The sequence below is a fragment of the Paracoccus sp. NIOT.M2S5SZ12 genome (assembly GCF_057748165.1).
Genome location: NZ_JBYLFR010000019.1, coordinates 1 through 57,194 on the forward strand (window position 1 = coordinate 1; position 57,194 = coordinate 57,194).

The following is a 57,194-nucleotide window of genomic DNA, read 5'->3' on the forward strand; positions in this document are numbered from 1 at the left end:
CAGCGTAAGGTTTAGGCTGATGATCTGTGACGCATTCCCTGTTCATCTCGACAGCCGCCGCTCATGGCTCAAGGGACTTCGGGCAATTCATGTGGACGGACAACAGATCGACATCGTCACGACGCCCTGCAACTTCGGCGGCGAACGGCGCTGGTTCCTCTGCCCAGGCTGCAACAGGCGTTGCGCTATCCTGCGCACGGGCCTGCGCTGCAACGAATGCCTCGGCGGGCGTCACGGCAGCGAATTGAACGCACCCGTGGATCGCATGAGTGCGAAGGCGCGAAAGCTGCGGCGGCGCCTGGGCCAAGAGGAACCCAACCCTACCTTCCCTGTCCCGCCCAAACCGCACCGGATGCGTTGGCATACCTACATGCGCATCCGCGCGGAAATCGTCCGTCTGGAAAATGAGAACTTCAGGATCCTGACCCGGGGGTGGAATGTTCGCGGTCGGTGAGGACGATGCCGCTGGCTTAGAGGCCACAGCCCCGCCCATCGGTCATTGGTGGCAGAAGCTACCGCAATCGGGGCAATTCGCGTGCCGGGACCAACGATCAACAGGCCAATCATCGAGTAGCTGAAGCTCGCGCAGTCCTGTGACGCGGCCCCGACGCGACTGATCGTCAAAGCAATCCAAGCAGATGTCAAGCTGGGTCCCATTCCCAGCGACGTCTTCCCCCGCCCTGTTGACCTCTGTCTGTTTGAGCCCCATGACTCTGACGCTCGATCAAGACCTCCCGTCCGCCGCGCAGCGATCTGGCGCCTGAGCATCCCTTCTGCGTGTTGCATCTGGAAACTGCCGCGGCATTGACCTAGCCTCTCCCCGAATTGAGAGGACAGTATTTCACATGGCATCAAAGGATAACGCGTCGGACCTGGGAATCGAGGCCAGCCTGTTCAAGACCGCCGACAAGCTGCGCGGCAACATGGAGCCATCGGATTACAAGCATGTTGCGCTGGGGCTGATCTTTCTCAAGCACATCTCGGACGGCTTCGAACTCAAGCGCCAGGAACTGCTGGCGGAATATCCCGAAGGGGCCGAAGACCCTGACGAATACCTGGCCGACAATATCTTTTGGGTTCCGGCCGAGGCGCGCTGGTCCAGCCTTCAGGCCAATGCCAAACAGCCCAGCATCGGCCGCCTGATCGACGAGGCGATGATCGCCATCGAAAACGTTAACCCGTCGCTTAAGGGCGTGCTGCCCAAGGATTACGGCCGCCCCGCACTAAACGCGGTCATGCTGGGCGAGTTGATCGACCTGATCTCGGGCATCGCCCTGGGCGAGGGCAAGGACAAGGCCCGCGACCTCTTGGGTCGGGTCTACGAATACTTCCTCGGCCAGTTCGCGGGCAGCGAGGGCAAGCGCGGCGGCGAGTTCTACACCCCCCGCTCGGTCGTCCGCACCATGGTCGAGATGCTCGAACCCTACAAAGGCCGCGTCTACGACCCCTGTTGCGGCTCGGGCGGCATGTTCGTGCAGTCCGAGAAGTTCGTCGAGGCGCATGGCGGCCGCTTGGGCGACATCGCCATCTATGGGCAGGAATCGAACTACACCACCTGGCGGCTGTGCAAGATGAACCTCGCCGTGCGCGGGATCGACGCTGACATCAAGTGGAACAGCGAAGGCACCTTCCACAAGAACGAACTGCCCGACCTGCGCGCCGATGTGATCCTGGCCAACCCGCCCTTCAACATCTCGGACTGGGGCGGCGAGCGGCTGCGTGAGGATGGGCGCTGGAAATACGGCATCCCGCCCGCGGGCAATGCCAACTTCGCCTGGCTGCAGCATATCCTGCATCACCTTTCGCCCACCGGCACGGCGGGGGTGGTGCTGGCCAATGGCTCCATGTCCTCGACCCAGTCAGGAGAGGGAGAGATCAGGAAGGCCATGATCGAGGGCGAGGTGGTGGATTGCATGATCGCCCTGCCGGGCCAGCTGTTCTATTCCACCCAGATTCCGGCCTGCCTGTGGTTTCTGGCCAAGGACAAGTCGAACGGCATCGCGCGCGACCGCAAATTGCGCGACCGGCGCGGCGAGGTGCTGTTCATCGACGCCCGCAAGCTGGGCGTCATGGTGGACCGGACGCGCAAGGAATTTGCCGACGCTGACGTTGCCCGGATCGCCGACACCTACCACGCCTGGCGGCTGGGCGAGGGCTATGCCGACGTGCCGGGGTTCTGCAAATCGGCGAGCCTTGAGGAGATCCGCTCCCACGGCCACGTCCTTACCCCGGGCCGCTATGTGGGGGCCGAGGCGGCGGAGGAGGACGAGACGCCCTTCACCGAACGCTTCGCCGCCTTGCAGGAGCAATTGGAGGCGCAGTTTGACGAGGCCGAGGAGTTGACGGCGACCATCCGGGCGCGTTTGGCGGGGGTCTTGTTGTGAGGCGAACGCTTCGTCTTGGCGATCACTGTCTGAAGATCGGCAGCGGCGCGACCCCACGCGGCGGCAAAGAAGCATACCTTGCCGAAGGCCCGTACTCACTCATTCGCAGCCAGAATGTCTTGAATGAGCGTTTTTCGGTTGGTGGGCTCGCTTTCATTTCTCAAGAACAAGCCGACCAGCTATCCAACGTCGAAGTTCAACCCGACGACGTTCTCTTGAACATCACAGGCGATAGTGTCGCTCGGGTGTGCCAAGTAGATCCCGTGGTTTTGCCTGCCCGGGTGAACCAACATGTCGCAATCATTCGGCCGAAGCCCGAGGTGATTGATCCGCGATTTCTCCGATACTTCATGGTCTCACCTGAGATGCAAGCTCACATGCTTGGGCTGGCGGCCTCTGGTGCAACCCGGAATGCACTGACCAAGGGGATGATCGAGAAGTTCGAGATTCCGGCAGTCCCCCTTCCCGAACAACGCGCCATCGCCGCCACTCTCGGGGCGCTGGATGACAAGATCGAGTTGAACCGGAAGATGAACGCCACGCTTGAGGCCATAGCGCGGGCGCTGTTCCGCGACTGGTTTGTCGATTTCGGCCCCACTCGCGCCAAGATGGAAGGCCGCGAGCCCTACCTCTCGCCCGACCTCTGGTCCCTCTTCCCCGACCGCCTCGACGCCGAGGGTAAGCCAGAGGGTTGGGGCCGGAAATCCTTTGGAGAATTGCTTACTTCATCAATCGGTGGCGACTGGGGGAATGGGGAACAAGACGCAAAGTTCACCGCCCCTATGGCTGTAATTCGTGGCACTGACATCCCTGATCTGGTGAATGCGGGGCCGAACCGGGTTCCCCTGAGGTTTGCCAATGAAAAAAAGCTTGAAAAAAGATTTCTGCAACCGGGTGACATAGTTATCGAGGTTTCTGGCGGAAGCCCGACACAGCCAACAGGTCGATCGCTGTACTTCACGCAATCTATGCTGAATCGTTTCAGCGTTCCTGTTGCGCCCACCAGCTTCTGCAGGCGCTTCAGGCCCATAACCGTTGAATGGGGGGTCGTGTTATCGCAGCACTTGCTAAACCTTTATGCAAGCGGCGGAACGTGGGAGTATCAAAATCAAAGCACGGGGATCGCTAACTTTCAAACCTCTCATTTCTTGGAGGCTGAGAAGGTAATCGTTCCACCTGGAGAAGTCGTTTCAGGATTTTTCGCTATCTGCGCGCCAATGTTAGACCAGATGCAATCTATGGAAAATCATTACCTCGCCCAGACCCGCGACCTGCTGCTGCCGCGCCTCATGTCGGGCGAATTGCGGGTTGCCGATGCCCTGTCCGAACTGGAGACCGCATGACCCTGTCTCGCACCGCGCTGAAAGGCGCCATCCTTGACCGCCTCGACAGCCTTGGCCGGGAACACCCCCTTGGCCATCAGGGCGCCTATGCCAACCGTTATACCCTGCGCTCGGACCACGGCGCGCCCATCGAGGTGATGTTCGAGAAGGGCGAGAAATCGCCCGCGAATCTCTGGGTCCGCGCCGATCAGGCGGGCGCGCTGCAATTCGGCCCGATCCCGCTGCGCCACTCACCCGCCGCCACGCTGTATCAGAAGCCGTCGAAGAATGGCGGGCGCAGCTATGGCCGCCACTCCGCGCTGGAGCCGATGCCACTGCTGGGACAGGCCGACCTGCTGTGCGTGGCCCTGCGCAGTGTGAATGACCTAGAGGCGGTCATCGCAGTTCTTCTGAAGTGCAGCAGATGGGAAAGATCGGGGCATGAGCATGTCTGATGGCGAGGAGCCAAGCCGGAACAACAGCTCATCTATCGTGCTTGAGCTTCTCAGCCCATGGCAGAGAGCGAAAATGAAAGAGCTTGGACGACAGGCGATCAACCAGCTTACCCGCATCAAGGCGTCAGGAATCTTCGCCGGGCATAGTTATAAGAGCGTATGGGGTGAGTATTCTCATCACGTCCAGAACGGTGACTACCACGACGCGTCCGACATTTTGGACGACATGGTAGCTGATGTCTGCAAACGGATCGCCGAAACAGTGCCGCAACACGAACTTGCGCTTTTTGAAAAACTTGCAGGCATACTCGCCGATGACCCTCAAACTCCGGGCGTTATCTACCTGGCGACAGAATTGCAGGAATGGGTGGCCGAACGGGCAAGTTGGCGTAATCTTGAGCGCTATTCCGACGACTATAATTGGTACGATAACCTTTAGCATTCTAGATTTGGTGAGAAGCCCCGGATGACGATCTTGAGCGAAGCTGAAGTAGAGGCCGTTCTTCTCGATCAGCTGGCACGACTTGACTACGCGTGCCTGTCAGACAAGGCCGCCGGTCCGGATGACAGCGCGCCAGAGCGTGAAGCCTATTCCGACACGATCCTGACGCGGCGTCTGGAGGCCGCAATCGCGCGGCTGAATCCAAACATTCCAGAAGAGGCTCGCGCCGATGCGCTGCGCCAGGTGATCGCCGCCGAGCGTCCGTCGCTGATCGAGGAGAACCGTCGCCTGCACCGGCTGATGGTCGAAGGCGTGCCGGTCGAATACCGCGCCGAAGATGGCACGATCCGCGGCGATGCGGTGCGGCTGCTGGATCGGGCAGATGCGGCGAATGACTGGCTTGCGATCTCGCAGTTCACGGTCGCCGAGAACGGGCATAACCGGCGACCCGATGTGGTGGTGTTCCTGAACGGCCTGCCCGTCGCAGTGATCGAGGTGAAAAAGCCGGGGGCCGAGGCGGCCTCGCTCGGGGCGGCCTACAACCAGCTTCAGACCTACAAGCGGCAGATCCCCTCTCTGTTCAGGACCAATGCGTTGCTGGTGACGACAGATGGGATCGGGGCGCGGGTCGGCTCTCTGACGGCGAATGCGGAGCGGTTCATGCCTTGGCGTACGATCGACGGGTCGGACCTGGCATCGAAGGGCGCACCCGAAATGTCGGTACTGGTTGAGGGGCTGTTTCAACGGGACAGGCTGCTGGCGCTGATCTCGGACTTCACCGTGTTCGGCGATACGCCCGGCGGCATCGCCAAGATCATAGCCGGGTATCACCAGTTCCATGCCGTGCGTCGCGCTGTGGCCAGTACGGTCACGGCAAGCCGGAGCGGTGGGGACCGCAAGGCCGGAGTGATCTGGCACACCCAAGGGTCTGGGAAAAGCCTGCTGATGGCGTTCTATGCCGGGCAGCTGGTGCGCGAACCGGCGATGGAGAACCCGACCATCGTCGTCATCACCGACCGTAACGACCTGGACGACCAGCTGTTTGCGACTTTCGCAATGTGCCGCGACCTGATCCGCCAGCCCCCCATCCAGGCCGACAGCCGCGAGGATCTGCAAAGAGCCCTTTCGCGCGCCTCGGGCGGGGTGGTTTTCACGACGATCCAGAAATTCGCGCCCGAGAAGGGCGAGGCCTATCCAATGCTGACCAACCGGCGCAATGTCGTGGTGGTCGCGGACGAGGCCCATCGCAGCCAGTATGGCTTCAAGGCTAGGATCGAGAAGACCGGCGAGATGGCCTACGGCTTTGCCAAGCATCTGCGCGACGCGCTGCCCAACGCATCCTTCATCGGTTTCACCGGCACGCCGATCGAGCAGGACGACGTCAACACGCCCGCCGTCTTTGGCCATTACATCGACATCTACGACATCAGCCGTGCGGTCGAGGATGGCGCGACGGTTCCGATCTATTACGAAAGCCGGTTGGCGCGCATCGAATTGCCTGAAGAGGAAAAGCCCCGCGTCGATGCCGAGATCGAGGCCCTGACCGAAGACGAGGCCCTTGGTGAGCAGGAGCGGATCAAGCGCAAGTGGTCGACGATCGAGGCGCTGGTCGGTGCCGAGCGGCGGCTGCGCATGGTCGCCGAGGACCTCGTCGCGCATTTCGAGGCGCGCGTGCAGGCCATGGACGGCAAGGCGATGGTCGTCTGCATGAGCCGGCGCATCTGTGTCGATCTTTACGATCAGATCGTCGCGCTCCGGCCCGACTGGCATTCGGACGATGATAACGCGGGATCGGTCAAGATCGTGATGACCGGCTCCGCCTCCGACCCCGAGGGCTGGCAGCTGCATCTGGGCGGCAAGGCGCGCCGCGACCTGCTGGCCAAACGCGCCAAGGACCCGGCCGATCCGCTGCGGTTGGTGATCGTTCGCGACATGTGGCTGACGGGGTTCGACGCCCCTTCGATGCACACGATGTATGTCGACAAGCCGATGCGCGGCCATGGCCTGATGCAAGCGATCGCGCGCGTGAACCGGGTGTTCCGTGACAAGCCCGCAGGGCTGGTCGTGGACTATATCGGCATTGCACAGAACCTGAAGGCTGCCCTTGGGCAGTATTCGGCGGCGGACCAGGAACAGGCCGGGATCGATGAGGCCGAGGCCGTCGCGGCGCTTCTGGAGCGGCTGGATATCGTGCGCGCGATGTTTCATGGGCTCGACTATTCGACAGGTCTGACGGGCACCCCCGAACAGCGTCTGATCGCGTTGGCCCAGGCAATGGACTGGGTTCTGGCGAGGCAGGATGAGGCCGCGCAGCGAGAGAGGGACCCGGACGCCAAGAAGGCCGCCCATCGGCGCTTTCAGGATGCCGTTCTGGCGCTGTCCAAAGCCTTCGCCTTGTCTGCGGCCAGCGACGCCGCACAGGAGGTGCGTGACGAGGTCGGGTTCTTCCAGACCGTGCGTTCTGCAATAGTCAAGGCAGCCGACAGCAGCGGTCGCTCCGCGGCATCACGCGATCTGGCCATCCGTCAGATCATCAACGACGCTGTCGCCTCGACCGAGATCGTCGATATCCTCTCGGCGGCCGGTCTTGCCTCGGCGGACATCTCGATCCTTTCCGACGAATTTCTGGCCGAGATCGGCCAGATGGAAAAGAAGAACCTCGCGCTGGAGGCGCTGCGCAAGCTTCTGAACGATGAGATCCGGTCACGGTCACGGTCGAACGTGATCGAGACACGCAAGTTCTCCGAGCGGCTTGAGGATGCCATCGCGCGCTATCACACCAACGCCATCAGCACGGTCGAGGTGTTGCAGGAGCTGATCGCCATGGCCCGCGATCTGCGCGCGGCGCGCGACCGGGGCGAAGAAGAGGGCCTATCGCCTGAGGAGGTCGCGTTCTACGACGCGCTGGCCGACAACGAGAGCGCAGTTCAGGTCTTGGGCAACGATCAGCTGAAGGTCATCGCCCATGAGCTGCTGAAGGGCTTGCGCGCGAATGTCACCGTGGACTGGGCTCACCGCGACAGCGCAAGGGCGCGGCTTCGGGTGCTCGTAAAACGGATCCTCCGCAAGTTCGGCTATCCGCCGGACCTTGAAGATGCCGCCGTTCAAGGCGTGCTGGCCCAGGCAGAAGCGCTGCTCGGCGGATTATCAGACTGATCGTTGCTCTCGCCATGAGCATCATACAGGTTCAAGCTCTGTACGCAGAGAAAGGTCGTCCCAGGTCCATGACCTGAGTCGATCCGTTGCAGGCAGTCGCGTTCAGGTGCGTTTGCGAAGATGGGCTCTATGATGCGCGGCCCGGTAGAGGCGCGCATAAATAGAAAAATATCAATGACTTACTGATGATTATGGCGGAGACGAAGGGATTCGAACCCTCGAGACCCTTTCGGGCCTGCACCCTTAGCAGGGGTGTGCCTTCGACCACTCGGCCACGTCTCCGCCGACCCGTATATGGACCTCTCCTGCGGGGGGCAAGGGGGTTTTTGGAATCGCATGGCGGCAGGACTATAACGATCATCCGGGGCCTCGCCGCTCAGCGACCGGCGTCGTCCGCGCCGATGTCCCACCATAGCCCGGCCATCACCTGCAGCGCCTGCCGGGACAGGCTGGCCAGCGCATGTTCATCCGGCGCGTGCTGGCAGCAGCCGCGATAGGAATGCGGAATCCAGACCGTCGGCATGCCCAGGATACCCGCGAAGCAGTCGTTCGGCAGCGACCCGGCCAGATTCGGCAGCAGATGCGGCGTGATCCCCATCGTGTCCTGAACCGAGGCCGCCACGCGTCGGACCCAGGGGTGGTCGGGCATCAGACGGGTCGCCGGGACCAGATCGCCGTCGCGCGGCAGGATGCGCACCGCGTGATGGCCGTGGCGGTCCAGATGGCGGCGCAGTGCCGGCAGGATGTCGTCGGGATCGGTCCCCACGACATAGCGCAGCTGGCAGGTCGCCCGCGCGCGGCCCGCGATGGCGTTGACCGGCGCCTCGGGCACGCCCGAGGCCATAGCCAGCACGGCGAAGCTGTTCCACGCAAAGGCGCGCTCGGTCGGCGTCAGGTCGGCCTCGCCCCAATCGGGATCGACCTCGGGACCGCCGGCCTCGATCACCGGCAGGTCCGCCAGCGCCGCGCGCAGGGCCGCATCGACCCCCGCGGGGCGCCATTCCGGCACGCGGATCTGGCCGCGGCCGTCGGTGATGCAGGCCAGCGCCTGCGCCAGAAGGATGGCCGGATCGGCCAGAAGCCCGCCCCAGTTGCCGGAATGATGCGCCCCGTCGCGCAGATCAACCGCCAGATCGAAGGGCAGCGCCGCGCGCGAGCCCATGAACAGCGTCGGCACCCCCGCCTGCAGCCGCGGCCCGTCGGAGGCGATCAGCACATCCGCCGACAGATCCGCCGCATGGTCGCGGCAGACCTGCGCCAGACCCGGCGACCCGGTCTCCTCGGACATCTCCAGGATGATGCGCAGGTTGAAGCCCAGATGCCCCCGGACGCGCAGCACCGCCTCCAGCGCGGTCAGGTTGATCAGGTGCTGTCCCTTGTTGTCCGCCGCCCCGCGCCCGTACAGCCGGTCGCCCTCGGCGGTCAGCCGGAACGGGTGCAGCCCGTCGCGCCACTGGTCGGTCTGGGCGCGCACCACGTCGCCATGGCCATAGGTCAGGACCGTCGTCAGGGCCGGGTCCTCGATCCGCGACCCGATCAGCAGCGGGCCGCCGCGCGGGTCGGGATTGTCGATCAGCCGGCAGTCGAAGCCCAGCCCGGTCAGGCGCGGCACCATCGCCTGCGACAGATAGAGGCCCAGCTCCTCGCGCCGGGCGGGGTCCTGGCTTTCGGTGGGGCGAGCGACCTGGGCAGCCAGATCGGCAAAGAAGCCGCCCTCGTCGAATTGGCGCGTGGCGGCGGCGATGGCGGCGTCGCGGGTCATCGGGGCTCCTCGGGGTGGTATCCGGCCGAAGCCGCGATCAGTCGGGTCGTGTAGGGCTCAGCCCCCTGCCCCGCCCGCAGGCGGTCGGCGGGCAGGATCTCCACGATGCGGCCCTGCTGCATCACGGCCAGCCGGTCGCACATATGGGCGATCACCGCCAGGTCGTGGCTGACCATCAGATAGGTCAGCCCGTGCTCCTCGCGCAGATCGGCAAGCAGGTTCAGGATCTCGGCCTGGACGCTGACATCCAGCGCGCTGGTCGGCTCGTCCAGCAGCAGCAGGCGCGGCTCCGCCGCCAAGGCGCGGGCGATGGCCACGCGCTGGCGCTGCCCGCCCGACAGCTGATGCGGATAGCGGAAGCGGAAGCCCCGGCCCAGGCCCACGTCGTCCAGCAGCCTGACGATGCGCTGGTCGATCCGGTCCATGCCCTGCAGGCGCAGGGTCTCGGCTAGGACGGCATCGACGGAATGGCGCGGATGAAGGCTGGCATAGGGGTCCTGGAACACCATCTGCACGCTGCGGAAGAACGCCCGGTCGCGGCGATCGCCGCGCTGGTCGCGGCCGTCGACCGCGATGCGCCCCGACCAGCCGGGGATCAGCCCGCCGATGGCGCGCAGGATGGTCGATTTCCCCGAGCCGCTCTCGCCCACCAGGCCGAAGCTTTCGCCCGGGCCCACGTCGAAGGCCGCGCCGTGAACGACGGTCTTGCGGTCCGGCTCCTGGCCGAACCAGATGTCCAGATCGGAAACGCTCAGCATCTCAGGGGCCTTTCACCACGGGGTCGCGCCAGCTGTCCTGTCGCTCCAGCACCGACAGGCGCGACACGGGCGCGTCCAGCCGCGGAAGGCTGTCCAGCAGCCCGCGGGTATAGGGGTGCTGCGCGCGGTGCAGGTCGCGCGCGGGCAGCGTCTCGACCACGCGCCCGGCATACATGATCAGCACCCGGTCGCAGAACTGCGCCACCAGGTTCAGGTCGTGGCTGATGAAGATCAGACCCATGCCGCGGTCGCGGACCAGCCGGTCCATGATGTGCAGCACCTCGGTCCGGACCGACACGTCCAGCGCGCTGGTCGGCTCGTCCGCGATCAGGATCTGCGGGTCGGGGGCCAGCATCATGGCGATCATGATGCGCTGTCCCATGCCGCCCGACACCTCGTGGGGATAGCTGTCCATGACGCGTTCGGGGTCGCGGATCTGCACGGCCTCCAGCATCTCCAGGGCCTTGGCGCGGGCGGCGGCGCGGGGCGCGCGGGCGTGCAGGCGATAGGCCTCGATGATCTGCTGGCCCACGGTCATCACCGGGTTCAGGCTGAACTTGGGGTCCTGCATGACCATGCTGATGCGCCCGCCGCGGATGGCGCGCATCTGCCGGTCGGGCAGGTTCAGGATGGACTGGCCCTCCAGCGCCATCCGGGCGGCCTCGACCCGGCCGGGCGGGCGCACCAGGCCCAGGATGGCGCGGCCGGTCATGGACTTGCCCGACCCGCTTTCGCCCACGACGCCAAGGCGTTCGCGGCCCAGGTCGAAATCGATGCCGCGCACGGCCTGGAATTCGCCCTGCCGGGTCGGGAAGGTGACGCGCAGGTCGCGCACGGACAGAAGGGGCTTGGTCACGACTTGTCTCCCTTGGGGTCCAGCACGTCGCGCAGCCCGTCGCCCAGCAGGTTGAAGGCCATCGACACCAGGAAGATCGCGATACCCGGCATGGCGGCGACCCACCAGAAATCCAGGATATAGCCCCGCCCGTCGGATATCATCGCCCCCCATTCGGGCAGCGGCGGCTGTGCGCCGAGGCCCAGAAAGCCCAGGCCCGCCGCCGACAGGATGATCCCCGCCATGTCCAGCGCCACCCGCACGATCAGCGACGACAGGCACAGGGGCCAGATGTGGCGGATCAGCAGGCGCAGCCGCCCCGCCCCCTGCAGGCGCGCGGCGGCGATGAAGTCGGCGTTACGGATGGTCAGCGTCTCGGCCCGCGCCAGGCGCGCATAGGGCGGCCAGGCGGTCAGCGCCAGCGCCAGCACCGCGTTGCCGATGCTGGGCCCCAGGGCCGCGACGAAGGCCAGCGCCAGGATCAGCTTGGGGAAGGCCAGGAAGATGTCGGTCACACGCATCAGCACCTGGTCCACCCAGCCCCCGGCAAACCCCGCCACCGTGCCGATCAAGAGCCCGATGACCGGCGCGATCAGCGCGACCGTGCCCACGATGAACAGCGTGATGCGCGAGCCGTGGATCAGCCGCGAGAGGATGTCGCGCCCCAAGGCGTCGGTGCCCAGCCAATGCGCGGCCGACGGCGGCTGCAGCCGGTCGGCCAGGTTCTGGGCATAGGGGTCCTGCGGCGCGATCCAGGGCGCCAGGATCGCCATGCCGATCAGCAGCGCCAGGATGATCAGCCCGACCATCGCCAGCCTGTTGGCGCGGAAGGTCAGCCAGCCCTGATAGATCGCGCCAAGCCGCGCCTGGCGGCGGGTCTGGGGCGCGTCGGACAGCAGCCAGTCGCGCCGGCTTTCCGGGGGGCGTGTCATGGCGCTCATGTCGACCTCGGGTCCAGGAAACGATAGAGGATGTCGCTGAACAGGTTCAGGACCACGAAGCACACGCCCACGACCACCGTGCCGCCCAGCACCGCGTTCATGTCGCCCGACAGAAGGCCGCGGGTGATGTAGCTGCCCAGGCCCGGCCAGCTGAAGATGATCTCGGTCAGCACCGACCCCTCCAGCAGGGAGCCGAAGGACAGCGCGATGACCGTCACCAGCGGGATCGCGATGTTGCGGAAGGCGTGGCCCCAGATGACGGCGCGTTCGGACAGGCCCTTGACGCGGGCGGTGGTGATGTATTCCGCCGACAGTTGCTCCAGCATGAAGCTGCGCGTCATGCGGCTGATATAGGCCAGCGAATAATAGCCCAGCAGGCTGGCCGGCAGGATGATGTGAGAGAACGCGTCGCGGAACGCGCCCCAGTCCCCGGCGATCAGGCTGTCGACCAGGATCATGCCGGTCACGGGGGGTACCATCCCGTCATAGATGATGCCCTGCCGCCCCGGCCCCCCGACCCAGCCCAGAATGCCGTAGAAGATCAGCAGGCCCATCAGCCCCAGCCAGAAGATCGGCATCGAATAGCCGACCAGCGCCACGACGCGGGCGACCTGGTCGATGACGCCGCCGCGCCGCGCCGCCGCGATCACGCCCAGAGGCACGCCGATCACGACACCGATGAAGGTCCCCAGGGCCGCCAGTTCGAAGGTCGCGGGAAAGACGCGGGCGATGTCCTGCGCCACCGGCTGCCCGGTGGAGATGGAGCGCCCGAAATCGCCGCGCAGCACGTCGCCCACATAGGACAGGAACTGCACGATCAGCGGCTTGTCCAGGCCCATCGCCACATAGGCGGCGTCGTACTGGGCCTGGGTGGCGCGGTCGCCCACCACCTTCAGCACCGGGTCGATCGGCATGACCCGCCCGATGATGAAGGTGACCAGCAGCAGCCCCAGGAGCGTCAGCGCCAGCGACAGGACGGTCCCCGCCACGCGGCGCAGGCGCCGGCGGGTCAGGGCGCGGCGCCGCGACGGTGCGGTCGCGGCGCCGGTCGGATCGGTCAGGGCCATTTATTCGCCCTTCGTCACCTGGCGATACATGACCGACGAGATGGCGCCGCCGCTCCACCAGTTCTGGACGCCGTCGCGCAGGCCGACCTGTTCGATGCGCTGGAACAGCGGCACGATGGGGGCCTCGGCCTGGTACTGGCGCTGGATGTCCTGATACATCGCGGCACGGGCGTCGGCGTCCTGCTCCAGGGTGGCGGCGACGGTGGCCTCGTTCATCTCGGCCGGGACCTCATAGGCGTTGCGCCAGGCCAGCAGGCCCACGGCCGCGGCCTCGTCGCTGTTGTCGGGGTTGTAGGCGAAGGTCGCGGCATTGGTGTTCGGGTCCGAATAGTCCGGGCCCCATTCGCCCAGGAAGATCGGCACCTCGCGGGCGCGATAGGCGTCCAGCACCTGCGCGCCGGTCATCTGTTCGATGTTCAGCGTCAGGCCGACCTGGGCCATCGACGCCTGCAGGGTCTGGGCCACGTCCACGTATTCGCGCAGGTCGCGCACGCGGGTGGTGATGGTGCCGCCCTCGATCCCCGCATCGGCCAGGATCTGGCGGGCCTTCTCGACGTCATAGGTCCAGGGCTGCTCCTCCAGCACGCCCAGATAGCCCTGGGGCAGGAAGGTCTGGTGGGTGACGAACTGACCCTTCAGGAAGCTGCCGGTGATGCCCTCGTAATCGACCAGATGCTTCATCGCCTCGATCACGGCGGGGTTTGACAGCAGCTCGTCCTTCTGGTTCAGGCCCATGTAGAGGATGCGGCCGCGCGGCTCGTCCTGGACGGTGATCCCGTCCACGGCGGCGATGGATTCGACATCCGTCGGCGTCAGGTTGCGCGCAACGTCGATGTCGCCCTGCTCCAGCAGCAGGCGCTGCGCGCTGGATTCTGCGACGTTGCGCACGATCACGCGCTTCATCGCGGGGGCGCCCTGCCAGTACTCCTCATAGGCGGTCAGCTGCACCGCCTCGTTCGGGCGCCAGGCGGCCAGGACATAGGCGCCCGATCCGGCCTCGTTGGTGGACAGCCAGGCATTGCCCATGTCGCCGTCGACCTCGTTGGCCATCACGGTCTCGCGGTCCACGACGCTGGCGATGTTGGCGGTCAGGCAGTTCAGCACGAAGGACGGCGCATAGGGCTTGTCCAGCACCAGCGTCAGGGTGTTGCCCTCGGCGGTGATTCGCTCCTCGACGTTGTCGGCGGTGAAGCCGAACTGCGTCAGGATGAAGGCCGGGGTCTTGTCCAGCTTGACCGCGCGCTGCAGCGACCAGGCGGCATCCTCGGCGCGGACCGGGTTGCCCGAATGGAAGGTCACGTCCTCGCGCAGGGTGAAGGTGATCGACAGCCCGTCCTCGGCCACGACCCATTCGGTCGCCAGGCTGGGCTGATAGCCTGCCTCCGGGTTCAGCGGGTCGAAATCCACCAGCCTGTCATAGGTGTTGTTGTTCACGTCGTTGCCCGAGAACTCGAAGCTCTGGGCCGGGTCCAGGCTGATGATGTCGTCGATGGTATGGGCCACGACAAGCGTGTCGGCGGGCGTCTCGGCAAAGGCCGCGGGCGCAAGCGCCAGGGCCGAGGCCAGCAGAACGGCGCGGGTGGTCAGGTGGAAGGTCATGGCGGATTTCCCTGTCTCTGAACGGCCCCCGCCTTGCTGCGGGGTTGCACGCCGTGCAGCCTGACCCAGAGCGGCGGCGCATTCAAGCGCCTCGTGCCGTCCGCCGCCCCTCAGCCCGCCGCCCCGGTCTTGGGGGCCGCGCGGCCGTCCTCCTCGCGCGCCATCACCTGGCCGCTGACCCGGTTCCGCCCGGCGATCTTGCTGCGGTACAGCATGCGGTCCGCCCCGGTCAGCCACAGGTCGTTCGTGCCGCCCATGTCGCAGCGCCCGGCCGCCACGCCGATGCTGACCGTCACCACCGATGCCGCCGTCGAAGCGGCATGCGCGATGCCCAAGGCCATGACGCCCGCGCGCATCGTCTCGGCCAGGTGCAGGGCGCCGTCCAGGTCGGTGCCGGGCAGGATGCAGGCGAACTCCTCGCCGCCATAGCGCGCGCACAGGTCGCCCGACCGTCGGATGCTGGCCGCCAGGGCCTGCGCCACGGCGCGCAGGCAGATGTCGCCCTCGAGGTGGCCATAGGTGTCGTTGAAGCCCTTGAAATGGTCGATGTCCAGCATCAGCACCGCGATGGGCGCGCCCTCCCGCGCCTGGCGGTGCAGCTCGGCCTGCAGGCGCCGCTCCAGCGCCCTTCGGTTGGCAAGCCCGGTCAGCGGGTCGCGCAGCGCCTGCTCGGCCAGCTGGTCGCGCAGGCGCTTCATCTGGACGTGGTTGCGCACGCGCCGCTGCAGGGTGGCGGGGCGGATCGGCTTGGTGACATAGTCGATGGCACCCAGGGCCAGGCCGCGCAGCTCGGCCTCGTCGTCACCCAGGGCGGTCGCGAAGATCACCGGCACGTCGCACAGCTGCGGGTCCGCCTTCAGCAGGCGGCACAGCTGATAGCCGTCGATGCCCGGCATCACCACGTCCAGCAGGATCAGGTCGGGGCGGCTGGCATGGGCCACCTCCAGCGCCTGCTCGCCCGACAGGGCGAAGCAGATGTCGTAATCCTCCTCCAGCACGGCCGAGACGATCTCAATGTTGGCGGGTTCGTCGTCGATGACCAGGATGGTCGGGCGGCTCTCCATGCTCATGTCCTCAAGGGGCCGAGATCGGCGTGGGGGGCGTCCAGAAGGGCGGCGGCCGCGGCATAGTCCAGCCGCACCAGCGCCTGCCGGACCGGGTGATCGGCGCGGGTCGCGGCATCCAGGTGCAGCGCCTCGGCCAGGCTGTCGAAGCTGGCGCGGGCGGCCATGCTGCGGCGGCGGACCTGCTCCAGCAGATGGCCGCGCAGCCGCTCGACATGGGCCGCCTCGCCGGTGGGCGGCGGGCCTGCGGGCGACGGCGCTGCGGACGCCGCGTCGGGGGGCACGACAGAAGGACCGGCCAGCGTGTCCGCCGCCCCGATCGCCGCAGCCAGCAGCCCGTCCAGCTCCTCCAGCAGGGCGTCGACCGGCTCGACCTCCCCGGCCCCGAGGCAGGCCTCCAGCCGCGAGGCCAGGATCGCGACCAGCGGCAGTTCCAGCGAGGCCGCCACCCCCTTCAGCGTGTGCGCCATGCGATGCGCCTCCTCCAGCCGGTCCTGAGCCACGGCGGCGCGCAGCCGGGCCACGGCGTCGCGGTTGTTCTGCGCAAAGGTCAGGATCAGGCGGTGCAGCAGCGCCCGCTTGCCATTCACCCGCGCCAGTGCGGCCGGAATGTCGAAGGGCGGCAACGTATCGGGCAGATCGCCCGTCGCCGGCCGCCCGGCCGGGGCCGCGGCCTCGACCGGGGGGGGCACGACGCGCATGTGCCGCGCCAGGACCGCGATCAGATGCGCGGGATCGACCGGTTTCGTGACGTGATCGCACATGCCCGCGTTCAGGCAGGCCACGCGCTCCTCGTCATAGGCATGGGCGGTCAGGGCGATGATGGGCAGCCGCGCGGCGTCCCGGCCTTGCCGGATGCGGCGGGTGGCGCTCAGCCCGTCCATCTCGGGCATCTGCATGTCCATCAGGACGGCGGCATAATCGTCGCCCCCCGCCTCGACCATGCGGCAGGCGATCAGCCCGTTCTCGGCGCAGTCGACCCTCAGACCGGCATCGGTCAGCAGGGCGACCGCGATCTCCTGGTTGATGGGATTGTCCTCGACCAGAAGGACGCGCTGCCCGACAAGGGCGAGGGGCAGCGCGGGCGAGGCTTTAGCGGGGGCGGCGGCGCCGGCCTCGGCCGCGGCGTGGCGTTCGGCCAGGCCGGGCAGCTGCTTCAGCGCCTCCAGCAGGCTGCGCGCGTCGATGGGCTTGGCCAGGAACAGGTCGATCGGCTCTCCGGCGGCCTCGGCCATGACGACATCGACGCCATGCGCGGTCATCACCATCGAGGCGGGCCGCCGGCGCAGCGCCATGCGGCGCAGCGCACGCAGCGTCTGCAACCCGTCCATACCTGGCATCTTCCAGTCCAGGATGACCAGGTCATATCCAAGCCCGCGCTGATCGGCGGCCTGCACCATGTCCAGCGCCGCCCGCCCCGACGGCGCCAGGATCACCCGCATCTGCCAGCGCGAGAAGATCTCCTCCAGCATCTTCAGCGCGATGGGGCTGTCATCGGCGATCAGCACCCGCAGGTCGCGGATCGCCAAACAGGGCAGCACGGTCTCGGACACGGCCTCGGTGCCGACGCCCAAGGTGACCGAGACGGTGAAGGTGCTGCCCTTGTCCGGCACGCTTTCGGCGCGGATCCAGCCGTCCATCTGCGTGACGATCTGGCGGCAGATCGCAAGGCCCAGCCCGGTGCCGCCGAAGCGCCGCGTGGTCGAGCTGTCGGCCTGCGCGAAGGGGCTGAACAGCCGCGTCATCTGCGCCTCGGTCATGCCGATGCCGCAGTCGCCGACGGCGATCTCGACGCAGGCGCGTCCGTCGCGGCACTCCGCCATGCGGGCGCGCAGGACGATCTCGCCGTCGCGGCTGAACTTGACGGCGTTGGACAGCAGGTTCAGCAGCACCTGATTCAGGCGCAGCTCGTCTCCTACCAGCACTTCGGGCAAGGCCGGGTCGATCTCCTGGCGCAGGGTCAGGTTGCGGCTGGCCATGATGTCGGCAACCATCTGCACCTGGCAGGACATGGCCGAGCGGATGTCGAAGGGCCGCGCCTCCAGCGTCAGCGCCCCCGCCTCGTTCTTGGAGAAGTCCAGCAGGTCGTTTATCAGCCGCAGCAGCGCGCCGCCCGCGGTGCTGATGCGCGCGACATGCTCGCGCTGGCGCGGCTCCAGCGCGGTGCGCTGGACCAGGTGGCAGAAGCCCAGGATGGCGTTGATCGGGGTGCGGATCTCGTGGCTCATGTTGGCCAGGAACATGCTTTTCGTGCGGTTGGCGGCCTCGGCCTCGCGGGTGCGCTCCTCCAGGGCGGCGCTCTTGGCCACGATCTCGTCGCTCATCCGGCCGATGCGGTCGAAGGACTGCACGACCTTGTCGCTGACCCAGACCAGCACGGCCGTCTGGAACGCCACGATGGCCCCGTGCAGCAGCACCCGCGCCAGATCGCCGTCGGTCGCGAAGACCGCGCTCGGCAGCAGATAGAACAGGACCAGGTGGTGGACGGTGATCGCGGCGGCCGCCATGATCAGCGCCGTGCGGTCGAACCAGGCTAGGTTCAGCGCCAGCACGGCATAGAAGTACATGTGCATGTCCATCTGCCAGCCGTGCCCGTCGAAGACCAGGAGGAACAGCGCCGGTTCGCCCACCAGGGCCACGGCCGACAGGCTGCGTGTCACCGGCGCGGTGCCGTGGCGCGTCCAGATGACGTGATAGATCGCGGCCAGCGCCCCGGCCAGGACCATGGCGCGGATCGGGGACATACTGCCCACCCAGGCCGCGGCCAGCCCGACCACCGGCACATGAGCCCAGAACAGCGTGACCAGCATGCGGCCATAGCGGGCGCGCAGGGCGTTCAGCTCGACGTTCATCGCGCGCCCTCCGGGTTGGCCGCGACGCAGCCCAGATCCGCCGATGCCGGCAGCACCGCCCACGCGCCCAGGGCGCGCGCCCGTTCGGCAAAGTCAGGTCGGTCCGACAGCGCAAGGCTGATCCCCGGCAGCCGGCCAAAGCCCAAGGTCCCCCCTCCGGCGCGATGCACCAGGTCGATCACCGCGCCCGGCGCAAGCCGCGGCGGCGTCACGACCAGGAACTGTCCCGTCGTGCCGGGACGGCCAAGCGTCAACAGGCTGAGCGCCAGAAGGCCCGCGACGGCCAAGGCCAGCGCGGGCAGATGCGGCGTCAGGCGGTGCCGCGGGGATCGGCGCTGCCCGTGGGCCGGGCCGGGGACGGCGGTGTTCGGGATGGTCACGGGGGGGACGGTCACGGGCATGGTCCTGTGTCGGGCGATGGTCCCCGACCCATAGCAACCCGCGTTACGCCCTGTCCGCAGACCGGTAGAATGCAAGTGATTCCAGAACGACGCTGTTCACCGGATACGCATGCGAGGTCAGACGGAACCCCGGCTGGCGCCCGGCATCAGCCCGCCCGGCGGCCTGCCGTCCAATAGGCCGCGACCGTGCTCTGCCCGCGCGCCAGGCCGTGATCGGCCAGGATGCGGCGGGCGGTGCGGGCCTCCTCGGCCTCGGCCGCGAACCAGACATGGCCCTCCGCATCGGGCCGCCACGTCCGCAGCGCCGCGCAGAGGTCGTCCGTCACCGTGACGGCCGGGTCCTCCGCCAGCGGACCCAAGTCCTCCGGGTCGCAGCGCAGAACCGCCGTGGCGCGCCCCGGCGCCAGCCGCATCAGGCGCGCGACGGCGGGCAGCGCGGTCTGGTCGCCGAACAGGTGCAGCCGTCCCTCGGGGCACCAGCCGCCGCCCGGCCCCATCACCCCCACCGTCGCGCCCGGCGCGACCCGGTCGGCCCAGTCGCAGGTCGGACTGTCCGCATGGCGGAAGATCGCGATCTCGATCCCGTCGCCCTGCTGATCGGCCACGGTATAGACCGGCCGGTGCAGCGCGTCCTCGCCCTCGGGCCAGGCCGTGCGGCCGGAGGGACCGACCCGCGGCCAGGCCGCCTGCCGCCCGGCCCGCGGCAGCAGCAGGCGCACATGCAGCCCCCCCTGCCCCAGCCGCGCGGCGTCGGGCCCGGTCAGGTGCAGATGGGTGAAGTTCGCGCCCGATCGCCAGACCCGCGCCACCTGCATCAGCGACAGGCCCGGCGCCAGCGCGCCGACCTCCAGCGCGGTCCAGGCGACGGTCAGGCCGACCTCGGCCATGATCTCGGTCGCGGCCTCGCGGACGATGCCGACCAGCCGGTCCTCGGGGGCCAGGATCTCGATGCGCATGCCGGGGTCCAGCGCGATCAGGCGCAGTTCCGCCCCCCACAGCGTCACGGCCAGGCCCTCCGGCTCCTCGGTCACAGGCAGCGACCAGGCGGCGGCCCGCGCCTTCAGCGCCGCGGCCGCCGCGCCGGATGCGCGGTCGATGCTGCCCTCTGCCCGCCGATTGCGCAGATGCGCCATGGTGCCGTCCCTCTCCGCCTGCCCCGACCTGCATCGAGGGGGTTGCCAAGAAAAAAAGTCAACATTACCCATTCCGACAGGTCCGGGCCGATTGACGAATCCGACAAAACTAGTCAGATAACTCCCGATCCGTCAACATTCAGGTTGCCATGACCCGCTCATTCCGCCCGCTCGGCCTTGCCGGCGCCAGTCTTCTGGCGCTTTCCACCGCACCCGTCCTGGCGCAGGACGCCCAGAACCCGATCCTTCTGGACGAGATCGTGCTGACCGCGACCTCGGACGCGTCGGTGCAGGCGGACGGCTATGTCGGCACCCAGGCCCAGGTCGCCACCAAGTCGAACACCCCGGTCGCCGAGACGCAGCAGTCGATCTCGGTCGTGACCAGCCAGCAGATCGAGGATCAGGGCGCGCAGAACCTGGGCCAGGCGCTGAACTACACCGCGGGCGTGCTGGGCCAGCCCTTCGGCGCGGACCCGCGCTTTGACGCGCCAACCGTGCGCGGCTTCGAGGCGCGGGGGTCGCAATATGTCAACGGCCTGCGCCAGCTGCGTGATTTCGGCGCCCCGGCCTATGAAATCTACGGCCTCCAGCAGGTCGAGGTGCTGAAGGGGCCGAACTCCAGCCTCTATGGCGCCGGATCGCCCGCGGGCATCATCAACCAGGTGCAGAAGCGCGCCCAGGATCGCGACTTCTCCGAAATCGGCGCGGGCGTCGACAGCTTCGACAGCGCGCAGACCTTCTTCGACGTGAACCGCGTGGCCGGGCCCGCGCTGTCCTGGCGCCTGACCGGCATCCTGCGCGACAGCCAGACCCAGATCGAGGACCTGACCAACGAACGCGGCTATCTGGCCGGGGCGCTGCGCTATGCGCCCGACGACGCGACGACGGTGGACGTGATTGCGTCCTATACCAAAGATTCGCCCATCTCGCCGCCGGGCGTGCCCTTTGCCCTGACGCAGTCGGACGATGGCGAGGCGCTGCGCGAGCGCTATTTCGGCGAGCCCGGCTTCGACGACAGCGACCGCGAGATGGCCGATCTGGGCCTCGAGATCAGCCATCAGCTGGACAATGGCTGGACCCTGTCGCAGGGCTTCCGGGTGGAACGGTTCGACTGGACCTATACTGGCCATTATGTCAGCGGCCTGACGCCGGATGGACAATCGGTGACGCGCGGCGCGAACTTCCAGGACGAATCGACCACCGGCGTGAACCTGGACACCCGCCTGTCGAACCGCGTGACCACGGGCAGCGTCACCCATGACCTGCTGCTGGGCCTGGACATCCGCCAGTATGACGCGGACACGACCACGCGGTTCTTCACCGGCCAGCCCATCGACGCCTCGAACCCCGTCTATGGCGGCCTGCCCGATGCGACCGCCTGGTACACCAGCATCAGCGACGTGACGCTGAAGCAGGTCGGCCTCTATGCCCAGGATGAGATCACGGTGGGCAACTGGCGCGGCAGCTTGGCGATCCGCCACGACTGGACCGAGCAGACCGGGACCGAGTTCACCAATTTCGCGGGCGAAAGCACCGTCGATCAGTCCGACAACGCCACGACCGGCCGCGTCGGCCTGGGATATGTCATGGCAAACGGGGTGATGCCCTATGCCAGCTACTCGACCTCGTTCGATCCGACCATCGGCACGGACACCACCACCGGAGAGACGCTGAAGCCCACCGAGGGCAAGCAGTGGGAGGTCGGCGTCAAGTATCAGCCGGCGGGCTTCGACGGGCTGTTCAGCGCCGCGGTCTATGACCTGACGCAGGAGAACCTGGTCCGCAACCTGGGTCAGGGTCAGACCCGCCAGGTGGGCAAGGTCCGCTCAAAGGGTCTGGAGCTTGAGGCCACCGCCGCGCTGAACGCCAGCTGGGACCTGCGCGCCAGCTATGCCTTCAACGAGACCGAGCAGAAGACCGGCCCCGAGGACGGGCTGGAAATGCCCAACGCGCCGCGCCACCTGGCCAGCCTGTGGCTGGACCATGACTTCGGGAACGGCCTGCGTGCGGGTGGCGGCATCCGCCATATCGGCGAACGCAAGGGCGATTTCGCCAACAGCTTCGACTTGGACAGCGTGACCCTGGTCGATCTGGCCGCGACCTACACCCGCGGCAATGTCGAGGCCAGCCTGGCCCTGAACAACCTGACGGACGAGGTCTATCTGGCCAATTGCGGCTCCTTCGGCTGCTATTACGGCGAGGGGCGCAGCGTCGCCGCCAAGGTCGCCTACACGTGGTAGGGTCCGGGGCCATATCGCCCCGGCCCGGCCGCCGCGCCGTCCTGACCGCCGCCGCCGGCCTGATGCTGGCGGCGGCGCTTCCCCTGCATGCGCAGCCCGCCGCGCGGCTGGCGGCGATCGATTGGGCGATGCTGGAGACCGCCGTGGCCCTGGGCCGCATGCCCGTCGCCGCGACCGAGCTGATCCGCTATCGCGCCGATATCGGCACGCCCGCCATCCCCCCCGAAGTCACCGATCTGGGCCTGCGCGGCGCGCCCAACTTCGAGCTGCTGCAGCTGGTCCGCCCGACGCTGATCCTCAGCTCTCCCTATTACACGCAGTTCGAGGGCCGACTGACCGCGATCGGCCCGGTCCTGTCGCTGCCCTTCTTCCTGCCGGAGGAGCCGCCCCTGCCCAAGGCGATGGCCGCGCTGGCCGCCCTGGCGGAGGCGCTGGACGACGCGCCCGCAGGCGCCCGGGCGCAGGCCCGCGCGGAGGCCGAACTGGACCGCATCCGCGACCGCCTGGCCCCCCATGCGGGGCGCCCCGTGGCGCTGGTCGAGATCGGCGATGCCCGGCATCTGCGCGCCTTCGGCTTCGACAGCCTGTTCGGCAGCACGCTGACGCGCATCGGCCTGACGAACGCCTGGACCGAACAGACCGCCTTCAGCTTTCTGGCCCCCGTGCCGCTGGAGCGCCTGGCCGACATGCCCGACGCGACGCTGGTGATCGCCGGACCCGTCCCGCCCGAGGCGCGCCGCGGGCTGGAGCGCAGCGTCCTGTGGCGCGCGCTGCCGCAGGTCGCGGCGGGCCGCGTCCGGCAGCTGCCGCGCATCAACGCCTTCGGCGGCGTGCCCTCCGCGCTGCGGCTGGCGCAGGCGCTGGAGCGGGTCCTGGCATGACCGCGGCGTCGCGCATCGCGCTGGCGCTCGGGGCGCTGGCGGCGGCGGCGCTTTGGCTGCACGCCGCGCGCGGCCTGCCCTGGCCCGCTTGGCCGCTGGACCCCGCGGGCCAGAGCCTGGACCAGATCCGCATGGGTTGGGGGCTGATGCCGCGCGGGGTCGTGGCGCTGCTGGCGGGCGCGGCCCTGGGCCTGGCCGGGGCGCTGCTGCAGGTGGTGCTGCGCAACCCGGTGGCCGATCCGACGACCCTCGGCATCAGCGCGGGCGCGCAGCTGGCGCTGGTCCTGGCCACGATCCACGCCCCCGCGCTGATGACGGGTGGGCGCTGGCCGGTCGCCATGGCGGGCGGGCTGGCGGCCGCGGTGCTGGTCCTGGGCATCGGCGCGCGGCGCGGCTTCGCCCCGGTCACCATGGTCATCGCGGGCATGCTGGTCGGGCTGACCGCCTCGGCCGTGGCGACCGCGATGACGCTGGCGCAGGGCGAATACCTTTTGTCGCTGGTCATCTGGAACGGCGGCGCGCTGGTCCAGCAGGACTGGACCGGGGCGCGCAACCTGGCCCTGCTGCTGGCCGCGGGCGGCCTGGGGGCCGCGCTGCTGGCCCGGCCGCTGCGGGTCCTGTCCATCGGCGCCGAGGGCGCGGCGGGCCTGGGGCTGAACGTCGCGCTGATGCGGCTGGCGGCGGTGACGCTGGCGGTCGTGGTCGCGGCGGGCGTCTCGGCCGAGCTGGGGCTGATCGCCTTCGTGGGACTGGCCGCGCCCGCCCTGGCCCGCGCGATGGGGGCGCGGGGCATCACGGCCCTTCTGGGGCTGTCGCCGGTTCTGGGGGCGCTGATCCTGTCGGTCTCGGACGGGCTGGTGCTGGCCTGGGCCGGCGCGGGCGGAGAGACCTTTCCGACCGGCGCGCTGACCGGGCTGGTGGGCGGCCCACTGCTGATCTGGCTGCTGCCGCGCCTGCGCGGCTCCACCCCGCCGGGGACCGAGGCCGGCGACGGCCCCGCCCCCCGGCTGGCCCGCCCCGGCCCGTGGCTTCTGGCGCTGGCCCTGCTGCTGGTCGTGGCGGGGGCGCTGATGCTGTGGATCGGCCGCGTGCCCGGAGGCTGGGCCGTGCTGGAGCCGCAGGCCCTGGCGGCCTTCCTGCCCATGCGTCTGCCGCGCCTGATCGCGGCGGCGGGTGCAGGGGCGGCGCTGGCGCTGGCGGGGGCGATCCTGCAGCGGCTGACCGCGAACCCGCTGGCCTCGCCCGAGGTGCTGGGCGTGTCGGGCGGCGCGGCGCTTGGCTATGCGGGGGCGGTCTTTGCGCTGGCCACGCCGGGGCTTGCGGCGCAGGGCCTCTCCACCGCCGCGGGGGCGGCGCTGGCGCTGGTGCTGGGCGTGACCGCGCGGCGCGACATGCCGCCCGAACGGGTGCTTCTGGCGGGGATCGCCGTCTCGGCGCTGGCCTCGGCGGTGCTGTCGGCGATGATGGCGGTGGGCGATGCGCGGGCCTGGGCGATCCTGGCTTGGCTCAGCGGGTCCAGCGCCGCGGCCACGCTGCCCGGCGCGCTGGCGCTGGCGGGGCTGGCGCTGGCGGTCTGGGCCGCGGCGCTGGCCCTGTCGCGCTGGCTGGCGTTGCTGCCCCTGGGGCCGGCGGTCGCGGGGGGCTTGGGCCTCGACCCGCGGCGTGCGCGCGTGGTGCTGATCGCGCTGGCGGGCATCGCCACGGGGGCCGCTACGCTGATCACCGGGCCGCTGTCCTTCGTGGGGCTGATGGCCCCGCACCTGGCCCGCCGCATGGGTCTGGCGCGCCCCGCCGATCAGATGACCGGCGCCGCGCTGATCGGCGCGGGGCTGATGCTGGCGGCCGATTTCGGCGCCCGCATGGCGGGCTTTCCCTATGAGCTGCCGCTTGGCCTCTTCGCCTCGCTGATCGGGGCGCCCTGGCTGATCTGGCTGATGACACGGAGACCCGCATGACCCTGTTCCGCATCCGGAACCTCAGCGTCCGCGTGCCGGGCCGCACCCTTCTGGACGATCTGACACTGGACCTGCCCGCGGGCCGGGTGATCGGGCTGATCGGCCATAACGGCTCGGGCAAGTCCACGCTGCTCAAGGTGCTGGCCCGGCAGGCCCCCGGCCGCATCGAGGGGCAGGTCGCCTTCGAGGACCGCCCCCTGTCGGAGTGGCGCGGGCGGGCGCTGGCCCGCAGGCTGGCGGTGCTGCCGCAGACCCTCCCCCCGGCCGAGGGCATGACGCTGGCGGAACTGGTGGCGCTCGGCCGCTTTCCCTGGCACGGCGCGCTCGGTCGCGCCGGCCCCCGCGACCAGGCCGCCATCGCCGCGGCGCTGGACGAATGCGGCGTGGCGGATCTGGCCGACCGGCTGGTCGACACCCTGTCGGGCGGCGAGCGTCAGCGCGGCTGGCTGGCCATGCTGGTCGCGCAGGAGGCGGGCACGCTGCTGCTGGACGAGCCGATCAGCGCGCTGGACATCGCCCATCAGGTCGAGGTCCTGTCGCTGGTCCGCCGCATGTGCCACGATCAGGGCCGCAGTGCGGTGATCGTGCTGCACGAGGTGAACATGGCCGCCCGGTTCTGCGACCACATCGTGGCGCTGAAGGGCGGCCGGCTGGCGCTGCAGGGCGGCCCGGCCGAACTGATGCGCGCCCCCGCGCTGATGCAGATCTATGGCCTGCCGATGCAGGTCCTGACCCGCGACGACGGCCTGCCCGTCGCGATCCCAGCCTGAAGGACGACCCGAATGCGCAGCTTCTTTTCCTATTACCGCCCGTTCCTGGGACTGTTCTGGCTGGATTTCGGCTGTGCGGTCCTGTCGGGCCTTCTGGAACTGGCCTTTCCGCTGGCGGTCACCTGGTTCATCGACACGCTGCTGCCGCAGGGCGACTGGTCGCTGACGGTGGCGGCGGCCGGGGGTCTGCTGGCGCTCTATGCGGTCAATGCGGGGCTGCTGACGGTGGTGATCTACTGGGGCCACAAGCTGGGCATCAACATCGAGACCGCGATGCGCGCCCAGGCCTTCGACCACCTGACGCGGCTGTCCTGGCGCTGGTACGACCGCGCCCGCACCGGCAAGCTGGTGGCCCGCGTCACCCGCGACCTGGAGGAGATCGGCGAGGTCGCCCATCACGGCCCCGAGGACGCCTTCATCGCGCTGATGACCTTCGTGGGCGCCTTTCTGCTGATGTTCTGGATCCATCCGCAGATGGCGCTGATCGTGGCGGCCATCGTCCCCGCGATGCTGGTCCTGGTCATCGTCTATGGCGGGCGCATGACGCGGACCTGGCGGGCGATCTATGCGCGGGTGGGCGATTTCAACGCCCGGCTGGAGGAGGCCCTGGGCGGGGTCCGCGTGGTGCAGGCCTTCGGCAACGAGGCGCATGAGAGCCATCTCTTTGCCGCCGACAACGCCCGCTATCGCCAGGCGAAGCTAGACGCCTATCGCGTCATGGCGGCCTCCAGCGCGCTGCAGTACATGGGCCTCAGGCTGGTGCAGGTCATCGTGATGGTGGTGGGCGCGGGCTATGTCCTGTCGGGCGACCTGACGACCGGGGGCTTCGTGGGGTTCCTGCTGCTGGTCGGCGTCTTCTACCGCCCGCTGGAAAAGATCGCCGCCGTGATCGAGACCTATCCGCGGGGCATCGCGGGCTTTCGCCGCTTTCAGGAGCTGCTGGCCACCGACCCCGAGATCGCCGACAGCCCCGACGCGGCCGAGGCCCCCGCCCTGCGCGGCGAGATCCACCTGGAGGGCGTGGGCTTCGCCTATGAGACGGGCCGTCCGATCCTGACCGACATCGACCTGGAGATCCGCGCCGGAGAGACGGTGGCCTTCGTGGGCCCGTCGGGGGCGGGCAAGACCACGCTTCTGGCGCTGCTGCCGCGGTTCTACGAGCCCACCGCGGGGCGGATCACCGTGGACGGGCAGCCCCTGACCGCGATGCGCCTGCACAGCCTGCGCCGCCAGATCGGCCTGGTCAGCCAGGACGTGTTCCTGTTCGGCGGCACGCTGCGCGAGAACATCGCCTATGGCCGCCTGGACGCGACCGAGGCCGAGATCCGCGAGGCCGCCGCGCGGGCGCAGCTGGACGACCTGATCGCGGGCCTGCCCGAGGGGCTGGACACCGTCGTGGGCGAACGCGGCGTGATGCTGTCGGGCGGGCAGAAGCAGCGCGTGGCCATCGCCCGCGCCTTCCTGAAGAACCCCCCCATCCTGATTTTGGACGAGGCGACCAGCGCGCTGGACAGCCAGACCGAGCGCGAGATCCAGTCCGCGCTGGACGCCCTGTCGGTCGGGCGCACCACGCTGGTGATCGCGCACCGCCTCGGCACCATCCGCAACGCCGACCGCATCGTGGTGATGCAGGCCGGACGCATCGCCGAGACCGGCAGCCATGCCGAGCTGATCGCCCGGCGCGGCCTCTACAGCCGCCTGGCGGCCTGAGGCCCGCGCAGGCCGCCCGCCCGCGACCGGCTGTCACGCAGGCGCGGTCGCGGGCGGGCTTGCAGTCCGCGCGGCCTGCCTTAGGCTGGGTGCATCATCAGCACCCACCCGGAGGATCCCATGCCAGACGGAAGCGTTCCCGCGTCGCGCCGCAGCGTCGTCGTATCGGAGTTCACGAACAGCGTCCTGGACCCGGCCGCGCCCATGCTGGGACCGGTCGAGAACGGCGGCACCATCATCGCCAACACCGCGCCCGGCTGCTGGGGGCCGATGATCACGCCCCGCCTGCGCGGCGGGCACGAGGTCACCACCCCCGTCTTCGTCGTGGGTGCCGAGGTCGGCGACGGCGTGGCCATCCGCATCCGCGACATCACCGTCACCTCGGTCGCGACGGCCTCGGGGCACGACACCTCGCCCGAGGGGTTTTGCCTGGGCGATCCCTATGTGGCCGCGCGCTGCCCGACCTGCGACACCGTCTGGCCCGAGACCCATGTCGAGGGCACCGGCCAGGACGCCGTCCGCTGCGATGCCTGCGGCAACCCGGTGACCCCGTTCGAGATCGCCCACGGCTATACCGTGACCTTCGACGAGACGCGGACCGTGGGCCTGACCCTGCCCCGCGACGCGGCCTGGACCATTGCGCAGGACGCCGACCGCTATGCCGCCCTGCCCGACGGCAGCCGCCAGCATTCCATCCTGACCTTCGCGCCGTCCGACATGCCGGGCACCCTGGTCCGCACGCGGCCCTTCCTGGGACAGCTGGGCACCTGCCCGTCGATGGCCATGCCCGACAGCCACAACGCGGGCGATTTCGGCGCCTTCCTGGTCGGCGCGCCGCATGATTACGCGATCACCGCCGAACAGCTGGCGCAGCACAAGACCGACGGCCACATGGACATCGACGCGGTGCGCGCGGGCGCGATCCTGGTGGCGCCGGTCAAGGTGCCGGGCGCGGGCGTCTACATGGGCGACATGCATGCCGGTCAGGGCGACGGAGAAATCGCGGGTCACACGATGGACGTGGCCGGCAGCGTCACCCTGCAGGTCGAGGTGGTGAAGAACTATCCGCTGGACGGCCCGGTGCTGTTCCCGCTGGCCGAGGATCTGCCGCCGATGGCGCGCCCCTTCTCGACCGCGGAACGCGCCCGCGGCCAGCGCCTGGCCGAGAAATGGGGCGCGGGCCCGATCGAGCCTGTGGCCCCGATCAGCGTCATCGGCACCGCCGCGAACCTGAACGACGCCATCACCAACGGGCTGGAGCGCGCGGCGAGGCTCTTGGGCATGAGCGTCCCCGAGGTCCGCAACCGCGCCACCATCAACGGCGCGATCGAGATCGGCCGCGCGCCCGGCGTGATCCAGGTGACGTTCCTGGCGCCGCTGGCACGCCTGGACGCCGTGGGCCTGGGCGATTACGCGCGCGAACAGTACGACCTGTGATCCCGGTCGCCGCCGCGGCATCGCGGCGGCGACCGTCAGTTGTCTTCGGGAAACATCTTTACTAGTATGGAAGTATGGTATATGCCGGGGATCAACTGATCTCTCACGGTGCCCATGATTCCGATCCGCTCCGCCACCACTGCCCAGCAGGTCCATGACTGGCTGCTTGCCTGCGTGCTGCGGGGCGACCTGCTGCCCGGCGCGCGCCTGTCCGAGACCGAGATCGCGGCCCAGGTCGGGCTGTCGCGCCAACCCGTGCGCGAGGCGTTCATCCGGCTGGCCGCAGACGGGCTGGCCGAGGTGCTGCCACAGCGTGGGACCTATATCGGGCGCATCTCGATGCGGGCGGTGCGCTCGGCGCGCTTCATCCGCGAGGCGGTCGAGGCCGACCTGGCGCGCGAGGTCGCGCGGCTGCGCCCCGACCTGGGCGCGATGGCGGCCGAGCTGGACCTTCAGGCGCAGGCCGATGCCGCGGGCGACGTGCCGGGCTTCATCCAGTCCGACGACCGCTTTCACCGCGCCATGGCCGAGGCCGCGCAGCAGCCCGGCGTCTGGCACGACCTGGAGCGGCTCAAGGCGCAGATGAACCGCATGCGGCACCTGTCGATGCGCGTCTTCGACCGCAGCGCGACCATCGCGCAGCACCGCACCATCCTGGCCGCGCTGCAGGCGGGCGACGCCGATGCGGCCGAGGCCGCGATCCGCACGCATCTGCGCCAGATGCTGACCGAGCTGCCGCAGATGGCGGCCGATCATCCCGATTACTTCACCGACTGAAAGGGTCCCCGCATGCGACAGACCTGGCGCTGGTTCGGACCAGCCGATCCCGTCTCGATCGACGACATGATGCAGGCCGGCGTGCAGGGCGTGGTCAGCGCGCTGCACCACGTCCCCACCGGACAGGTCTGGACCCCGGACCAGATCCGCGCCCGGCAGAAGGCCATCGCGGTGATGCGCGACGGCGCGCCCTCGGGCCTGACCTGGGACGTGGTCGAGAGCCTGCCCGTCTCCGAGGCGATCAAGACCCAGACCGGCGACTGGCGCGCCCATGTGGCGGCCTGGGTGCAATCGCTGCACAACCTGCATGCGGCGGGGCTGCGGGTCATCTGCTACAACTTCATGCCGGTGCTGGACTGGACGCGCACCGATCTGGCCTGGCGGCGGCCGAACGGCGCACGCTGCATGCGGTTCGATCTGACCGATTTCGCGGCCTTCGACATTCATATCCTGGAACGCCCCGCTGCGGCCGAGGATTTCCCCGAACCCCTGCGCGAGGCCGCCGCCCGCCGCTTTGCGGACATGTCCGACGACCGCCGCGCGGAACTGGCCAAAAACGTCGTCTTCGGCCTGCCCGGTGCCGCCGATCACCTCAGCATGGAAGGGGTGCGCGACCTGCTGGACAGCTATGCCCCGGTGACCGACGCGGTGCTGCGCCGCCATTTCCACGACTTCCTGGAACAGGTCGCCCCCGTCGCGCAGGATCTGGGGATGCGGCTCTGCTGTCATCCGGACGATCCGCCCTTCCCGCTCTTGGGCCTGCCTCGCGTCATGTCGACCGAGGCCGATTACGCCGAACGCATGGCCGCGGTGGACCTGCCCGCGAACGGGATCACGCTGTGTTCGGGCTCTCTGGGGGCGCGGCCGGACAACGACCCGCCCAGCATGATGCGCCGCCTTGGCGACCGGGTGCATTTCCTGCATCTGCGCAACGTGCGCCGCGACGGCGAGGCCGTCCCCGACAGCTTCTTCGAGGACGAGCATCTGGGCGGCCAGACCGACATGGTGGCCCTGATCGACGCCGTCCTGGACGAGGAGGCCCGCCGCCGCGCCCAGGGCCGTGCGGATGCCGTCATCCCCATGCGCCCCGATCACGGCCAGGACATCCTGGACGATATCGGTCGCGGCGGTCAGCCCGGCTATCCGGCCATCGGCCGCCTGAAGGGCCTGGCCGAGTTGCGCGGCGTCGAGGCCGCCCTGTCGCGACGCCCCCGCCCATGACCCGCATCCTGTCCATCGGAGAGGCCATGGTCGAACTGTCCGGCGCGGGCCAGCCCGACCTGTGGCGCGCGGGCATCGCGGGCGACACGCTGAACACCGCCTGGTATCTGCGCCGCCTGCTTGGGGCTGACTGGCAGGTGGGCTATCTGACGCGGGTGGGGACCGGGCCCTTTTCGGACCGCGCGGTGGGGTTCATGGCGGCCGAAGGGCTGGACGTGACCCATATCGCCCGCGACCCTGCGCGCGAGATCGGCCTTTATGCCATCACCCTGGCCGACGGGGAACGCAGCTTCTCCTATTGGCGCGACAGCTCCGCCGCGCGGCGTCTGGCCGATGATCCGGCGGTGCTGGCCCGCGCGCTGGAGGGCTGCGCGCTGGCCTATCTGTCGGGCATCACGCTGGCGATCCTGCCGCCGGAGGGGCGCGGGCATCTGATGGATGCGCTGGCCGCGGCGCGGGCGCGGGGCACGCGGGTGGTCTTCGACCCGAACCTGCGCCCGCGCCTGTGGGCCGATGCCCCGACGATGCGCCGCGTGGTGCAGGAGGCCGCCGGGCAGGCCGATCTGGTCCTGCCCAGTTTCGACGATGAGGCCGCGCATTTCGGCGATGCCGATGCGCGCGCGACGCTGGACCGCTATCTGGCGCTCGGGGCGGGGCATGTAGTGGTCAAGAACGGCGGCGGCCCGATCGCGTGGGACGGCACCCATGGCGCGGGCGGCATCGACGACCTGCGCCCCGAGGCAGCCGTGGACACGACCGCCGCGGGCGACAGCTTCAATGCGGGCTATCTGGCATCTTGGCTGGCGCGGCCCGATTGCGGCGCGGCGGTGCGGGCGGGCCATGCGCTCAGCCGGCAGGTGATCCGCCATCCGGGCGCGCTGGTGCGCGCGGCCCTGCCCTCCTGACCCGCGCGGGTCAGGCCACCGCCGCCCGCGCGCCCTGTTCGACCAGCCGCTGCAGCGCGCCCGACAGGTCGCGCACGAAGCCCGCATCGCGGCGCAGCGCCTGCGGAAAGACCTGTTCCAGCGCCATGGCGTTCTGCACCGTGCGGGCCGGGTCGCCGTCCCACAGCGCGGCCAGCCCTGCTGCCATCGGGTCGCGCACGTCGATGGGCGCGCCCGCCTCGTCCCGCCCCGAGGCATAGCGCAGCCAGGCCGCCACCGCCAAGGTTAGGCCCGGCACCGCCCGCCCCGCCGCGCGGCCTTCGGCGATGGTGCCCAGGATGCGCTGCGGCAGCTTCTGGCTGCCATCCATGGCGATCTGCCAGGTCCGGTGCCGGATCGCCGGATTGGCGAAGCGCGCGGCCAGCGCATCGGCATAAGCGGCCAGATCCACCCCCGGCGGCGGGGTCAGCGCCGGGATGATCTCGTCGCGCCACAGTCCCCGGACATAGGCGGCGAAGACCGGGTCCGCGACCGTTTCCGCGATGGTCTGATGCCCGGCCAGATAGCCCAGATAGGCCAGCGCCGAATGGGTGCCGTTCAGCATCCGCAGCTTCATGTGCTCGAAGGGGGTGACGTCCGCGACCAGCTGCACGCCGACCGCGCCAAGGTCCGGGCGGCCCGCGCAGAAGCGGTCCTCGACCACCCATTGCCGGAAGGGTTCGTGCATCACCGGCGCCTCGTCGCGCGCGCCGGTCAGCGCCTCCAGCCGGTCCAGATCGGCGGGCGTGGTCGCGGGGACGATGCGATCCACCATGGTCGCGGGAAAGGCGCCGTTGGCCGCGATCCAGTCGGCCAGGCCCGGGTCGATCCGCCGCGCCAGGTCCAGCACCACGCCACGCACCACGCGGCCGTTCTCCGGCAGGTTGTCGCAGCAGAGGACGGTGAAGGGTGCCAGGCCCCGCGCGCGGCGCAGCGCCAGCGCGCGGACCAGAAAGCCCGGCGCGGATCTGGGCAGGGGGCTGTCCAGATCGTGCCGGATGTCGGGATGATCGGCGTTCAGGCGGCCCGTCGAGGGCTCATGGCAGTAGCCCTTCTCGGTCACGGTCAGGCTGACGATGCGGACGGATGGCGCGGCCATCGCCTCCAGCACCGCCTGCGGGTTCTCGGGCGCGACCAGCACGCCCTGCAGCACGGTCACGACCTGCGGGGTCTCTCCCTCCGGGCCCAGCTCCAGCGCGGTATAGGCCCAGCCCTGCGGTTCCAGCCGGTCGCGCGTGCCGGGCGATTGCAGCGAGACGCCGATGATGCCCCAATCGCCGCCCGAGGCCGCCATAGCCTCTTGGACATAGATCGCGCCATGCGCGCGGAAGAACGCGCCCAGGCCCAGATGGACGATGCCCGCGGGCGCGTCGGAGGGGGTGCGGTGCAGCCTATCGGGCAAGCCAGCCTCCGTCGACGTTCAGGATCGCGCCGTTGACATAGTCCGATGCGGGTGCCGCCAGGAACACCGCGGTCTGGGCGATGTCCTCGGGGCGGCCCCACCGGCCGGCGGGGATGCGCTCCAGGATGGCGCGGCTGCGGTCGGGATCGGCGCGCAGCGCCTCGGTGTTGTTCGTCTCGATATAGCCCGGCGCGATGGCGTTGACGTTCAGCCCGCGCCCCGCCCACTCATTGGCCATCAGCCGGGTCAGCCCCGCCACGCCATGTTTCGACGCGGTATAGGACGGCACCCGGATGCCGCCTTGGAAGGACAGCAGCGAGGCGATGTTGATGATCTTGCCCCGCCCGCGCGGTAGGGCGGCGCGCGCGAAGGCCTGGCAGGTGAAGAACAGCGCCTTGGCGTTCACGTCCATCACCGCGTCCCAATCGGCCTCGGAGAAATCCACCGCGTCGTCGCGGCGGATGATGCCCGCGTTGTTCACCAGGATGTCGATGGGCTGGTCCGCGAAGACATCGCGCGCCGCCATCGGATCGGCGAAATCGAGCGTCAGCGACCGGCCCGACCCCATCAGCGCCACCGTCTCATCGCAGTCGCGGCGACCGCTGGCGATGACCTCGGCCCCGGCCTGGGCCAGGGCCACGGCGATGGCCCGGCCGATGCCGGTATTCGCGCCGGTCACCAGCGCGGTGCGGCCCGCAAGGGAAAAGGCGCTCACCGCAGGTCCCCCGGCTGGATGAAGTCCATGTCAGTGTAATCGACATTGTCCCCCGCCATCGCCCAGATGAAGGTATAGGCGCCGATGCCCGCGCCCGAATGGATCGACCAGGAGGGCGACAGGACCGCCTGTTCGTTGGCCACAAAGATGTGGCGCGTCTCCTGCGGTTCGCCCATCAGGTGCAGCACGCGCGCCTCGGGCGCCATGCCGTGATAGAGATAGGCCTCCATCCGGCGGTCATGGACATGGGCGGGCATGGTGTTCCAGACCGACCCTTCCAGCAGGGACGTGTAGCCCAGGACCAGCTGGCAGCTTTCCATGACCAGCGGGTGGATGAACTGCATGATGACGCGCTTGTTCGAGGTCTCGGTCGCGCCCATCTCGACCTTCTTGGCCTGATTGACGGTGACCAGCCGGTGCGGCAGCGCGCGATGGGCGGGGGCCGAGGTGATGTAGAACCGCCCCTGCCCCGAAAAGGTCACCGCCCCCGCGCCCATGCCCAGATAGAGCACGTCGCCATTGGCCATGTCCCAGCCCTGGCCCGCGGCCTCGACCCGGCCCGGCCCGCCGATGTTCACGATGCCCATCTCGCGGCGGTCGAGGAAGCTGGAGGTGCGGGTCTCGGCCACCGCATCCAGGACCAGCGATGCGCCGGCCGGCACCGCGCCCCCCAAGACGAAGCGGTCGTAATGCGTGTAGGTCAGCCGGATCTGCCCTTCGGCGAACAGCCCCTCGACCAGGAAATGCTGCCGCAGCCGGGCGGTGTCCATGCCGCGGGCGTGGTCGGGATGGATCGCGTGGCGCGTCTCGACATGGGTCATCGGGGGTCCTTTCACAGAAAATCGTCGCGGCGGGGGGTGAAGCTGTCGATCAGCACGCCCTCCTCCAGACACAGGCAGCCGTGGTCGGCGCCCGAGGGGATGATGAAGGCGTCGCCCGGCCCGACCTCGAAGTCGCGCTCCGCGACGGTGAAGCGATAGCGGCCCGACTGGACATAGGTGGACTGCACATGCGGATGGCTGTGCAGCGCGCCCCGGTCGCCCGCCGCGAAGGCGAAGCGGACGACCATCAGCTCCGGCGCATGGGCCAGGACGGTGCGGACGGGACCGGTCATCGGAACAGCGAGGGCAGCCACAGCGACAGCGCCGGGATGTAGGTGACCATCATCAGCGTCGCGAAGGCCGCCCCGTAGAAGGGCCAGATCGTCCGCATCGCCTGCCAGATGCTGATGCGCCCCACCGCGCAGCCCACGAACAGCACCGCGCCCACCGGCGGCGTGCAGAGGCCGATTCCCAGGTTCAGGATCAGGATGACCCCGAAATGCACCGGATCGACGCCGAAGGCGGTGGCCACGGGCAGGAAGATCGGCGTGGTGATCACGATCAGGGGCGACATGTCCATGAAGGTGCCTAGGATCAGCAGGATGATGTTCATCAACAGCAGGATGACGAGCGGATTTGACGACACGCTCTGCAGCAGCTCGACCAGTTGGGCGGGGACGCGCAGATAGGCAAGAAGCCAGCCGAAGCATGCCGCGCAGCCGATGACCAGCAGCACCATGGCGGTCGTGCGCACCGCGCCCTTGGTCGCCTCGACGAAGTCGGACCAGGACAGGCTGCGATAGACCAGCGTGGTGATCAGCAGCGCATAGACCACCGCAACGTTCGACGATTCCGAGGCCGTGAACAGCCCAGAGCGCACGCCGCCGAAGATGATCGCGATCAGGATCAGCCCCGGCGCGGCCGCGACAAGCAGCGTGCCCAGCATGCGCAGGCCGGGAAAGGGCTCGGTCGGATAGCCCTTCTTGCGCGCCACCCACCAGGCCGCGACCATCAGCGACAGCGCCAGCAGAAGGCCCGGCACGATGCCCGCGGTGAACAGATCCGCGATGGACAGGCGTCCTCCGGCGGCGATGGAATAGATGATCATGTTGTGGCTGGGCGGCACCATCAGCGCGATGATCGAGCTGACCACGGTGATGTTGACCGCGTAATCGACATCGTATCCGCGTTCCTTCATCTGCGGCACCATCAGCCCGCCCACCGCGCTGGCATCCGCCGCGGCCGAGCCCGAGACGCCGCCGAACATCAGGCTGGCCACGATGTTCACCTGGCCCAGGCCGCCGCGCATATGCCCGATCATCGCCCCGGCCAGCGCGACCAGACGGCGGGCGATGTCGCCCCGCACCATCAGGTCGCCTGCGAAGATGAAGAACGGGATCGCCATCAGCGCAAAGACCGAGATGCCCGAATTGAGGCGCTGGAACACCACCACCGGCGGCAGGCCCATGTAGAGGACCGTCAGAAAGCTGGCGACGCCCAGGCAGAAGGCCACAGGCGTACCGATCAGCAGCAGCGTAACGAAGCTGCCGAACAGGATCCAGAGTTCCATGGGCTCACTCTCCCTTCTGCGGACGGGGCAGCGCGCCGTCCAGGCCATCGCGCGCCGCGATACCGTCCTGCGTCCCGTCGGCCGCATCATCCATGTCGCCGAAGCGCATCGTCCTGAGGCCCGCCGCGCGGCGCAGGATGCGCTCGACCGAGAACAGCATCAGCAGCACCCCGCCCCCGATCAACGGCGCAAAGTCCCACAGCCGCGAGATGCCCAGGCCCGGAACCACGCCCGACGCGGCCCGCGCCGCCAGCTGCCAGCCGAACCAGGCCATGCCAAAGCCGAAGCCCGTGACCACCAGGTCCGACAGAGTGTGAAACCACGGCCGCCAGCTTGCCGGGACGACCATCAGGCCCACGTCGAAGGACAGGTGATAGCCCTCCTTGACGCCCACGGCGGCGCCCAGGAAGATGAACCAGCCCATCAGCATCACCGCCCCCGGCTCGGCCCAGAACAGGCTGGACCCCATCAAGTAGCGGTAGAAGACCTGGGCAAAGACAAAGGCGGTCATCAGGACCAGCCCCGTCCCCGCCAGCCACAGGGCCGCCTGCGCCACCGCGCCGGTCAGGCTGGCCAATCGGATCATGCCGTCGCGCATCGCGCGTTCCCCCAAAAGAAATGGCCGCCCGCGGGGATCGCGGACGGCCGGGTCGCTCACTCGGTCGCGCGGATGCGCTCGACCAGGTCCTGGGCCTCGGGGCTGGTCGCGTATTTCTCGTAGACCGGGGCCATGGCGTCGATGAAGGGCTGCTTGTCGATGTCGCGCACGATCTCGGCGCCCGCCGCGATCACCCGCTCCTCGGAAGCCGCCTCGGCCTCGGCCCAGAGCTGACGCTGCGTGGTCGCGGAATTGCGCGCGGCCTCGCGGATCACGGTCTGGTCCTCGGGCGTCAGCTTGTCCCAGCTGGCCTTGGATATCGCGACCAGTTCGGGCACCATCAGATGCTCGTCCAGGGTGAAGTACTTGGCAACCTCGGCATGACCCGAGCTGTCGAAGCTGGGAAAGTTATTCTCGGCCCCGTCGATCACACCGGTCTGGATGGCCGAATAGACCTCTCCATAGGGCATGGGCGTCGCGGTCGCGCCAAGCGCGGCCATCATGTCCACGAAGACGTCGTTCTGGATGACGCGGATCTTGAGGCCCGCCAGATCCTCGATCGTGTTGATCGGGCGCTGAGAGTTGTAAAAGCTGCGCGCGCCGCCGTCGTAATAGGCCAGCACCACCAGATCGCGCTCCTCGAAGGCCGCGCCGATCTCCTCGCCGATGGGGCCATCCATGACCGCGTGCATGTGGTCCACGTTGCGGAACAGATAGGGCAGCGAGAAGGTCTGCGTCACCGGCACGATGTCGTTGAACGTGCCGAAGCTGGCGCGGACCATGTCGATCACGCCGAACTGGGTCTGTTCGATCGTGTCACGCTCCTCGCCCAGCTGGGCCGAGGGGAAGACCTCGATGCAGATGCGGCCGTCGGTCTTTTCTAGGACCTCCTCGGCCATGGCCTTGACGCCCTCTACGGTCGGATAACCGTCGGGATGGGTGTCCGATGACCGCAGGGTGATCTCGCAGGCGGCGGCGAAGCTGGCCGAGGCCAGCAACGCGGCAAAGGTCGTCGTCAGGAACTTCATCTTATCCTCCCAGTGTGAAGCTCAAAGCCTGTAGGCCTCCTTGGCCAGGCCATAGGTCAGCAGCCCGGCCAGTTCGGGCGCCTCGTCCTCCGCGAGGCGTCCCGTCGCGACCAGGGTCGCGAGCCAGGCACAGTCCACCCGCCGCGCGACATCGTGGCGCGCGGGGATTGAACAGAAGGCGCGGGTGTCGTCGTTGAACCCCACGGTGTTGTAGAAGCCCGCCGTCTCGGTGGTCATCTCGCGGAACCGGCGCATGCCCTCGGCGCTGTCGTGGAACCACCAGGCGGGGCCAAGCCTGAGACAGGGCCAGACGCCCGCCAGGGGCGCCAGCTCTCGGGCATAAGCGGTCTCGTCCAGGGTGAACAGGATCACCCTCAGGCGCGGGTCCATGCCCATCGCGTTCAGCAGCGGGCGCAGGGCGGTCACGTAATCGGTGCGCCCGGGGATGTCGAAGCCCTTGTCGCGGCCGAACATGGCTAGCACGCCGTCCGAATGGTTGCGGCGCGATCCGGGATGGATCTGCATGACCAACCCGTCCTCCAAGCTCATGCGCGCCATCTCGGTCAGCATGTGGCCGCGGAAGGCGTCGGCCTCCTCGGCGGTGCAGCCGCCGCGCAGGGCCTTGGCGAACAGCGCCGCCGCCTCGGCCCGGGGCAGGTCCTCGGTGCGGGCGCTGGCATGGCCGTGGTCACTCGAGGTCGCGCCATGCGCGATGAAGAAGGCCCGCCGCGCCCGGTGCGCGTCCAGATAGCCCGCCCAGGTGGCCGTGTCGAAGCCCGTCTGCTGGCCCATCAGCGCGACATTGTCGGCGAACCCGGCCATTTCGGGGTCGATCACGCCATCGGGGCGATAGGCGGTGATCACCCTTCCCCGCCAGCCGCTTTCCCGGATCATCGCGTGCCAGCGCAGATCGTCGGTCGCCGCCTCGGTCGTGGCGATGGCCTCGATGTTGAAGCGCTCGAACAGGGCGCGGGGGCGGAACGCGGGGCGGGCCAGGCAATCGGCGATGTGGTCGTAATAATGGTCTGCGGTTGCCTCGGACAGGCGACGGTCCAGGCCGAAGACATGCTGAAAGCTGTGATCCAGCCACAGCCGCGAGGGCGTGCCCCGCAGCAGGTGGTAATGCCGCGCGAACAGCCGCCAGATGCGCCGCCCATCCGTCTCGGTCGCGCCGCCATCCACGCGCGGCACGCCCAGATCGGTCAGCGCCACCCCCTGCGAACACAGCATGCGGAAGACGTAATGGTCCGGCGTCACGAACAGCTGCGCGGGGTCCGCAAAGGGCTGATCCTCGGCGAACCAGCGCGGGTCGGTATGGCCGTGCGGCGACAGGATCGGCATGTCCCGGATTTGATCGTACAGCGCGCGCGCCAGATCGCGGCTGCGCGGATCGGTCGGAAACAGGCGGTCTTCATCCAGCAGGGCCACGCGGTTCCTCCGACTCACTTGCCAGTGCACTAGTCGTCTAATATGCTAGTTTACAGGATGCGTCAACCGAGGGAACCGCCATGCCGCTGCCGGATCTGGACAGCCTGCCGCCGATGCAGGACCTGCGCACGACATCGGTCACCGACCAGATCTTCGAGACGCTCTATGCGCGGGTGGTGAACCTGACGCTCCCGCCCGGCGCCAAGCTGTCCGAGGCCGAGGTCGCGGCCCAGATGGGCGTGTCGCGCCAGCCGGTGCGGGACGCCTTCTACCGGTTGTCGCAGACGGGCTTCATCCAGATCCGCCCGCAGCGCGCGACCACCGTCACCCCGATCTCGGTCGAGGCGGTGATGCAGGCCTATTTCATCCGCAGCGCGCTGGAGCAGGCGACGATGCGGGTGGCGGCGCTGCGGCTGCAGCCGCAGGACTGGGACGGGCTGGACAGGCTGATCACGCTTCAGGAACAGGCCAGCCGCGCCGATGACCGCGGCGCCTTCCACGCGCTGGACGACCGGTTCCACCACGACATCTGCGCGGCGTCGGGGATGGATTTCGTCTGGAACCTGGTGCGCGACAACAAGGGCCACATGGACCGGGCGCGCTATCTGTCGCTGTCCTACGGCGCCTCGACCGCTTGGCTGGAGCATCGCGAGATCCTGACCGCGCTGCGCGCCCGCGACCCCGATGCCGCCGCCGCCGCCGTTCGCGACCATCTGGCCCATATCCAGGACATCCTGGACCGCCTGCGCGTCGATCAGCCGGGCATCCTGGACTGACCCACCGCCATCGCCCGAAAGACCGCCCCATGACCCTGCCGCCCTCCCTGCCCCGCCACCCCGAAGGCGCGCCCGACGCGATCCGCCTGAATCCCGCCGACAGCGTGGGCATCGCCCTGCGCCCGTTGGAGGCCGGAGAGCGCGCGCTGGACACGCCGCTGACCGAAGCCATCCCGCGCGGGCACAAATTCGCGCTGACCGCGCTGAACCCGGGCGATGCGGTGGTGAAATATGGCCAGATCATGGCGCAGGTGACCGCGCCCATCGCGCCGGGTCAGCATGTGCATGTCCACAACATCGCCATGGCCGCGACCCATTCGCATCAGGCCGACCAGCGCGGCCAGTTGCCCCCGCCGCCCGCGCGCACGACCTTTCAGGGCTATCTGCGGCCCGACGGGCGGGTGGGGACGCGCAACTTCATCGGCATCCTGGCCTCGGTGAACTGCTCCTCGACGGTGTGCCACGCCATCGCGCAGGCGGCGACGCGGGTGCTGGGGCCGAAATATCCCAACATCGACGGCTTCGCGCCCATCGTGCATGACCAGGGCTGCGGCATGGTCAACCAGGGCGAGGGGTTCGACGTGCTGGTGCGCACGCTGAAGGGCTATCGCGACCATCCCAATTTCGGCGGCGTGCTGATCGTGGGGCTGGGCTGCGAGGTGAACCAGCTGACCCTCTATCAGCCCACCGACTGGACGCGCGAACGCTTCCACAGCTTCAACATCCAGGAGGTCGGCGGATCGGCCTCGGCTGTCACCCGCGCGCTGGAGCTGCTGGAGCCGATCGCGGCCGCCGCCAATGCCGACCGGCGCAGCACGCAGCCCGTCAGCGCGCTGACCCTGGGCATGCAATGCGGCGGCTCGGACGGGTTCTCGGGCATCACCGCGAACCCGGCGCTCGGCGTGGCCTCGGACCTGCTGGTCGCCGCGGGCGGCACCTCGATCCTGTCCGAGACGCCCGAGATCTATGGTGCGGAACATCTGCTGATCGCGCGGGCGGACCCCGCGACGGGCGCGCGCATTGCGGGGATGATCGACTGGTGGCGAGATTATGCGGACCGGAACGGCGCGTCCCTGGACAACAACCCCTCGCCTGGCAACAAGAAGGGCGGGCTGACCACCATCCTGGAGAAATCCCTGGGCGCGGTGGCCAAGGCGGGCATGGCGCCGGTCGCGGGCGCCTTCGCCTATGCCGAACGCATCGCGGTGCCGGGCCTCGTCTACATGGACAGCCCCGGCTATGACCCCGTCGCGGCCACGGGTCAGGTGGCGGCGGGGGCGAACCTGATCGCCTTCACCACGGGGCGCGGATCGTGCTTCGGGGCCAAGCCCGCGCCCTCGATCAAGCTCGCGTCCAATTCCGACCTCTATGTCCGCATGCCCGAGGACATGGACATCAACTGCGGCACCGTCGTCGACGAGGGCGTGCCCCTGGCCCAGATGGGGGCGCGGATCTACGACCTGCTGCTGGACGTGGCCTCCGGCCAGCACACGCGGTCCGAGGATTTCGGCTATGGCGACAACGAGTTCGTCCCCTGGAGGATCGGCGCGGTCCTCTAGCGCAGCGCGGCCTCGGCCGCCTCGCGGATGGCGCGCAGCGGGTGGCGGACGCGCGGGGCCATCGGCAGGACCTCGCCCCCCGCGGCATAGCCCCAGGGCTGCAGCGCCGCCTCCTGCGCCGCGTCGAGCGGGCCGTAGGCATAGTCGCGGTTGCCGTCGCGCACCGGCTCGGCCCCGGTGCCCGGCGGCAGGTCCAGGAATGCGGCCAGTGCGGCGCGATGCGCGTCCGGGCGGGCCACGAGGTCCTCATAGCGCAGCACCATGACCGCGTGCAGATGCGCCAGATCGGCCTCCAGCTGCCGATGCGCCGCGATCCAGTGGTCGATCATCGCCGCCGCGGGCATCTCCACCCATTTGGCGACCGCCGCCGCGACCGCCTGCGGGTGGCGCATCACCACCACGAATTGCGACAGCGGGAACAGCTGCTGGTAAAGCCGCATCCGGGTCAGGTTCACGGGCGACTTCTCGACCCGCCAGGACCCGGCATCGAACCAGGGCGCCCAATCCGCCTCCAGCCGCAGCCGCGTCTCCAGCCGGTCGTGACGGCAGCCCTCGACCAGATGCTGAGCGGGATCGGTCGCGAAATGCATGGGGCGCCCGTGCAGGGCCGTATGCGCGATGGCGCCCTGCAGATAGACACCCTCGTTCTCGGGGACGGGGGCCGAGCGGATGGCCGCGACACCCGGCAGATCGCCGATCAGCCGCGCTGTCAGCGATGTGCCCGAACGGTGCAGACCGCCCACGAAGACATAGCGGTGCGCGGGCCTGTCCGGGGTCATGTCGCGCTCCGATCGGGTCGATAAATCTAAATCAATGGGTTCAGTCGGGACCCGTCGCGGGTCCGGCGTCGTTCATCCCGCAGAAAGATCATCCCGCAACGCTTATCTCAAGTGGAAACGACCATGCATGTCATGCATGTCGCCCTTGGCGGCTGCCTCAAGGCACCACCGGTCAGCTATGGCGTGACCGAAGATACCGGTGGCCATATCGCCTATGTGCTGGGGGCGGCCCAGGCCCAGGCGCGGCGGCCGGACGTTCGCGCCGTGTCCATCGTCACGCGGGCCTTTGCGGACCCGGCGCTGGACCCGGTCCATGACCGCGCCGAGGAAACCCTTGCCCCCGGCTGCCGTATCCTGCGGCTGCGCACCGCGACGACGCGCTATCTGGCCAAGGAGGCGCTGGAGGCCGAGTTGCCCGCCCTCACGCAGGCCTTCCTGCGCCTGCTGGCCGACGGGCCGCGACCCGACGTCATCCATGCCCATTTCGCCGACGCCGCCGAACTGGCGCAGGCCGCGCATCGGGCCTTCGGCATTCCGTGGCTCTATTCCAGCCATTCGCTGGCCCTGGACAAGTCGCGCACCCTGGGCGGCGCGCCGGATGCCGCGCTGGACCGCCGCATCGCGCGCGAGCGTGCGGCCATCGGGGCCGCCCATGGCATCATCGCCTCGTCCCGCGACGAGGCGGAGTGCCAGATCCCGGCCTATAACCCCGGCGCCGAGGGGCGCGTGCATCGCGTGGCCCCCGGCGTGGCCGCGCGGCCCGCGGGTAATGCGGAGCGTGCCCGCGCGCTGATCGCGCCCTTCCTGCGGGATGCGGAGCGGCCGGTCATCCTCGCCGTGGCGCGGCCCATCGCCAAGAAGAACCTGGCGGCCCTGATCCGCGCCTATGCCGGCGATCCGGCGCTGCAGGCGCGGGCGAACCTGGTGATAGTGGCGGGGCTGCGCGACGGATTGCAGGACGGCTGCCCGGACCGCGACCGCGTGATGACGGAACTGTTCGACCTGGTGGACCGCCATGATCTCTGGGGGCGGGTGGCCCTGCCCCGGCGGCATCGGCCCGCCGACATCGCGGGTCTCTATGCGCTGGCCGCACAGGGCGGCGTCTTCGTGAACCCGGCCCTGCATGAGCCCTTCGGCCTGACCCTGATCGAGGCCGCGCAGGCCGGCGTGCCCGTGGTCGCCACCTGCCACGGCGGCGCGTCCGACATCGTGGCCAGCCTGGGGACCGGCGCGCTGATCGACCCGGCCTGCCCGCGCTCTATCGCGGCGGGGATCACGCGGATGCTGGACCATCCGCAGGGCGCGCGCGAGGCCGCGACCCATGCGCGGAGTCTTTATGACTGGGATGGCTGGGCGGCGGCGGTGCAGCGGGTGATGACGGGTCTGGCGCAGCCCGACCCGGTGATCGCCCGCCCGTCGGGGCTGCTGGCCTGCGACATCGACGGCACGCTGACCGGCAGCCGCGCCGGGGCGGCACGCTTCGGCGATTGGGCCGCAGGGCGCGACCGGGGGTTGATCCTGGCGGTGGCAACGGGGCGGTCGGTGACCGAGGCGCGCCGCATCCTGGATCAGTGGCGCCTGCCCCGCCCGGACCTGATGATCACCTCGGTCGGCTCGGAGATCTGGCGGTGGAGCGGCACGGCCGGCCTGACCTGCTGCCCCGATTACGCGCGGCTGATCGGCGCGGACTGGGACCGCGACGCGCTGCTGGAGGTGCTGCGCCCGATGGGCTTGACCTGGCAGTCCGCGCAGGATCAGCGCCGCTTCAAGCTGTCGCTGCTGGGCGACGCGCAGGTGGCCCGGCGCATCGGCGCGGCCCTTGCACGGCACGGGCTGGGCGCCCGCGTCATCCATTCGCATGGCCGCCTGATCGACGTGCTGCCGCGCCGGGCGGGCAAGGCCGCCGCGATCCATTTCGAGGCGCGCCGCCTTGGTCTGACGCCCGACGCCTGCACGGTGGCGGGCGATAGCGGCAACGACCTAGACATGCTGCTGGGCTTTCGCCGCGCGATCATACCGGCCAATGCGCTGGCGGAACTGGCCTCGGTCCGCCACGCCTTCCGCAGCCGCCTGCCCCATGCGGCCGGCGTGCTGGACGGGTTGCGCCGCCTGAACGCGGAGGCCACCCACACCATCGCGGCGGAGTAGCGGGATGCGCAGACCCATCGGATATTTCGTGCATCATCAGGGTCGTGGCCATGCCGAACGCTGCGCCGCGGTCGTCAACGCGCTGCCCGCCGACCGCCCCGTCACCGTCTTCTGCGCCCGCGACGACATCTTCCCGCCGCTGCGCGAGGGCGTGACGATCCGCACGATCCCCAGCCTGTTCGAACCCCCCGCCGACCGCCCCGCGACCGACTGGATCGCCACCCCCGACACGCTGCATTGCGCGCCGGTGGGCTGGGCCACGATCCGTCAGGCCATGGCCGTCATGGCGCAGTGGTTCCACGAGGCCGACCCCGCCCTGATGATCAGCGATGTCAGCGCCGAGGTCGCGCAGCTGGCCCGCATCTGCTCGGTCCCGCATGTGAAGGTGCTGCAGCACGGCGATCGCGGCGATCCCGGGCACATGGCCGCCTATCGCGGGGCGGCGGGGCTGCTGGCGCCGTTCCATGCCGATCTGGCGCAGCCCGACTGGCCGGACTGGATGCGCCAGATGACCTTCCACGCGCCGGGTCTGGGTGTGCATCAGGCCCTGCCCGACGGGGCGGCGGCGCGGCGGCGCCTTGGGCTGGACCCCGACCGCCCCGTGGCGGTCGCGGTCAGCGGCGGCGGCGGCAATGGCTGGGCCGACGCGCCCTTCGGCGTCGCGGCCCGCAGCATCCCCGAGATGGACTGGATCGTCATCGGCCACATCCAGCGCGATTGGCACGCGACGCTGCCCGCGAACCTGCGGCTGGCCGAGTGGGTGGACAATCCGCTGGATTATCTGGCGGTAGCGGACGTGATCCTGTCCTCGACCGGGAACACCACCTGCCAGCAGGCGCTGGCCGCCGCCCGACCGTGGATCGTGGTGCCGGAATGGCGCTATTTCGACGAACATCTATGCAAGGCCCGCGCGCTGGCCGATGCGGGGGCGGCGCTGCACCTGCCGATGCTGCCCTCATCGGCCCATCGCTGGCGCGAGGCGCTGACCCAAGCGCGGGCGATGCACGACCCGGACCTGCAGCGCCGGCTGGCGGGACGGGGCATGGCCTCAGCCACCGCCGCGTGGCTCGAATCCCTCGCGGCCCGCCTGTGGGACGAGGCCGCCCCCCCACACACCCAGAAGGACTTTGCCGCATGACCACCGCCTCTGCCCTGACCATCGCCGCCGGCCGTGCCGAGCATCTGCGCAACGTCATCCGCGGCTTCGACGCCCAGACCGTCCCGCCGGTCGAGATGATCGTGGCCGTCATGCAGGACGCCCCCTATGACGACCTGCCCCGGACCCGCTTTCCGGTGCGCCAGGTCATGGTGCCGCCGCGCGACGGCCAGCTGCCGCTGGCGGCCGCCCGCAATGCCGCGGCGGCGGCGGCGTCGGGCGACGTGCTGGTCTTCGTGGACGTGGACTGCATCCCCGGTCCGGGCCTGATCGCCGACTATGTCGCCGCCGCGCGCCCCGGCCAGGGGCTGATGATGGGCGAGGTGCTGTACCTGCCCGACGGCGCCCTGCAGGGCGGGATCGACGCGGGCCGGTTCGACCGCATGGGCGTGCGCCATTCCGACCGGCAGGCCCCGCCCCCCGAGGGGCTGCGCGCCTGCGAGGATTACCGCTGCTTCTGGTCGCTGAACTTCGCGCTGCACCGGGCGGACTGGGACCGGTCGGGCGGCTTTGACGAGGGCTATCTGGGCTATGGCGGCGAGGATACCGATTTCGGGCGCGGCCTGTCCGAGCGCGGCATCCCGATCTGGTGGATGCGCGGGGGGCGGGTCTATCATCAGTACCACCCCCATTGCATGCCGCCGATCCACCAGATCCCGTCGGTCATCCGCAACGCCGACTACTTCGCCAGCAAATGGGGGCATCGCACCATGGAGCACTGGCTGCATGCCTTCCGCCTGATGGGCCTGATCGAGAACGGCGCCCAGGGCCTGCGCATCCTGCGCCAGCCCAATGATGCCGATTTCGCCCTGTGCCGGCAGGAGCCGCACATGCCCTATGCCAACACCCGCCGCGTCCTGGACCGCCTTCAGGGCATCGCGGGGCCTGAGCGTCACGACCCGGCGCGCATCCGCGAGGTCGAGCGTCAGCAGGCCGACATGCTGGCCCGGCGCGCGGGCTAAGCCGTGGCGCTGGACATCGGCATCGTCGCGCATCTGCGCCATCCCATCGCAGCGCCCTTCATGGGCGGGATGGAGGCGCATGCCTGGCACCTGGCCCGCGGCCTTCAGGCGCGCGGGCACCGGGTCGCGCTCTATGCGGCGGGCGACAGCGATGCGCGGTTCGACCTGCGCCCGCTGATCGCGCGGCATTACGACCGCGACTATCCCTGGCACGACTTTCACGGGACCGAGGTGCTGAACGCGCTGCTGGACCGCGCCTTCGAGGGCTGCAACGCGGCGCTGGAGCGCGCGGGGCATGACGTGGTCCACAACAACAGCCTGCACCGCTTTCCCCCACGCCATGCCCATGCCCGCGGCCTGCCGATGCTGACATCGCTGCATGTGCCGCCCTTCGAAGGCCTGCGCCGGGCCGCGCAGGACAGCATTTCGCCCTGGTCGCGTTTCACCGTCTGTTCGGACCAGCAGGCCGGGATGTGGTGGCCGGACGGGATGCCCGAGGGCGCGACGGTGGTGCCGAACGGGATCGACCTGGACCTGTGGCCCTTCGTCCCGACGGGCAACGGCGAGGCGGTCTGGGCCGGCCGCATCACCCCCAACAAGGGCGCGCATCTGGCGCTGGAGGCCGCGCGGATCGCGGGCGTGCCGCTGACCCTCTTCGGCAGCATCGAGCATCGCGACTATTTCGAGGACCGGGTGCGGCCCCTTCTGGGCGAGGGTCGGCGCTATGGCGGGCACCTGGCGGGACCCGCGCTGGCGCAGGAGATGGGGCGCGCCTCGGCCCTGCTGTTCACGCCCCTGTGGCAGGAGCCCTTCGGCCTGGTCGCGATCGAGGCGATGGCCTGCGGCCTGCCGGTCGCGGCGACGCGGATCGGGGCCACGGCGGACGTGATCGGCCCCTGCGGCGCCTATGCCGAACCCGATGACGCGGCCGGTCTGGCCCGCGCCCTGCACGCCGCGCTGCGCTTGCCCCGCCGCGAGGCGCGGCTGCGGGTCGAGAGGCTGTTCAGCCTGGACGTCATGCTGGACCGCTACGAGGCGCAGTACCGCTTGGCCATGGCCGCGGCCCCGGTGGCGGTGGCCTGAGGGCGCGCCCCGCTTTCGCCCCGGCCCGTTCTGGCCTAAAAGGCGGCTCCGGCTGGCTGGATGGGGCTGATGAAGACGCAATCCTCGAGCGATATCGCGCAGGGCGCGGCGCGGCGCAACCTGGCCTATCTGGGCCGGATGCGCTGGATCGCGGTGGCGGGGCAGCTCTTGGCCATCTGGGGCACGGTCGTGCTGCTGGACGTCGCCCTGCCGTGGCGGCAGATGCTGCCGGTCGTGGCCTTCCTGATCCTGCTGAACCTGGTCTCGGCCTGGCGGCTGCGGCGGGGACAGACCATCACCGATCTCAGCGTCGCGGCCGAACTGCTGATGGACGTAGCCTGCCTGACGCTGCTTCTGTACCTGTCGGGGGGTGCCACGAACCCCTTCGTGTCGCTGTTCATCCTGCAGGTCATCCTGGCCATCGTCCTGCTGCCCCGGCGCCATGCGGCGGCGATCCTGCTGGCGACCGTCGCGGCCCATGGCTGGCTGACGGGCAACGGCGTGCCGATGGAACTGCCGCATCTGTGGCACGGGGACGGGCCCAGCTTCCTGAACCTGCACCTGCAGGGCATGTTCCTGTCCTTCCTGCTGGCCTCGGGTCTGCTGACCTGGTCGGTGACCCGCATCACCGCGAACCTGCGCGACCGCGACGCGCAGATCCAGGCGCTGCGCCAGCAGATGCTGGAGGAGGACCACCTAGTCCGCCTCGGCCTTCTGTCCAGCGGCGCGGCGCATGAGCTGGGCACGCCGCTCACCACGCTGGCGGTCACGCTGGACGACTGGCAGACGCTCGGCGCGCCGCAGGGGGCCGCGTTGGAGGAGAAGCTGGCCGTGATGCAACGCGAGCTGTCGCGCTGTCGCCAGATCGTGTCCGAGATGCTGCTCTCCTCCGGGCAGGAGCGTCTGGAGGAGGCGCACGGGATGCGTGCGCGGGCCTTCCTGGAGGAGGCGATCCAGGGGCTGCGCCTGCCCGTCCGGGTCCGCGTCGATGCGCGCTGCAATCCGGTGATCATGGCCGACCCGATGCTGGAGCAGGCGGTGCGCCAGCTTCTGGACAATGCGGTCGAGGCGGGCAGCCGCGCCATCCGCATCACCCTGTCCCCCGACGGGCCGGATCAGCTGGCCCTGGTGATCGAGGATGACGGGCCGGGCTTTCCCGCCGACATCCTGGCCGATCCCGGCCAGCCCTTCCTCAGCTCGCGCGACGGCGTCGGGCGCGGGCTGGGCCTCTATCTGACCGGCAATGTCATGCGCCGCCTGAACGGCGAGATGCGGCTTGCCAATCTGGCGGGCGGCGCGCAGGTGACGCTTCTGCTGCCGATCCTGGAGGATGCGACATGACCCGGACCCTGCTGATCGTCGAGGACGACACCGCCCTGGCCGCAACGCTGATGGAGAGCTTCACCCGGCGCGGGTACCGGGTCCGTCATGCCGGATCGACCGAGGAGGGCATCGCGCTGGCCGAGGGCGATCCGCCCGACCTGGCGCTGGTCGATCTGAAGCTGCCGGGGCGCAGCGGGCTGGAATGCGTGCAGGCGCTGGCCGCGATGGAGCTTGCGCAGCGGATCGTGGTGCTGACCGGCTTCGCCAGCATCGCCACCGCCGTCGAGGCGATCAAGCTGGGTGCCGCGCATTACCTGGCCAAGCCCGCCACCACCTCCGAGATAGAGGCGGCCTTCGCGCGCGAGGCGGGGGACGCCTCCGTGTCCGTCACCGCGCGCCGCACCAGCCTGCGCACCCAGGAATGGGAGACGATCCAGGCGACGCTGCGCGACTGCGACTTCAACATATCGGAGGCGGCGCGGCGGATGGGCATGCACCGCCGCACCCTGGCACGCAAGCTGGCCAAGCCGCCGATCGGCTGAGCGTCACGCCCGTTCGGGGCGGTGGATGAAGACCAGCAGGAAGGCGAGCCCCGCCGCCATCGCGAACCAGGTCAGCGCATAGCTGAGATGGCTGTTGGGGAAGGATACGACCGTCAGCCCGCCGATGGGCGCGCCCTGCCCCGTGCCGCGATCCAGATCCAGGAACCACGGCGCGACGGGGGCAAAGCCGCCCGCCTGCGCGATGGCTTGGGTGTCGCGCGAGAACCAGCGCCCGGCCTCGGGGTCGTTGTCGCGCAGGAAGGCCCCGCCCTCCTGGCTTGCGCGCATCAGGCCGGTCAGGACCTGACCGGGCCCGTCCGGTGCGGGCGCGTAGTCATCCGTGGCATCGGCCGCGACGAAGCCGCGATTGACCAGCAATTGCCAGCCCTGATCGGTGCGGAACGGGGTCATGACCCAGAACCCGCTGCCGAAATCGGTGACCGCGCGGACCAGCGTGTCCGGCCCCGGCGCATAGACGCCGGTGACCGTGACGTGGCGGTATTCGAATTCCTCGCCGGGTTCGGTCGTCGCAGGGGCGGCGACCGGGGGGGCGGTGACGGCGGCCTCGGTCCGCGAGATCAGGTCGCGCTTCCACTCCAGCCGCTGCACCTGCCAGACCCCCAGGGCCAGGAAGATCAGCACCAGGACCGCCCCCGGCAGGACAATGCCCCACCGCAGCGGCGCCCACCGCCCCACCATGTCAGGTCCCGAAGCCCGACAGCTGCGGCATGCCGTCATGGTTCATCTGGGGCATCATGTTGGCGTTCATGTTGTGCATGACCCAGAGCGATCCGGCCAGGATGATGACCACGACGACGGCGGTGAAGATCAGCGCCATCATCGTCCAGCCCTCATCCGAGCGGGCGTTCATGTGCAGGAAATAGACCATGTGGACCACGACCTGGATCGCGGCGCAGGCGATGACGATGCCGCCGGTCAGGAGGCGGCTCTCGAACCCGCCGGCCATGACGATGGCGAAGGGGATCGCGGTCAGGATCACCGCCAGGATGAAGCCGATCGCATAGGAGCGGTAGCTGCCGTGGTCATGCCCGTCCGGGTGATGGACATGGGCGGCGTGATTGGCATGGGTCGGGTTGGCCATCAGATCATCCCCAGCAGATAGACGAAGGTGAAGACGCCGATCCAGATGACGTCCAGGAAGTGCCAGAACATCGACAGGCAGGTCATGCGCCGGATGTTCGCGCCGGTCAGCCCGTGCTTCCTGATCTGGACCATCAGGGTGACCAGCCACAGGCAGCCGAAGGCCACGTGCAGCCCGTGCGTGCCGACCAGCGCGAAGAAGGACGACAGGAAGGCCGAGCGCTGCGGCCCCGCGCCCAGATGGATCAGGTGCTGGAACTCGTAGATCTCGACCGCGAGGAACGCGAGGCCCAGGGCCAGGGTCACGCCCAGCCACATCATCGCCGGACCCTGCCGCCCCGCCAGCGTGGACAGCATGGCAAAGCCGAAGGTCAGCGAGGACAGCAGCAGGAAGGCGGTGTTGATGGCGACCAGATGCAGCTCGAACAGGGCCTGCGGGCCGGGGCCCGCGGCATAGCTCTGGCCCAGGACCCCGAAGACTGCGAAGAGGACCGCGAACATCAGGCAGTCGCTCATCAGGTAGATCCAGAACCCGATGGTGGTGGAGGCCCCCTCCTCGTGGTGGTGGGGGCTGGTGTCCCAGTACTGGACGTCGGTTGCGGTGGTGGTGGTCATCATGTCCTCCGATCAGGCGCGCAGGGCCGCCAGCTGGCGGTCGCGGGCGGCCTCGGTCCGGGCAACCTCTTCGGCCGGGATGTGGAAGTCGCGGTCATAGTTGAACGTGTGGGCGATGGACACGGCGATCAGGCCCAGGAAGGACGCCGCCGCCAGCCACCAGATGTACCATACCAGCGCAAAGCCGCAGACCGTGGCCAAGGCCGCCAGGATCACCCCCGTGCCGGTGTTGCGCGGCATGTGGATGGGCAGATAGGTGGCCTTGGGGCGGGTCTGGCCGACCTGCTTCATGTCGCTCCAGGCGTCCAGGCCGTGCACGACCGGGGTGAAGGCGAAGTTGTAGGCCGGCGGGGGCGACGAGGTCGCCCATTCCAGCGTGCGCCCGTCCCACGGATCGCCGCTGTCGTCGACCAGCGCCTTGCGCCGCCAGATCGACACGCCGAACTGCATGAACATCGCCGCGATGCCGCCCGCGACCATGGCCACGCCAAGCCCCGAGATGGCGAACCAGATCCACAGGTCCGGGTCGTCGAAGACCCGCATCCGGCGCGTCACGCCCATCAGGCCCAGGATGTAGAGCGGCATGAAGGCGAACCAGAAGCCCACGACCCAAAGCCAGAAGCTGATCTTGCCCCAGAAGACGTCCAGCGTGAAGCCGAAGGCCTTGGGCCACCAGAAGTTGATGGCCGCGAACAGGCCGAACAGCACGCCGCCGATGATCACGTTGTGGAAATGCGCGACCAGGAACAGCGAGTTGTGCAGCACGAAGTCCGCCGGCGGCACGGCCAGCAGCACGCCCGTCATGCCGCCTACGGTGAAGGTCAGCATGAAGGCCACCGTCCACATCATCGGCAGGTCGAAGCGGATGCGGCCGCGATACATGGTGAAGATCCAGTTGAACAGCTTGGCCCCCGTGGGCACCGAGATGATCATGGTCGTGATGCCGAAGAACGCGTTGACCGACGCCCCGGACCCCATCGTGAAGAAGTGGTGCAGCCACACCAGGTAGCTGAGGACCGTGATGCAGACGGTCGCATAGACCATCGAAGTGTAGCCAAACAGCCGCTTGCCCGAAAAGGTCGCGGTGACCTCGGAGAAGACGCCGAACAGCGGCAGGATCAGGATGTAGACCTCCGGGTGTCCCCAGATCCAGATCAGGTTCACGTACATCATGGCGTTGCCGCCAAGGTCGCTGGTGAAGAAGTTGGTGCCGACATAGCGGTCCAGCGTCAGCAGGACCAGCGTGACCGTCAGCACCGGGAAGGACGCCACGATCAGCACGTTCGTGCAGAGCGCGGTCCAGGTGAAGATCGGCATCCGCATGTAGCCCATGCCCGGCGCGCGCATCTTGATGATGGTCACCAGCAGGTTGATGCCCGACAGGGTGGTGCCGACACCTGCGACCTGCAGGCCCCAGATGTAGTAGTCGACGCCGACCCAGGGGCTGAACCCGATGCCCGACAGCGGCGGGAAGGCCAGCCAACCGGTCTGCGCGAACTCGCCCACGAACAGCGAGGCCATGATGATGACCGCGCCGCCCGCCGTCAGCCAGAACGACAGGTTGTTCAGGAACGGGAAGGACACGTCGCGCGCGCCGATCTGCAGCGGCACCAGATAGTTCATCAGGCCGGTGATGAAGGGCATCGCCACGAAGAAGATCATGATCACGCCATGGGCGGTGAAGATCTGGTCGTAGTGATGCGCGTTCAGGTAGCCCTCGGACCCGTTGAACGCCAGAAGCGACTGGAGCCGCATCAGAATCGCGTCCGAGAAGCCCCGCACCAGCATCACGAGGGCCAGCACCATGTACATGATGCCGATCTTCTTGTGGTCCACGGATGTGAACCATTCATGCCAGAGATAGCCCCAGAGGCGGTACTTGGTCAGCACCGCCAGAAGGCCCGCGCCGGCGATCGCGACGACGACGAAGGTGACCCAGACGATGGGGTCCTGGGGGATTGCGCTGAGGTTCAGACGGCCAAGAAGAAAGGTCGTGCTGTGGTCGATCGTGGCCATGGTTTTCGTCCTGTCTCTCGGCTCAGAGCTCGTCGGCGCGCTGCGGCAGTCCGGTCAGGACCGGCGCCTGCGGGCGCAGAATGTCTGCCAAGCCGGTGCCCGGTTGGGGCAGGCTGTGTCCGCGCATCGGCGCGGGATTGATGGGGTTCGGCGGCAGGTCGGCGCGCAGCGTCAGCATCAGCTCCTCCTCGGCCGGCGTGCACAGGCCGGTGACGTAGAAGGGCTGCCACCCCAGGGTGGGCGCGCGGTCGCCGCGACGGATGTCGCCCTCGGCCGCGCTGGCCTGCATGTTGGCGGTCCCCGCCAGGCCGATGCCGCCCTGCGCGTCCAGGGCCATCATCTCGGCCATGCACATCTTGCCGTCCTCGACGCACAGGTTCACCACGCGCGAGAACAGCTGCGGATCGACGCTGCCGTACTGCATGGGGGGCACGTTCTCGGAAGGCTGGGCCAGCGCCAGGTACTCGGTGCGGTCCAGGCTCTCCTCCGCCTCGCGGGTGCGGGCGGCCCAGTCCTCGAACTCGGCCGCGGGCACGGCATTCGCCTTGAAGCGCATCCCCGAGAAGCCCGCGCCGGAATAATGCGACGACATGCCCTGGAACGTGCCCTCGGTGTTGAAGATGCCGTGCAGCGTCGTCTCCATGCCGGGCATGGAGTAGATCATGCCGGCCATCGACGGGATGTAGAAGGCGTTCATCACCGAGGACGAGGTCAGGCGGAACTCGATCGGGCGGTCCACCGGCACGACCAGCTCGTTGACGGTCGCGATGCCCTGCTCGGGATAGATGAACAGCCATTTCCAGTCCAGCGAGACCGTCTCGACCACCAGGGGGGTCTGACCCTCCTCCAGCGGCCTGTCGGCCGAGATGCGCTGGATCGGGCGATAGGGATCCAGGTGGTGCGTGCCCACCCAGGTCATGGCGCCGAGCGCGATGATGATCAGCGCCGGGATCGCCCAGATGACCAGTTCCAGCTTGGTCGAGTGGCTCCAGTCCGGGGCATAGCTGGCCGACCGGTTCCGCTCGCGATAGCGCCAGGCGAACAGCGCGACCATCACCAGCACGGGGATGATGATGATCAGCATGATGCCCGTCGCCCAGACAAGAAGGTCGCGCTGCTGAGACGCGATGTCGCCGGTCGGCGCGAGGACCTCGGCCTTGCAGGCCGGCAGGAGCGTCAGGGGCAGCAGCCACGGGGTTCGCTTAATTATCCGCATCATAGCTTCGTCAATCCGGGTCATTGGCACGGCCATCTGCGCGCCGGGTGATTCGACACAGGGGGTCGAGACGTGGGTCTGGACTGCAGGTAGCGCGCCCGGGCGCCCGGCGGAATTGGACAAGTTGACCTATGACAACTTGTCCAATTTCCTTTCCCGCGCGTTGCAGGCAAGGCACTATCTCATATGGCGCGGCCCGCGTCGATGCAGCAGCTAGCAGGAGGCGTCTTGCCATGGCGACGTCAACCCATACCGGTTCCCGGCTCAACACCGGTCAGGACGCGGACGACCATCACGTCTCGCCGTCCGACATCGCGGTCGGCGTGATCATCGGCCGCACCTCGGAGTTCTTCGACTTCTTCGTCTTCTCCATCGCCTGCGTGCTGGTCTTTCCGGCGCGCCTGTTCGGGTTCCTCAACCCGGTGCAGGGCACGCTGGCCTCGTTCGTGCTCCTGGCGCTGGCCTTCGTGGCGCGGCCGGTGGGCACGGTCATCTTCATGGCCGTCGACCGCGCGATCGGCCGCAAGGGCAAGCTGACGGCCGCGCTGTTCCTGCTGGGAACCTCGACCGTGGCAATGGGCCTGGTGCCCAGCTACGACACGCTCGGCTGGTGGGCCATCGGCATCATGGCGGTCCTGCGGATCGGTCAGGGCCTGGCGCTCGGCGGGACCTGGGACGGGCTTCCGTCGCTGCTGGCACTGTCGGTCAGCCGCGAGAAGCGCGGCTTCTACGCGATGATCCCGCAGCTGGGCGCGCCCATCGGCCTGGCGGTCGCGGCGCTGCTCTATGCCTATCTGCTGATCAACGTCTCGGCCGAAGAGTTCGTGGACTGGGGTTGGCGCTACCCGTTCTTCGTGGCCTTCGCGATCAACGTGGTCGCGCTGTTCGCGCGCCTGCGCATCGTCGCCTCGCCCGAATTCGACGAGATGCTGAACTCCAGCGAGCTGCGCCCCTCGCGCATCCGCGCGGCGCTGCGCGAGGACGGGCGCACCATGGCCCTGGGCGTCTTCATGCCGCTGGCCAGCTTCGCGATGTTCCACATGGTCACGATCTTTCCGCTGTCCTGGCGCTATCTCTACTCCGACAACCCGCCCGAGGCGGTGCTGTACTCGCTGCTCTGGGGTTCGCTGGCGGGGCTGCTGTCGATCATCGCCTCCGGCTACATCGCCGACGCGATCGGCCGGCGCCGGCTCCTGGTGCTGGGCGCGTTGGGGATCGGCGCCTTCGCGATCCTGGGCCCGCTCCTGCTGGCGGCCGGGCGCGAGGGCGCGACGATCTACATCGTCCTGGGCTTCACGCTGCTGGGTCTCAGCTTCGGCCAGAGCTCGGGGGTGATCGCGTCGCTCTTCGGCAAGAAGAACCGCTATACCGCCTCGGCGCTGGTCGCCTCGCTCTCCTGGATGATCGGTGCGGGCTTCGCCCCGCTGACCGCGCTCTCCATGTCCAGCGCCCTCGGTCTCTGGGCGGCCGGGATCTATCTGGGCTCCGGCGTCATCTGCACCATCGTCGCGATCCAGATGTCCCGCCGCGGCGACATGGAGATCACCGACGAGTGACGTCCGCAGTCCCCGGCGCCGGACGGCGTCGGGGGCCGGCTCGCCTGCCAGTCGGCACGACGCCTGATGGCAGCGATGAGGTCGCCGACACCCGTCGTCGGCTTGGAACATGAAGCGCCTTGAACCGCGCAGGGCTTGCCGGAGGCCGGCTGTGGTTCGTGATTCGGTTCTGTCTTCAGCTTCCAGAGCGGCGGAGAAGTTGGCTTCTGCTTTCGCTGGTGGGATATTCCCGATGGCCTCACGCTGGCGGGGCTGTTGAACAAGTTGAACCATTTAGGTGTCGCGCATTCAACGCTCTCGAAGCTGCGCCGAGGACCACGGCGACGGATCACGTCGGACTTGGACAGGCCGTGAATGGCCTGGGCCAAGATGTTGTCGAAGCTGTCATTGACACTGCCGGCACAGGGTCCGATGTCAGCTTCGCCCAGCCTTTCGGTGTAGTGAATGGACAGATGGTGCAAGTCGCGGTCGTCGTGATGGCCCAGCCGAATGGCCGTTTTCTGCCGCAGGTTGTGGACCGCGTGCTCGAGGGTATCCAAAACGAAACCGGCCAAGACGGACGTTCTGGCGCGCCGGCCGACGATCTTGCGAGCATAGGCATCAGTGAAAAAGGCGACGAGATATGCTCGAAATTTGGTGACGCTTGATCAGGCGGCAGCTTGAATGTGGCGGACGCCGTCGCGGAACTCAACCCCGCTGATGACCTCTGGCAGGC

The 57,194-nt window shown here is 68.9% G+C and carries 48 protein-coding genes, 1 tRNA gene and 1 pseudogene; 25 read left to right on the plus strand and 25 right to left on the minus strand.

Features of this window, described 5'->3' with window-relative positions; genetic code table 11:
* The 6 genes and pseudogenes from AC2SGK_RS15030 to AC2SGK_RS15055 all read left to right on the plus strand — a co-directional run.
* Positions 1-454 (plus strand): annotated as a pseudogene (locus AC2SGK_RS15030) (hypothetical protein); the annotation flags it as partial.
* Between the two features lie 391 nt (positions 455-845).
* Positions 846-2,384: a class I SAM-dependent DNA methyltransferase gene (locus tag AC2SGK_RS15035; RefSeq protein WP_488324315.1), complete on the plus strand. Its 1,539-nt coding sequence runs from the start codon at positions 846-848 to the stop codon at positions 2,382-2,384.
* Positions 2,381-3,727, plus strand: a complete 1,347-nt coding sequence (locus AC2SGK_RS15040) for a restriction endonuclease subunit S (RefSeq protein WP_488324316.1) — start codon at positions 2,381-2,383, stop codon at positions 3,725-3,727. Before AC2SGK_RS15035 ends, AC2SGK_RS15040 begins: the two co-directional genes overlap by 4 nt.
* On the plus strand, positions 3,724-4,161 hold the full coding sequence (locus AC2SGK_RS15045; protein WP_488324317.1) for a hypothetical protein: 438 nt from the start codon (positions 3,724-3,726) through the stop codon (positions 4,159-4,161). The genes AC2SGK_RS15040 and AC2SGK_RS15045 overlap by 4 nt, the downstream gene beginning before the upstream one ends.
* Positions 4,148-4,600 carry a hypothetical protein gene (locus tag AC2SGK_RS15050; RefSeq protein WP_488324318.1) on the plus strand — a complete coding sequence of 151 codons (453 nt, stop codon included), beginning with the start codon at positions 4,148-4,150 and terminating at the stop codon, positions 4,598-4,600. The genes AC2SGK_RS15045 and AC2SGK_RS15050 overlap by 14 nt, the downstream gene beginning before the upstream one ends.
* Before the next feature lie 27 nt (positions 4,601-4,627).
* Positions 4,628-7,759: a type I restriction endonuclease subunit R gene (locus AC2SGK_RS15055; protein WP_488324319.1), complete on the plus strand. Its 3,132-nt coding sequence runs from the start codon at positions 4,628-4,630 to the stop codon at positions 7,757-7,759.
* A gap of 192 nt (positions 7,760-7,951) precedes the next feature.
* On the opposite strand, the gene AC2SGK_RS15060 is transcribed toward AC2SGK_RS15055, so the two are convergent.
* From AC2SGK_RS15060 to AC2SGK_RS15110, 11 genes are all read right to left on the minus strand, one after another.
* Positions 7,952-8,041 (minus strand) — tRNA-Ser (locus AC2SGK_RS15060).
* Positions 8,042-8,135: 94 nt separating this feature from the next.
* A complete protein-coding gene (locus tag AC2SGK_RS15065) occupies positions 8,136-9,521 on the minus strand; it encodes a M20 family metallopeptidase (protein WP_488324320.1) in 1,386 nt (461 codons plus the stop codon).
* Positions 9,518-10,279 carry an ABC transporter ATP-binding protein gene (locus AC2SGK_RS15070; protein WP_488324321.1) on the minus strand — a complete coding sequence of 254 codons (762 nt, stop codon included), beginning with the start codon at positions 10,277-10,279 and terminating at the stop codon, positions 9,518-9,520. Before AC2SGK_RS15070 ends, AC2SGK_RS15065 begins: the two co-directional genes overlap by 4 nt.
* A 1-nt stretch (position 10,280) precedes the next feature.
* Positions 10,281-11,135 (minus strand): ABC transporter ATP-binding protein, encoded by an 855-nt coding sequence (locus AC2SGK_RS15075; RefSeq protein ID WP_488324322.1) that lies wholly within the window; start codon positions 11,133-11,135, stop codon positions 10,281-10,283.
* Positions 11,132-12,055, minus strand: coding sequence for a nickel transporter permease (nikC, locus tag AC2SGK_RS15080; RefSeq protein ID WP_488324323.1), 924 nt, complete (start codon positions 12,053-12,055; stop codon positions 11,132-11,134). Before nikC ends, AC2SGK_RS15075 begins: the two co-directional genes overlap by 4 nt.
* Positions 12,052-13,122: an ABC transporter permease gene (locus tag AC2SGK_RS15085; RefSeq protein ID WP_488324324.1), complete on the minus strand. Its 1,071-nt coding sequence runs from the start codon at positions 13,120-13,122 to the stop codon at positions 12,052-12,054. The genes nikC and AC2SGK_RS15085 overlap by 4 nt, the downstream gene beginning before the upstream one ends.
* Positions 13,123-14,721 (minus strand): ABC transporter substrate-binding protein, encoded by a 1,599-nt coding sequence (locus tag AC2SGK_RS15090; protein WP_488324325.1) that lies wholly within the window; start codon positions 14,719-14,721, stop codon positions 13,123-13,125.
* A 110-nt stretch (positions 14,722-14,831) separates the two neighbouring features.
* On the minus strand, positions 14,832-15,791 hold the full coding sequence (locus AC2SGK_RS15095; protein ID WP_488324326.1) for a diguanylate cyclase: 960 nt from the start codon (positions 15,789-15,791) through the stop codon (positions 14,832-14,834).
* Complete coding sequence (locus AC2SGK_RS15100; protein WP_488324327.1) at positions 15,788-18,637, minus strand: hybrid sensor histidine kinase/response regulator; 2,850 nt, start codon at positions 18,635-18,637, stop codon at positions 15,788-15,790. The genes AC2SGK_RS15095 and AC2SGK_RS15100 overlap by 4 nt, the downstream gene beginning before the upstream one ends.
* On the minus strand, positions 18,634-19,032 hold the full coding sequence (locus AC2SGK_RS15105; RefSeq protein WP_488324328.1) for a hypothetical protein: 399 nt from the start codon (positions 19,030-19,032) through the stop codon (positions 18,634-18,636). The genes AC2SGK_RS15100 and AC2SGK_RS15105 overlap by 4 nt, the downstream gene beginning before the upstream one ends.
* 152 nt (positions 19,033-19,184) lie before the next feature.
* Entirely contained in the window at positions 19,185-20,171 is a 987-nt protein-coding gene (locus AC2SGK_RS15110; protein WP_488324329.1) for a siderophore-interacting protein, read from the minus strand.
* A 149-nt stretch (positions 20,172-20,320) separates the two neighbouring features.
* Between AC2SGK_RS15110 and AC2SGK_RS15115 the strand changes: the two genes are divergently transcribed.
* The 9 genes from AC2SGK_RS15115 to AC2SGK_RS15155 all read left to right on the plus strand — a co-directional run bounded on the left by AC2SGK_RS15115 (position 20,321) and on the right by AC2SGK_RS15155 (position 32,067).
* Positions 20,321-22,411 carry a TonB-dependent siderophore receptor gene (locus tag AC2SGK_RS15115; protein WP_488324330.1) on the plus strand — a complete coding sequence of 697 codons (2,091 nt, stop codon included), beginning with the start codon at positions 20,321-20,323 and terminating at the stop codon, positions 22,409-22,411.
* Positions 22,405-23,292: an ABC transporter substrate-binding protein gene (locus tag AC2SGK_RS15120; protein WP_488324331.1), complete on the plus strand. Its 888-nt coding sequence runs from the start codon at positions 22,405-22,407 to the stop codon at positions 23,290-23,292. Before AC2SGK_RS15115 ends, AC2SGK_RS15120 begins: the two co-directional genes overlap by 7 nt.
* Complete coding sequence (fhuB, locus tag AC2SGK_RS15125; RefSeq protein ID WP_488324332.1) at positions 23,289-25,247, plus strand: Fe(3+)-hydroxamate ABC transporter permease FhuB; 1,959 nt, start codon at positions 23,289-23,291, stop codon at positions 25,245-25,247. Before AC2SGK_RS15120 ends, fhuB begins: the two co-directional genes overlap by 4 nt.
* Positions 25,244-26,017: an ATP-binding cassette domain-containing protein gene (locus AC2SGK_RS15130; RefSeq protein WP_488324333.1), complete on the plus strand. Its 774-nt coding sequence runs from the start codon at positions 25,244-25,246 to the stop codon at positions 26,015-26,017. The genes fhuB and AC2SGK_RS15130 overlap by 4 nt, the downstream gene beginning before the upstream one ends.
* 12 nt (positions 26,018-26,029) lie before the next feature.
* Positions 26,030-27,727, plus strand: a complete 1,698-nt coding sequence (locus AC2SGK_RS15135; RefSeq protein ID WP_488324334.1) for an ABC transporter ATP-binding protein — start codon at positions 26,030-26,032, stop codon at positions 27,725-27,727.
* A gap of 120 nt (positions 27,728-27,847) precedes the next feature.
* On the plus strand, positions 27,848-29,164 hold the full coding sequence (locus AC2SGK_RS15140) for an acetamidase/formamidase family protein (RefSeq protein WP_488324335.1): 1,317 nt from the start codon (positions 27,848-27,850) through the stop codon (positions 29,162-29,164).
* 114 nt (positions 29,165-29,278) lie between these two features.
* Positions 29,279-29,941, plus strand: coding sequence for a GntR family transcriptional regulator (locus AC2SGK_RS15145; protein ID WP_411838884.1), 663 nt, complete (start codon positions 29,279-29,281; stop codon positions 29,939-29,941).
* 12 nt (positions 29,942-29,953) lie between these two features.
* Positions 29,954-31,162, plus strand: a complete 1,209-nt coding sequence (gene uxuA, locus AC2SGK_RS15150; RefSeq protein ID WP_488324336.1) for a mannonate dehydratase — start codon at positions 29,954-29,956, stop codon at positions 31,160-31,162.
* The gene (locus AC2SGK_RS15155) at positions 31,159-32,067 is read left to right on the plus strand and encodes a sugar kinase (RefSeq protein WP_488324337.1); all 909 of its coding nucleotides are present in this window, start codon (positions 31,159-31,161) and stop codon (positions 32,065-32,067) included. The genes uxuA and AC2SGK_RS15155 overlap by 4 nt, the downstream gene beginning before the upstream one ends.
* Before the next feature lie 10 nt (positions 32,068-32,077).
* Here the strand turns inward: AC2SGK_RS15155 and AC2SGK_RS15160 are convergent, their stop codons facing one another.
* The 8 genes from AC2SGK_RS15160 to uxaC all read right to left on the minus strand — a co-directional run bounded on the left by AC2SGK_RS15160 (position 32,078) and on the right by uxaC (position 39,647).
* Positions 32,078-33,475, minus strand: coding sequence for a mannitol dehydrogenase family protein (locus AC2SGK_RS15160; protein WP_488324361.1), 1,398 nt, complete (start codon positions 33,473-33,475; stop codon positions 32,078-32,080).
* Between the two features lies 1 nt (position 33,476).
* On the minus strand, positions 33,477-34,202 hold the full coding sequence (kduD, locus tag AC2SGK_RS15165) for a 2-dehydro-3-deoxy-D-gluconate 5-dehydrogenase KduD (RefSeq protein WP_488324338.1): 726 nt from the start codon (positions 34,200-34,202) through the stop codon (positions 33,477-33,479).
* Entirely contained in the window at positions 34,199-35,023 is an 825-nt protein-coding gene (gene kduI, locus AC2SGK_RS15170) for a 5-dehydro-4-deoxy-D-glucuronate isomerase (protein ID WP_488324339.1), read from the minus strand. Before kduI ends, kduD begins: the two co-directional genes overlap by 4 nt.
* Before the next feature lie 11 nt (positions 35,024-35,034).
* Positions 35,035-35,316: a cupin domain-containing protein gene (locus AC2SGK_RS15175; RefSeq protein ID WP_488324340.1), complete on the minus strand. Its 282-nt coding sequence runs from the start codon at positions 35,314-35,316 to the stop codon at positions 35,035-35,037.
* A complete protein-coding gene (locus AC2SGK_RS15180; protein ID WP_488324341.1) occupies positions 35,313-36,593 on the minus strand; it encodes a TRAP transporter large permease in 1,281 nt (426 codons plus the stop codon). The genes AC2SGK_RS15175 and AC2SGK_RS15180 overlap by 4 nt, the downstream gene beginning before the upstream one ends.
* Positions 36,594-36,597: 4 nt before the next feature.
* Complete coding sequence (locus AC2SGK_RS15185) at positions 36,598-37,179, minus strand: TRAP transporter small permease (protein WP_488324342.1); 582 nt, start codon at positions 37,177-37,179, stop codon at positions 36,598-36,600.
* A 68-nt stretch (positions 37,180-37,247) separates the two neighbouring features.
* A complete protein-coding gene (locus tag AC2SGK_RS15190; protein WP_488324343.1) occupies positions 37,248-38,219 on the minus strand; it encodes a TRAP transporter substrate-binding protein in 972 nt (323 codons plus the stop codon).
* A 21-nt stretch (positions 38,220-38,240) separates the two neighbouring features.
* Positions 38,241-39,647, minus strand: coding sequence for a glucuronate isomerase (gene uxaC, locus AC2SGK_RS15195; RefSeq protein ID WP_488324344.1), 1,407 nt, complete (start codon positions 39,645-39,647; stop codon positions 38,241-38,243).
* Positions 39,648-39,727: 80 nt separating this feature from the next.
* On the opposite strand from uxaC, the gene AC2SGK_RS15200 reads away from it, so the two are divergent.
* Together AC2SGK_RS15200 and AC2SGK_RS15205 are read left to right on the plus strand one after the other, a co-directional pair.
* Positions 39,728-40,423 carry a GntR family transcriptional regulator gene (locus AC2SGK_RS15200; protein ID WP_488324345.1) on the plus strand — a complete coding sequence of 232 codons (696 nt, stop codon included), beginning with the start codon at positions 39,728-39,730 and terminating at the stop codon, positions 40,421-40,423.
* 29 nt (positions 40,424-40,452) lie between these two features.
* Positions 40,453-41,982 (plus strand): UxaA family hydrolase, encoded by a 1,530-nt coding sequence (locus AC2SGK_RS15205; RefSeq protein WP_488324346.1) that lies wholly within the window; start codon positions 40,453-40,455, stop codon positions 41,980-41,982.
* Here the strand turns inward: AC2SGK_RS15205 and AC2SGK_RS15210 are convergent.
* Positions 41,979-42,761, minus strand: a complete 783-nt coding sequence (locus tag AC2SGK_RS15210; RefSeq protein WP_488324347.1) for a sulfotransferase family protein — start codon at positions 42,759-42,761, stop codon at positions 41,979-41,981. The genes AC2SGK_RS15205 and AC2SGK_RS15210 overlap by 4 nt on opposite strands.
* Positions 42,762-42,872: 111 nt before the next feature.
* On the opposite strand from AC2SGK_RS15210, the gene AC2SGK_RS15215 reads away from it, so the two are divergent.
* The 6 genes from AC2SGK_RS15215 (at position 42,873) to AC2SGK_RS15240 (ending at position 49,975) form a co-directional block, all read left to right on the plus strand.
* A complete protein-coding gene (locus AC2SGK_RS15215; RefSeq protein ID WP_488324348.1) occupies positions 42,873-44,909 on the plus strand; it encodes an HAD-IIB family hydrolase in 2,037 nt (678 codons plus the stop codon).
* 4 nt (positions 44,910-44,913) lie between these two features.
* The gene (locus AC2SGK_RS15220; protein ID WP_488324349.1) at positions 44,914-46,047 is read left to right on the plus strand and encodes a glycosyltransferase; all 1,134 of its coding nucleotides are present in this window, start codon (positions 44,914-44,916) and stop codon (positions 46,045-46,047) included.
* On the plus strand, positions 46,044-47,027 hold the full coding sequence (locus tag AC2SGK_RS15225; protein WP_488324350.1) for a glycosyltransferase family 2 protein: 984 nt from the start codon (positions 46,044-46,046) through the stop codon (positions 47,025-47,027). Before AC2SGK_RS15220 ends, AC2SGK_RS15225 begins: the two co-directional genes overlap by 4 nt.
* Positions 47,028-47,030: 3 nt before the next feature.
* A complete protein-coding gene (locus tag AC2SGK_RS15230; protein ID WP_488324351.1) occupies positions 47,031-48,110 on the plus strand; it encodes a glycosyltransferase in 1,080 nt (359 codons plus the stop codon).
* A gap of 69 nt (positions 48,111-48,179) precedes the next feature.
* Positions 48,180-49,451 (plus strand): ATP-binding protein, encoded by a 1,272-nt coding sequence (locus AC2SGK_RS15235; RefSeq protein ID WP_488324352.1) that lies wholly within the window; start codon positions 48,180-48,182, stop codon positions 49,449-49,451.
* Positions 49,448-49,975, plus strand: a complete 528-nt coding sequence (locus AC2SGK_RS15240) for a response regulator transcription factor (protein ID WP_488324353.1) — start codon at positions 49,448-49,450, stop codon at positions 49,973-49,975. The genes AC2SGK_RS15235 and AC2SGK_RS15240 overlap by 4 nt, the downstream gene beginning before the upstream one ends.
* 3 nt (positions 49,976-49,978) lie before the next feature.
* Here the strand turns inward: AC2SGK_RS15240 and AC2SGK_RS15245 are convergent, their stop codons facing one another.
* Genes AC2SGK_RS15245 through cyoA form a run of 5 tightly spaced genes read right to left on the minus strand, consistent with a single transcriptional unit; the run spans position 49,979 to position 54,947 of the window.
* A complete protein-coding gene (locus AC2SGK_RS15245; protein WP_488324354.1) occupies positions 49,979-50,674 on the minus strand; it encodes an SURF1 family protein in 696 nt (231 codons plus the stop codon).
* 1 nt (position 50,675) lies between these two features.
* A complete protein-coding gene (gene cyoD, locus AC2SGK_RS15250) occupies positions 50,676-51,077 on the minus strand; it encodes a cytochrome o ubiquinol oxidase subunit IV (protein ID WP_488324355.1) in 402 nt (133 codons plus the stop codon).
* Positions 51,077-51,691: a cytochrome o ubiquinol oxidase subunit III gene (gene cyoC, locus AC2SGK_RS15255; RefSeq protein WP_488324356.1), complete on the minus strand. Its 615-nt coding sequence runs from the start codon at positions 51,689-51,691 to the stop codon at positions 51,077-51,079. Before cyoC ends, cyoD begins: the two co-directional genes overlap by 1 nt.
* A gap of 12 nt (positions 51,692-51,703) precedes the next feature.
* Positions 51,704-53,707 (minus strand): cytochrome o ubiquinol oxidase subunit I, encoded by a 2,004-nt coding sequence (cyoB, locus tag AC2SGK_RS15260; RefSeq protein WP_488324357.1) that lies wholly within the window; start codon positions 53,705-53,707, stop codon positions 51,704-51,706.
* Between the two features lie 22 nt (positions 53,708-53,729).
* A complete protein-coding gene (gene cyoA / locus AC2SGK_RS15265) occupies positions 53,730-54,947 on the minus strand; it encodes a ubiquinol oxidase subunit II (protein WP_488324358.1) in 1,218 nt (405 codons plus the stop codon).
* A 209-nt stretch (positions 54,948-55,156) separates the two neighbouring features.
* Between cyoA and AC2SGK_RS15270 the strand changes: the two genes are divergently transcribed.
* Together AC2SGK_RS15270 and AC2SGK_RS15275 are read left to right on the plus strand one after the other, a co-directional pair.
* Positions 55,157-56,479, plus strand: coding sequence for an MFS transporter (locus AC2SGK_RS15270; protein ID WP_488324359.1), 1,323 nt, complete (start codon positions 55,157-55,159; stop codon positions 56,477-56,479).
* A gap of 350 nt (positions 56,480-56,829) precedes the next feature.
* Positions 56,830-57,126, plus strand: a complete 297-nt coding sequence (locus tag AC2SGK_RS15275) for a hypothetical protein (RefSeq protein WP_488324360.1) — start codon at positions 56,830-56,832, stop codon at positions 57,124-57,126.
* The last annotated feature ends 68 nt before the right edge of the window (positions 57,127-57,194 follow it).

Coding starts and splice junctions, on each gene's coding strand:
- AC2SGK_RS15035 (WP_488324315.1), top strand. CDS start 846: ATGGCATCAAAGGATAACGCGTCGGACCTGGGAATCGAGGCCAGCCTG.
- AC2SGK_RS15045 (WP_488324317.1), top strand. CDS start 3,724: ATGACCCTGTCTCGCACCGCGCTGAAAGGCGCCATCCTTGACCGCCTC.
- AC2SGK_RS15050 (WP_488324318.1), top strand. CDS start 4,148: ATGAGCATGTCTGATGGCGAGGAGCCAAGCCGGAACAACAGCTCATCT.
- AC2SGK_RS15055 (WP_488324319.1), top strand. CDS start 4,628: ATGACGATCTTGAGCGAAGCTGAAGTAGAGGCCGTTCTTCTCGATCAG.
- AC2SGK_RS15065 (WP_488324320.1), bottom strand. CDS start 9,521: ATGACCCGCGACGCCGCCATCGCCGCCGCCACGCGCCAATTCGACGAG.
- AC2SGK_RS15070 (WP_488324321.1), bottom strand. CDS start 10,279: ATGCTGAGCGTTTCCGATCTGGACATCTGGTTCGGCCAGGAGCCGGAC.
- nikC (WP_488324323.1), bottom strand. CDS start 12,055: ATGAGCGCCATGACACGCCCCCCGGAAAGCCGGCGCGACTGGCTGCTG.
- AC2SGK_RS15085 (WP_488324324.1), bottom strand. CDS start 13,122: ATGGCCCTGACCGATCCGACCGGCGCCGCGACCGCACCGTCGCGGCGC.
- AC2SGK_RS15090 (WP_488324325.1), bottom strand. CDS start 14,721: ATGACCTTCCACCTGACCACCCGCGCCGTTCTGCTGGCCTCGGCCCTG.
- AC2SGK_RS15095 (WP_488324326.1), bottom strand. CDS start 15,791: ATGAGCATGGAGAGCCGCCCGACCATCCTGGTCATCGACGACGAACCC.
- AC2SGK_RS15100 (WP_488324327.1), bottom strand. CDS start 18,637: ATGAACGTCGAGCTGAACGCCCTGCGCGCCCGCTATGGCCGCATGCTG.
- AC2SGK_RS15110 (WP_488324329.1), bottom strand. CDS start 20,171: ATGGCGCATCTGCGCAATCGGCGGGCAGAGGGCAGCATCGACCGCGCA.
- AC2SGK_RS15115 (WP_488324330.1), top strand. CDS start 20,321: ATGACCCGCTCATTCCGCCCGCTCGGCCTTGCCGGCGCCAGTCTTCTG.
- fhuB (WP_488324332.1), top strand. CDS start 23,289: ATGACCGCGGCGTCGCGCATCGCGCTGGCGCTCGGGGCGCTGGCGGCG.
- AC2SGK_RS15130 (WP_488324333.1), top strand. CDS start 25,244: ATGACCCTGTTCCGCATCCGGAACCTCAGCGTCCGCGTGCCGGGCCGC.
- AC2SGK_RS15135 (WP_488324334.1), top strand. CDS start 26,030: ATGCGCAGCTTCTTTTCCTATTACCGCCCGTTCCTGGGACTGTTCTGG.
- AC2SGK_RS15140 (WP_488324335.1), top strand. CDS start 27,848: ATGCCAGACGGAAGCGTTCCCGCGTCGCGCCGCAGCGTCGTCGTATCG.
- AC2SGK_RS15145 (WP_411838884.1), top strand. CDS start 29,279: ATGATTCCGATCCGCTCCGCCACCACTGCCCAGCAGGTCCATGACTGG.
- uxuA (WP_488324336.1), top strand. CDS start 29,954: ATGCGACAGACCTGGCGCTGGTTCGGACCAGCCGATCCCGTCTCGATC.
- AC2SGK_RS15155 (WP_488324337.1), top strand. CDS start 31,159: ATGACCCGCATCCTGTCCATCGGAGAGGCCATGGTCGAACTGTCCGGC.
- kduI (WP_488324339.1), bottom strand. CDS start 35,023: ATGACCCATGTCGAGACGCGCCACGCGATCCATCCCGACCACGCCCGC.
- AC2SGK_RS15175 (WP_488324340.1), bottom strand. CDS start 35,316: ATGACCGGTCCCGTCCGCACCGTCCTGGCCCATGCGCCGGAGCTGATG.
- AC2SGK_RS15180 (WP_488324341.1), bottom strand. CDS start 36,593: ATGGAACTCTGGATCCTGTTCGGCAGCTTCGTTACGCTGCTGCTGATC.
- AC2SGK_RS15185 (WP_488324342.1), bottom strand. CDS start 37,179: ATGATCCGATTGGCCAGCCTGACCGGCGCGGTGGCGCAGGCGGCCCTG.
- AC2SGK_RS15190 (WP_488324343.1), bottom strand. CDS start 38,219: ATGAAGTTCCTGACGACGACCTTTGCCGCGTTGCTGGCCTCGGCCAGC.
- AC2SGK_RS15200 (WP_488324345.1), top strand. CDS start 39,728: ATGCCGCTGCCGGATCTGGACAGCCTGCCGCCGATGCAGGACCTGCGC.
- AC2SGK_RS15205 (WP_488324346.1), top strand. CDS start 40,453: ATGACCCTGCCGCCCTCCCTGCCCCGCCACCCCGAAGGCGCGCCCGAC.
- AC2SGK_RS15210 (WP_488324347.1), bottom strand. CDS start 42,761: ATGACCCCGGACAGGCCCGCGCACCGCTATGTCTTCGTGGGCGGTCTG.
- AC2SGK_RS15220 (WP_488324349.1), top strand. CDS start 44,914: ATGCGCAGACCCATCGGATATTTCGTGCATCATCAGGGTCGTGGCCAT.
- AC2SGK_RS15225 (WP_488324350.1), top strand. CDS start 46,044: ATGACCACCGCCTCTGCCCTGACCATCGCCGCCGGCCGTGCCGAGCAT.
- AC2SGK_RS15235 (WP_488324352.1), top strand. CDS start 48,180: ATGAAGACGCAATCCTCGAGCGATATCGCGCAGGGCGCGGCGCGGCGC.
- AC2SGK_RS15240 (WP_488324353.1), top strand. CDS start 49,448: ATGACCCGGACCCTGCTGATCGTCGAGGACGACACCGCCCTGGCCGCA.
- AC2SGK_RS15245 (WP_488324354.1), bottom strand. CDS start 50,674: ATGGTGGGGCGGTGGGCGCCGCTGCGGTGGGGCATTGTCCTGCCGGGG.
- cyoD (WP_488324355.1), bottom strand. CDS start 51,077: ATGGCCAACCCGACCCATGCCAATCACGCCGCCCATGTCCATCACCCG.
- cyoC (WP_488324356.1), bottom strand. CDS start 51,691: ATGACCACCACCACCGCAACCGACGTCCAGTACTGGGACACCAGCCCC.
- cyoB (WP_488324357.1), bottom strand. CDS start 53,707: ATGGCCACGATCGACCACAGCACGACCTTTCTTCTTGGCCGTCTGAAC.
- cyoA (WP_488324358.1), bottom strand. CDS start 54,947: ATGACCCGGATTGACGAAGCTATGATGCGGATAATTAAGCGAACCCCG.
- AC2SGK_RS15270 (WP_488324359.1), top strand. CDS start 55,157: ATGGCGACGTCAACCCATACCGGTTCCCGGCTCAACACCGGTCAGGAC.